General features: G+C 45.7%; 58 protein-coding genes and 1 pseudogene (1 of these 59 running past the window's edge). 23 read left to right on the top strand and 36 right to left on the bottom strand.

Translation table 11 applies throughout. The features are described from left to right. The 17 genes from comGD to ACESPQ_RS15110 all read left to right on the top strand — a co-directional run. A protein-coding gene (gene comGD, locus ACESPQ_RS15190; protein ID WP_002609070.1) for a competence type IV pilus minor pilin ComGD crosses the window boundary here: on the top strand, positions 1 to 45 show its 3' end. The gene continues 363 nt to the left of window position 1, outside the view; the window shows 45 of its 408 coding nt (coding positions 364-408); the start codon falls outside the window, past its left edge; its stop codon occupies positions 43 to 45. Continuing rightward, a complete protein-coding gene (locus ACESPQ_RS15185; protein WP_002609069.1) occupies positions 35 to 199 on the top strand; it encodes a hypothetical protein in 165 nt (54 codons plus the stop codon). The genes comGD and ACESPQ_RS15185 overlap by 11 nt, the downstream gene beginning before the upstream one ends. Beyond that, on the top strand, positions 162 to 581 hold the full coding sequence (locus ACESPQ_RS15180; protein ID WP_109770033.1) for a competence type IV pilus minor pilin ComGF: 420 nt from the start codon (positions 162 to 164) through the stop codon (positions 579 to 581). The genes ACESPQ_RS15185 and ACESPQ_RS15180 overlap by 38 nt, the downstream gene beginning before the upstream one ends. Then, positions 526 to 999, top strand: a complete 474-nt coding sequence (locus ACESPQ_RS15175; RefSeq protein WP_373144538.1) for a hypothetical protein — start codon at positions 526 to 528, stop codon at positions 997 to 999. Before ACESPQ_RS15180 ends, ACESPQ_RS15175 begins: the two co-directional genes overlap by 56 nt. Positions 1000 to 1027: 28 nt before the next feature. After that, positions 1028 to 1357: a hypothetical protein gene (locus tag ACESPQ_RS15170; protein ID WP_002609066.1), complete on the top strand. Its 330-nt coding sequence runs from the start codon at positions 1028 to 1030 to the stop codon at positions 1355 to 1357. A gap of 96 nt (positions 1358 to 1453) precedes the next feature. Next, the gene (efp, locus tag ACESPQ_RS15165) at positions 1454 to 2017 is read left to right on the top strand and encodes an elongation factor P (RefSeq protein WP_002609065.1); all 564 of its coding nucleotides are present in this window, start codon (positions 1454 to 1456) and stop codon (positions 2015 to 2017) included. A 122-nt stretch (positions 2018 to 2139) separates the two neighbouring features. Further along, positions 2140 to 3114, top strand: coding sequence for a hypothetical protein (locus tag ACESPQ_RS15160; protein WP_109770037.1), 975 nt, complete (start codon positions 2140 to 2142; stop codon positions 3112 to 3114). Between the two features lie 2 nt (positions 3115 to 3116). Then, positions 3117 to 3773: a (d)CMP kinase gene (gene cmk / locus ACESPQ_RS15155; protein ID WP_002609063.1), complete on the top strand. Its 657-nt coding sequence runs from the start codon at positions 3117 to 3119 to the stop codon at positions 3771 to 3773. A gap of 35 nt (positions 3774 to 3808) precedes the next feature. Next, the gene (gene der, locus ACESPQ_RS15150) at positions 3809 to 5119 is read left to right on the top strand and encodes a ribosome biogenesis GTPase Der (RefSeq protein WP_109770038.1); all 1311 of its coding nucleotides are present in this window, start codon (positions 3809 to 3811) and stop codon (positions 5117 to 5119) included. Positions 5120 to 5121: 2 nt separating this feature from the next. Next, positions 5122 to 6123 (top strand): NAD(P)H-dependent glycerol-3-phosphate dehydrogenase, encoded by a 1002-nt coding sequence (locus ACESPQ_RS15145; RefSeq protein ID WP_002609061.1) that lies wholly within the window; start codon positions 5122 to 5124, stop codon positions 6121 to 6123. 176 nt (positions 6124 to 6299) lie between these two features. Next, on the top strand, positions 6300 to 7892 hold the full coding sequence (locus ACESPQ_RS15140; protein ID WP_109770040.1) for a peptide chain release factor 3: 1593 nt from the start codon (positions 6300 to 6302) through the stop codon (positions 7890 to 7892). Positions 7893 to 8049: 157 nt separating this feature from the next. After that, positions 8050 to 8232, top strand: coding sequence for a (2Fe-2S)-binding protein (locus ACESPQ_RS15135; RefSeq protein ID WP_002609059.1), 183 nt, complete (start codon positions 8050 to 8052; stop codon positions 8230 to 8232). Between the two features lie 93 nt (positions 8233 to 8325). Further along, the gene (spoIVA, locus tag ACESPQ_RS15130; protein ID WP_002609058.1) at positions 8326 to 9804 is read left to right on the top strand and encodes a stage IV sporulation protein A; all 1479 of its coding nucleotides are present in this window, start codon (positions 8326 to 8328) and stop codon (positions 9802 to 9804) included. A gap of 119 nt (positions 9805 to 9923) precedes the next feature. Next, positions 9924 to 10208 carry an HU family DNA-binding protein gene (locus tag ACESPQ_RS15125; RefSeq protein ID WP_002609057.1) on the top strand — a complete coding sequence of 95 codons (285 nt, stop codon included), beginning with the start codon at positions 9924 to 9926 and terminating at the stop codon, positions 10206 to 10208. Positions 10209 to 10380: 172 nt separating this feature from the next. Next, entirely contained in the window at positions 10381 to 11085 is a 705-nt protein-coding gene (locus tag ACESPQ_RS15120; protein ID WP_002609056.1) for a zinc metallopeptidase, read from the top strand. Between the two features lie 277 nt (positions 11086 to 11362). Continuing rightward, positions 11363 to 12565, top strand: a complete 1203-nt coding sequence (locus ACESPQ_RS15115) for a hypothetical protein (RefSeq protein WP_373144537.1) — start codon at positions 11363 to 11365, stop codon at positions 12563 to 12565. A gap of 86 nt (positions 12566 to 12651) precedes the next feature. Further along, complete coding sequence (locus ACESPQ_RS15110; RefSeq protein WP_002609054.1) at positions 12652 to 12957, top strand: DUF3795 domain-containing protein; 306 nt, start codon at positions 12652 to 12654, stop codon at positions 12955 to 12957. A gap of 136 nt (positions 12958 to 13093) precedes the next feature. Here ACESPQ_RS15110 and ACESPQ_RS15105 read toward each other — a convergent pair whose 3' ends face one another. From ACESPQ_RS15105 to ACESPQ_RS15080, 6 genes are all read right to left on the bottom strand, one after another. After that, complete coding sequence (locus ACESPQ_RS15105) at positions 13094 to 13495, bottom strand: DUF3021 family protein (protein WP_002609053.1); 402 nt, start codon at positions 13493 to 13495, stop codon at positions 13094 to 13096. A gap of 10 nt (positions 13496 to 13505) precedes the next feature. Next, complete coding sequence (locus ACESPQ_RS15100) at positions 13506 to 13946, bottom strand: LytTR family DNA-binding domain-containing protein (protein WP_002609052.1); 441 nt, start codon at positions 13944 to 13946, stop codon at positions 13506 to 13508. Positions 13947 to 14330: 384 nt separating this feature from the next. Beyond that, positions 14331 to 14534, bottom strand: coding sequence for a DUF6120 family protein (locus ACESPQ_RS15095; RefSeq protein ID WP_002609051.1), 204 nt, complete (start codon positions 14532 to 14534; stop codon positions 14331 to 14333). Between the two features lie 4 nt (positions 14535 to 14538). Further along, entirely contained in the window at positions 14539 to 14859 is a 321-nt protein-coding gene (locus ACESPQ_RS15090) for a PadR family transcriptional regulator (RefSeq protein WP_002609050.1), read from the bottom strand. Between the two features lie 340 nt (positions 14860 to 15199). Next, complete coding sequence (locus ACESPQ_RS15085) at positions 15200 to 15940, bottom strand: type 1 glutamine amidotransferase (protein WP_002609049.1); 741 nt, start codon at positions 15938 to 15940, stop codon at positions 15200 to 15202. 1 nt (position 15941) lies between these two features. After that, positions 15942 to 17276 carry a Mur ligase family protein gene (locus tag ACESPQ_RS15080; RefSeq protein ID WP_002609048.1) on the bottom strand — a complete coding sequence of 445 codons (1335 nt, stop codon included), beginning with the start codon at positions 17274 to 17276 and terminating at the stop codon, positions 15942 to 15944. Between the two features lie 310 nt (positions 17277 to 17586). Between ACESPQ_RS15080 and purC the strand changes: the two genes are divergently transcribed. Both purC and purB read left to right on the top strand, forming a co-directional pair. Beyond that, positions 17587 to 18294: a phosphoribosylaminoimidazolesuccinocarboxamide synthase gene (purC, locus tag ACESPQ_RS15075; protein ID WP_002609047.1), complete on the top strand. Its 708-nt coding sequence runs from the start codon at positions 17587 to 17589 to the stop codon at positions 18292 to 18294. A 38-nt stretch (positions 18295 to 18332) separates the two neighbouring features. Then, positions 18333 to 19763, top strand: coding sequence for an adenylosuccinate lyase (gene purB, locus ACESPQ_RS15070; RefSeq protein ID WP_109770044.1), 1431 nt, complete (start codon positions 18333 to 18335; stop codon positions 19761 to 19763). A gap of 103 nt (positions 19764 to 19866) precedes the next feature. Here the strand turns inward: purB and ACESPQ_RS15065 are convergent, their stop codons facing one another. From ACESPQ_RS15065 to truB, 24 genes are all read right to left on the bottom strand, one after another. After that, complete coding sequence (locus ACESPQ_RS15065; RefSeq protein ID WP_118001880.1) at positions 19867 to 21468, bottom strand: CTP synthase; 1602 nt, start codon at positions 21466 to 21468, stop codon at positions 19867 to 19869. Positions 21469 to 21567: 99 nt separating this feature from the next. Then, a complete protein-coding gene (locus ACESPQ_RS15060; protein ID WP_008817233.1) occupies positions 21568 to 22140 on the bottom strand; it encodes an ANTAR domain-containing response regulator in 573 nt (190 codons plus the stop codon). A 16-nt stretch (positions 22141 to 22156) separates the two neighbouring features. Beyond that, on the bottom strand, positions 22157 to 23413 hold the full coding sequence (locus tag ACESPQ_RS15055) for a glutamine synthetase family protein (protein ID WP_257327210.1): 1257 nt from the start codon (positions 23411 to 23413) through the stop codon (positions 22157 to 22159). Between the two features lie 147 nt (positions 23414 to 23560). Beyond that, the gene (locus tag ACESPQ_RS15050; protein WP_002609042.1) at positions 23561 to 24862 is read right to left on the bottom strand and encodes an adenylosuccinate synthase; all 1302 of its coding nucleotides are present in this window, start codon (positions 24860 to 24862) and stop codon (positions 23561 to 23563) included. Between the two features lie 266 nt (positions 24863 to 25128). Further along, positions 25129 to 25965, bottom strand: coding sequence for an Mrp/NBP35 family ATP-binding protein (locus ACESPQ_RS15045; RefSeq protein WP_109770050.1), 837 nt, complete (start codon positions 25963 to 25965; stop codon positions 25129 to 25131). A 312-nt stretch (positions 25966 to 26277) separates the two neighbouring features. Continuing rightward, on the bottom strand, positions 26278 to 27201 hold the full coding sequence (locus tag ACESPQ_RS15040) for a tyrosine recombinase (protein WP_109770052.1): 924 nt from the start codon (positions 27199 to 27201) through the stop codon (positions 26278 to 26280). Then, a complete protein-coding gene (locus ACESPQ_RS15035; RefSeq protein WP_009587451.1) occupies positions 27198 to 27860 on the bottom strand; it encodes a tRNA1(Val) (adenine(37)-N6)-methyltransferase in 663 nt (220 codons plus the stop codon). The genes ACESPQ_RS15040 and ACESPQ_RS15035 overlap by 4 nt, the downstream gene beginning before the upstream one ends. 37 nt (positions 27861 to 27897) lie before the next feature. After that, the gene (locus ACESPQ_RS15030; protein ID WP_002609038.1) at positions 27898 to 28521 is read right to left on the bottom strand and encodes a stage II sporulation protein M; all 624 of its coding nucleotides are present in this window, start codon (positions 28519 to 28521) and stop codon (positions 27898 to 27900) included. 94 nt (positions 28522 to 28615) lie between these two features. Next, positions 28616 to 29797, bottom strand: coding sequence for a DNA polymerase IV (gene dinB, locus ACESPQ_RS15025; protein ID WP_002609037.1), 1182 nt, complete (start codon positions 29795 to 29797; stop codon positions 28616 to 28618). A gap of 52 nt (positions 29798 to 29849) precedes the next feature. Continuing rightward, positions 29850 to 30683, bottom strand: a complete 834-nt coding sequence (gene spo0A / locus ACESPQ_RS15020; protein WP_002609036.1) for a sporulation transcription factor Spo0A — start codon at positions 30681 to 30683, stop codon at positions 29850 to 29852. 184 nt (positions 30684 to 30867) lie between these two features. Further along, a complete protein-coding gene (locus tag ACESPQ_RS15015; RefSeq protein WP_257327215.1) occupies positions 30868 to 31878 on the bottom strand; it encodes a SpoIVB peptidase S55 domain-containing protein in 1011 nt (336 codons plus the stop codon). A gap of 42 nt (positions 31879 to 31920) precedes the next feature. Continuing rightward, positions 31921 to 33582 (bottom strand): DNA repair protein RecN, encoded by a 1662-nt coding sequence (gene recN, locus ACESPQ_RS15010; RefSeq protein WP_373144536.1) that lies wholly within the window; start codon positions 33580 to 33582, stop codon positions 31921 to 31923. Between the two features lie 4 nt (positions 33583 to 33586). Beyond that, positions 33587 to 34366: a TlyA family RNA methyltransferase gene (locus ACESPQ_RS15005; protein WP_008817240.1), complete on the bottom strand. Its 780-nt coding sequence runs from the start codon at positions 34364 to 34366 to the stop codon at positions 33587 to 33589. Next, on the bottom strand, positions 34363 to 36240 hold the full coding sequence (gene dxs, locus ACESPQ_RS15000; RefSeq protein ID WP_373144535.1) for a 1-deoxy-D-xylulose-5-phosphate synthase: 1878 nt from the start codon (positions 36238 to 36240) through the stop codon (positions 34363 to 34365). The genes ACESPQ_RS15005 and dxs overlap by 4 nt, the downstream gene beginning before the upstream one ends. Positions 36241 to 36253: 13 nt before the next feature. Continuing rightward, positions 36254 to 37096, bottom strand: coding sequence for a polyprenyl synthetase family protein (locus tag ACESPQ_RS14995; RefSeq protein ID WP_373144534.1), 843 nt, complete (start codon positions 37094 to 37096; stop codon positions 36254 to 36256). Further along, complete coding sequence (gene xseB / locus ACESPQ_RS14990; protein ID WP_002609030.1) at positions 37089 to 37301, bottom strand: exodeoxyribonuclease VII small subunit; 213 nt, start codon at positions 37299 to 37301, stop codon at positions 37089 to 37091. Before xseB ends, ACESPQ_RS14995 begins: the two co-directional genes overlap by 8 nt. Beyond that, on the bottom strand, positions 37301 to 38629 hold the full coding sequence (gene xseA / locus ACESPQ_RS14985; protein WP_109770061.1) for an exodeoxyribonuclease VII large subunit: 1329 nt from the start codon (positions 38627 to 38629) through the stop codon (positions 37301 to 37303). The genes xseB and xseA overlap by 1 nt, the downstream gene beginning before the upstream one ends. Continuing rightward, positions 38626 to 39003, bottom strand: coding sequence for a transcription antitermination factor NusB (gene nusB / locus ACESPQ_RS14980; RefSeq protein WP_002609028.1), 378 nt, complete (start codon positions 39001 to 39003; stop codon positions 38626 to 38628). The genes xseA and nusB overlap by 4 nt, the downstream gene beginning before the upstream one ends. A gap of 75 nt (positions 39004 to 39078) precedes the next feature. Beyond that, entirely contained in the window at positions 39079 to 39981 is a 903-nt protein-coding gene (locus tag ACESPQ_RS14975; RefSeq protein ID WP_008817244.1) for a 5'-nucleotidase, read from the bottom strand. A gap of 50 nt (positions 39982 to 40031) precedes the next feature. Continuing rightward, positions 40032 to 40361 (bottom strand): Asp23/Gls24 family envelope stress response protein, encoded by a 330-nt coding sequence (locus tag ACESPQ_RS14970; RefSeq protein WP_002609026.1) that lies wholly within the window; start codon positions 40359 to 40361, stop codon positions 40032 to 40034. Positions 40362 to 40400: 39 nt separating this feature from the next. Next, entirely contained in the window at positions 40401 to 40958 is a 558-nt protein-coding gene (locus tag ACESPQ_RS14965; protein ID WP_002609025.1) for a SpoIIIAH-like family protein, read from the bottom strand. 61 nt (positions 40959 to 41019) lie between these two features. Next, positions 41020 to 42396, bottom strand: coding sequence for a GTP pyrophosphokinase (locus tag ACESPQ_RS14960; RefSeq protein WP_109770063.1), 1377 nt, complete (start codon positions 42394 to 42396; stop codon positions 41020 to 41022). Continuing rightward, positions 42387 to 43331 (bottom strand): bifunctional riboflavin kinase/FAD synthetase, encoded by a 945-nt coding sequence (locus ACESPQ_RS14955; RefSeq protein ID WP_009587448.1) that lies wholly within the window; start codon positions 43329 to 43331, stop codon positions 42387 to 42389. Before ACESPQ_RS14955 ends, ACESPQ_RS14960 begins: the two co-directional genes overlap by 10 nt. A gap of 8 nt (positions 43332 to 43339) precedes the next feature. Beyond that, positions 43340 to 44170: a tRNA pseudouridine(55) synthase TruB gene (truB, locus tag ACESPQ_RS14950; RefSeq protein ID WP_065531334.1), complete on the bottom strand. Its 831-nt coding sequence runs from the start codon at positions 44168 to 44170 to the stop codon at positions 43340 to 43342. 110 nt (positions 44171 to 44280) lie between these two features. Here truB and ACESPQ_RS14945 point away from each other — a divergent pair, with 110 nt between their 5' ends. Then, complete coding sequence (locus ACESPQ_RS14945) at positions 44281 to 45234, top strand: tRNA 2-thiocytidine biosynthesis TtcA family protein (RefSeq protein ID WP_109770065.1); 954 nt, start codon at positions 44281 to 44283, stop codon at positions 45232 to 45234. A gap of 249 nt (positions 45235 to 45483) precedes the next feature. Here ACESPQ_RS14945 and ACESPQ_RS14940 read toward each other — a convergent pair whose 3' ends face one another. Then, positions 45484 to 46062 (bottom strand): HD domain-containing protein, encoded by a 579-nt coding sequence (locus ACESPQ_RS14940; protein ID WP_009587410.1) that lies wholly within the window; start codon positions 46060 to 46062, stop codon positions 45484 to 45486. Positions 46063 to 46778: 716 nt separating this feature from the next. Between ACESPQ_RS14940 and ACESPQ_RS14935 the strand changes: the two genes are divergently transcribed. The 3 genes and pseudogenes from ACESPQ_RS14935 to ACESPQ_RS14925 form a co-directional block, all read left to right on the top strand. Then, positions 46779 to 47573, top strand: coding sequence for a Ku protein (locus tag ACESPQ_RS14935; RefSeq protein ID WP_109770067.1), 795 nt, complete (start codon positions 46779 to 46781; stop codon positions 47571 to 47573). Further along, positions 47573 to 48505: a DNA ligase gene (locus tag ACESPQ_RS14930; RefSeq protein WP_373144533.1), complete on the top strand. Its 933-nt coding sequence runs from the start codon at positions 47573 to 47575 to the stop codon at positions 48503 to 48505. Before ACESPQ_RS14935 ends, ACESPQ_RS14930 begins: the two co-directional genes overlap by 1 nt. A 1757-nt stretch (positions 48506 to 50262) precedes the next feature. Beyond that, positions 50263 to 50400, top strand: a pseudogene (locus tag ACESPQ_RS14925) (ABC transporter); the annotation flags it as partial. 282 nt (positions 50401 to 50682) lie between these two features. Here the strand turns inward: ACESPQ_RS14925 and aspS are convergent. The 5 genes from aspS to ACESPQ_RS14900 form a co-directional block, all read right to left on the bottom strand. Beyond that, the gene (gene aspS / locus ACESPQ_RS14920) at positions 50683 to 52428 is read right to left on the bottom strand and encodes an aspartate--tRNA ligase (RefSeq protein WP_109770072.1); all 1746 of its coding nucleotides are present in this window, start codon (positions 52426 to 52428) and stop codon (positions 50683 to 50685) included. Between the two features lie 12 nt (positions 52429 to 52440). Further along, positions 52441 to 53778, bottom strand: a complete 1338-nt coding sequence (hisS, locus tag ACESPQ_RS14915; RefSeq protein ID WP_118001870.1) for a histidine--tRNA ligase — start codon at positions 53776 to 53778, stop codon at positions 52441 to 52443. Positions 53779 to 54132: 354 nt separating this feature from the next. After that, positions 54133 to 54870: a YebC/PmpR family DNA-binding transcriptional regulator gene (locus ACESPQ_RS14910; RefSeq protein ID WP_008817259.1), complete on the bottom strand. Its 738-nt coding sequence runs from the start codon at positions 54868 to 54870 to the stop codon at positions 54133 to 54135. Positions 54871 to 55062: 192 nt separating this feature from the next. Beyond that, the gene (locus ACESPQ_RS14905) at positions 55063 to 56304 is read right to left on the bottom strand and encodes an acyltransferase (protein WP_257376306.1); all 1242 of its coding nucleotides are present in this window, start codon (positions 56302 to 56304) and stop codon (positions 55063 to 55065) included. Between the two features lie 153 nt (positions 56305 to 56457). Then, positions 56458 to 57327 carry a YitT family protein gene (locus tag ACESPQ_RS14900; RefSeq protein ID WP_373144532.1) on the bottom strand — a complete coding sequence of 290 codons (870 nt, stop codon included), beginning with the start codon at positions 57325 to 57327 and terminating at the stop codon, positions 56458 to 56460. Positions 57328 to 57671 lie beyond the last annotated feature (344 nt).

Below are 57671 nucleotides of genomic sequence, written 5' to 3'. Positions count from 1 at the left end.
CAGCTTGTGGCACAGCTGGGAAGCGGACGCATGGATGTTCGATAAGCGTGGCGTCGTTTTGATGGAGGCATTGTTTCTTTTGATGATTCTGGGCATTCTGGCACTGCTCTGCCTGCAGTGTGCGGGAATGACACATACGATGCATGATACAGGAAAGGGGTATGACAATGATGCAGTGGAAGAAGCCTATCAGAAATAACGGCGGCTTCACCCTGGTGGAAATGCTGGTAGCCTTCAGCTGTGTTGCAGTCAGCTGTGTTTTGCTGATGCCGGTGGTATCCGCATTGCAAAGGCTGCAGGAGCCTGTCTACTACAGTGAAGACCGCATCGCCATTTATCAGCTTCGCTTCCTGCTTGCACAAAGCAGCAGGCTGTCTTTACAGGAGAACACCCTTTCCTTCATTTATCAAAAAAAGAAGCAGACACTGGAATATGACCGCAGGCGTCTGGTGCGCAGAAGCGGCTATGAAATTTTTCTGCAGGATGTGGATGCGCTGCAGTTTCAAAAGAGAAAGGAATGCTATTATGTCACATGGGTCCGGAAAGAAAAGCGTGAAGAAGCACTGCTTACGTGTGAATGAACAGGGCTTTATCAGTCTGTATGCCATGCTGCTGCTATTGATTTTCCTCTGCTTTGTCACCCTGCTTGTACAGCGCGCTACAGCCTATGCAGCCGTACGTGGATTACAGGAGTCCTATGACCTGTTTGCAATTCACAGCTGCCGCAGGTATCTGCAGGAGACTCTAAAGCCGGATGCTGATGCGGAAGCTGATATGAAAGAAAGAAAAGGTGAAGAGAGCGAGACAGGGGAGGAACCGCAGAAGGAAGAGCAGCCGAAGGAATGGGAGGTGCTGTTTCGAAACACATACTTTCATTTCACAAAAGAGGAGGAGCATATCGCTGTGACCTATACGCAAAAAAGCAATACCGTGCATATGCAGATATTCTTTGATCGTACAGATGGTACCATACAGGACGTTGTATATTTACAGCAGTGAGAACCACACTAACAAGGAGGTGGTTTACATGCTGACGATCGGGTTGAGCACACTGTTGTTTCTGGCATTTGCAGGACTTGGAAATCTGCTGCTGATTATGAATGAAACAGCCTATATGCTGGTTCCGCTGTATGCTGTGCTGCTGCTGTTTGGCAGGCTGTTTTATCGCGAGGCAAACTGTAAGGCGCTGGAAGGAAAGGACTTTTTGCTGACGCTGGTGATCGTCCTGCTGTTTCTTGGCTATTTTGAATGGCGGCAGGAGCTGTTTGATGTTACAACCTTCTGGTATTTGTATCTTACAACATTTATAGCCTTTATGCTGTATGCGGACAGTATCCGTTTTAAAAGTCTGATGTGAAAAATCAGACTTTTTTCATAAAAAATTTGACAAATGCGTCAAATCCTATAAAATAGAATAGGACATAAGAAAATATAAAGGAAAGGTGAATGTATTATGATCAGTTCCAATGATTTAAAACCTGGTATGACAATTCAGCAGGATGGAGAAATCTTCGTTGTGCTGGAACAGAGTCAGAATAAAACAGCTCGTTCCGCAATGGTGGTAAAGGCGAAAGTCAGAAACCTGAGAACGGGATCAAATGTAGAATTATCATGGGGCGGTGGAGATAAAATCACACCTGCACACATTGAAAAGAAAGAGATGCAGTATTTGTACGATACAGATGATGCACTGGTGTTCATGGATAATGAAACCTATGAGCAGATTGAGATTCCTAAGGATCGTCTGAAATGGGAAATGAACTTCATGAAGCCGAATGACAACGTTAATATTTCCATGTTTGAAAGTGAAATTCTCGGTGTGATTCTGCCGGATAAGGTGGCACTGCAGATCGTGGAATGCGAGCCTGCTGTCAAGGGTGATACAGCTACTTCCGCAAGCAAGAATGCCACATTGGAATCCGGACTGGAAATCAAGGTGCCGCTGTTCATCAATCAGGATGAAATGGTGCTGGTAAACACGTCTGATGGAAAATATTCCGGAAGAGCAAAAGACTAAAAAGCTGCCCATGCAGCTTTTCTTTTGCAAATCGTTTTCAAAAAGTATGATTTCTTAAGGAATATACGTATCCAAGAACCTTTATTTTTGTTATAATGATTGTTAGATTGGGAGGTAATCGGATGGAAAAGCTATCAAGAGTAAAAAAATATGCGGAATTGAGAAAATCCATTGAAACTGATAATAATATAGATAAAACTCTGCACACAGAGGAAAACGGTGCGCTGGAGCAGGAGGAAACCCTAAAGAAATTCGATTCATCTATCTTCAAAAAGGTGGATATCAAAGAGGATGGGGAATATACTCCGGTTCGGGAAAAGAAAGAGGAGCCGCTGGAGCAGCCGCCGGTAGATGATACCTTTACCAATGAATATCTGGATGATTTCATTAAGGAAGTAAGAGAATATAATATTCGCAAGGGTACCAGAGAGAGCGATAACACACAGGCTGATATTCTGTATCAGCTGAATGCGGCAAACCGTGCAAAAAGATCCCATTACATACAGGAAATACAGGATGAACCGCAGCCGGAGGAGCCAAAGAAAACCGTGTTGAGCCGGGATGATATCGCCCTGCAGGTACAAAATCTGTTAAAGGAGGAGGAAGCCCCTTTGCCGGAATCGGATATGTGCTTTACAAAGGAGCCTGTAGAAACTCCAGCTTATCGTGCAGAAGCTGAAGCTGTCGAATATGAGGAGCCGGTGTTGGAGGAAGCCCCTGTTGTGGAATCCTTTCAGCCACAGCCAGCAGCTGTGGAAGCTGTCGAGGAATATGCTCCGCAGCCGGAGCAGCGTCCGCAGCGTCCTGCTAAAAAAATCATTCAGCCAGCTATGATGGAGGATGCTTTTAAGGATGAAGATGAGATACCTGTGGAAAAGGATGCGCCGCAGCAGGCGGTGCTGCATAAAAAGCTGCTGGAGGAAACACAGCAGCTGCGTGTACAGATGGATGAATATGAGGATGAGCTGACCGACCTTTCCGACGGTGTGGAGAAGACCAATAAGCTGTTGAATTTTGTATTGTGCTTTCTGATACTGGTATTGCTGGTGATCATCGGCTTTATCGCTTATTCTTTATGGAAGGCTGGAGGAATTTAAAGATGAAAATAAATATCGCTATCGACGGGCCGAGTGCGGCAGGTAAAAGCACCATTGCCAAAATACTGGCAAAGGAGCTGGGCTATTCACATCTGGATACCGGAGCGATGTATCGCTGTACGGCGCTTGCTTCTAAAAAGCGCGGTATCGATCCAAACGATGAAGCTGCTCTGGCAGCCATGCTGGATGAAATGAAGATCAGCTTTGATCCGGCAGGAAATGTCTATCTCAATAACGAGGATGTATCCAAGCAGATTCGCGAAAATGAAATATCCATGCTTACCAGCAGCATTTCTGCACATCCTAAGGTAAGAGAGCGTCTGGTGGCGCTGCAGCAGCAGATGGCACGCGATAAGGGGTTCATTATGGATGGCCGCGACATCGGTACGGTTGTTTTACCGGATGCAGAGCTGAAAATCTACATGGTTGCCAGTGTCAAGGCAAGGGCAGATCGCAGATATAAGGAATATCTGGAAAAGCATGTGGAAGCGGATTATGATGAAATCTACCGTGATATCGAACAGCGGGATTATCAGGACATGAACCGTAAAACCTCGCCGCTGCGTAAGGCGGAGGATGCAATCGAAATAGATACGTCAAATATGACGATTACAGAGGTTGTTGAAGAAATACGCAGGAATATTCCTACCCTTTCATGATAGGAGGTGCATTCAGCGCAAGCTGAAGTCAACATATGATAAATGGAATTGTAGCCATCGTTGGTCGTCCGAATGTCGGTAAATCAACGATTTTTAACCGAATTATCGGTGAACGTAAAAGTATTGTGGAGGATACACCGGGAGTAACCCGGGATCGTATCTATGGAAAAGCGGAATGGCTGACCAGAGAATTCCGGGTAATTGATACCGGAGGTATTCAGCTTGCAAATCAGGATTTTCAGACGGAAATCAACATGCAGGTGGAAATCGCTATTGATGAGGCAGACTGCATTGTATTTGTCGTAAGCGGCAAGGATGGTCTGACCCATGATGATGAATATGTCGCAAGACTGCTGCATAAAACAAAAAAGCCGGTCATTCTGGCCGTCAACAAGGTGGATGATTTTGCACAGAATGATGCAATCTATGAATTCTACAGTCTGGGGCTCGGGGATCCGCTGGCAGTATCCGGTGCGCATGGTATCGGTATCGGTGATGTACTGGATGCAGTTATCCACGCTTTACCGGAAAAAGAGAAAAACGAATATGACGGCATGACGAAATTCTGTGTTATCGGTCGTCCAAACGTGGGGAAAAGCTCCCTTGTCAATTCGATTTTAAACCAGGAGCGTGTCATTGTTTCCAATATCGAGGGCACTACCAGAGATGCCATAGATACACCATTCAAACGGGAAGGCAAGGAATATGTTGTCATTGACACAGCCGGAATCCGAAAGCGCGGCAAGGTCTATGAGAATATTGAAAAATATTCTGTTTTGCGTGCCATGAGTGCCATTGAACGAAGTGATGTCGTACTTGTAGTCATCGATGGAGAAAAAGGTATCCGGGATCAGGACAAGCACGTTGCCGGATATGCCCATGAGGCAGGTAAGGGTGTTGTTATCGTATACAATAAATGGGATGCCGTAGAGAAGGATGAGCAGACCATGCATACCATTGAAAAGGAGATCCGTGCACAGTTTCTGTATTTATCCTATGCACCGGTCCTGTTTGTATCCGCATTGAAAAAGCAGCGGATTCACACGATTCTGCCGGTCATTGACGAGGTTCATGATTATTCCGTACTGCGAATTCAGACCAATGTATTGAATGAGGTCATTATGGATGCGCAGCTGATGACACCGCCGCCAACGCACAAGGGACAGCGTCTGAAGATTTACTATGCATCTCAGGTATCCGTGGCTCCACCGACCTTTGTGCTGTTTGTCAATGATCCGGAGCTGCTGCATTTCAGCTATAAGCGATATCTGGAAAACAGACTGCGGGAGGCGTTCGGATTTACCGGAACCACACTAAGAATATTAGCCAGAGAAAGAAACAGGTGATCATGTTGAAGACAGTTGTGATCGGAAGCGGAAGCTGGGGGACAGCACTTGCACAGGTGCTTGTTGACAACGCAAGAGAGGTTGTATTATGGGGAAAGAATCCCAAGGAAATAGACGATATCAATCTGCGGCATCAAAATACCCGGTTTTTCCCGGATGTGACACTGCATGAAAGCCTGAAGGCAACATGTGACCTCAACGTTGTTCGCGATGCGGATCTTCTTGTGTTATCCGTTCCGACCATCGCTGTGGAAGAGCTGTGTATAAAAATCGGAGCGCTTGTTGAAAAGCCGGTAATTGTCGTAAATACCTCCAAGGGATTTCATCCGCAGACAAATGAGCGCATGTCCAATGTCATTCGTCGCTTTATGCCGAAGGATAAACTGAAAAGCGTCGTATCGTTGATCGGCCCCAGCCATGCAGAGGAGGTTGTCCTGCGCATGCTGACAACGATTTGTGCCGTATCCTTATGTGAAGAGGATGCCTGTTCCGTACAGGAGCTGTTCTCGAACGAATATCTGCGTGTTTACCGCGGAGATGACGAGGTTGGAAGTGAAATCGGCGTTGCATTGAAAAATGCCATCGCAGTTGCCAGCGGTGTGCTGAGTGGTGTTGGCTATGGTGATAATACCAAGGCTGCTCTGATTACGCGTGGACTTGCGGAAATGATCCGCTATGGCGTCGCTCTGGGTGGCAGAGCCGAAACCTTTATGGGACTGACCGGTATCGGTGATCTGATTGTTACGTGTACCAGTGTACATTCCCGGAATTTTCAGGCAGGCTATGAAATCGGAACGCATAACAGCGCCCGCTATTTCTGGGAGAACAACACCAAGACCGTAGAGGGTGTACGTACTGCCAAGGTTGTTTATGAGGTAGCAAAGCAGAAGCAGATCGATATGCCGATTGTGGAAGAAATTTACCGGGTTTTGTATGAGGACAAGAAACCACAGCAGTCCGCAAGGGATTTGATGCTGCGTGATTTGAAGCATGAAATGAAATAATGATGCTGAAACAGCGTCATTTTTTTTAGTTTTATGGATTTTAAGCGTGGGAATATGCTATAATAAAAAACGCTAGTCATCTAACCGAACTGGAGGAATCACCATGTAGATGAGAACTGCTTTAAACGAAAAAATACGAGAATATCGTTTCACATAGAACTATAGGAGGAAGCTGTATGACGAATTATGTCAATGAAATACAAAGGCGGAGAACCTTCGCCATCATATCACACCCGGATGCCGGGAAAACAACGCTGACGGAGAAGCTGCTGCTGTATGGGGGAGCAATCCTTTCGGCCGGAAGCGTCAAGGGAAAGAAAGCAAACAAGCATGCGGTCAGTGACTGGATGGAAATTGAAAAGCAGAGAGGTATCTCTGTCACAAGCTCTGTGCTGCAGTTTGAATATAATGATTTCTGTATCAATATTCTGGATACCCCGGGACACCAGGATTTCTCAGAGGATACCTATCGAACACTGATGGCCGCAGATTCCGCTGTCATGGTCATAGATGCATCCAAGGGTGTCGAGGCACAGACAAAGAAGCTGTTTAAGGTATGTCTGCTGCGCAAGATTCCGGTATTTACCTTTATCAATAAAATGGACCGTGCTGCCATGAATCCGTTTGAACTGCTGGAGCATATTGAGAGTGAGCTGGGAATCGCCACCTATGCCATGAACTGGCCAATCGGTTCCGGAAAAGAGTTTAAGGGTGTCTATGAGCGCGATCATCAGCGTATCATTGCCTTTCATGGCGGTGATCACGGACAGAAGGCGGCTGAGGTAAGTGAAGGTACGCTGGAGGATGAAACATTTCGCACTGTCCTGGGAGATCATTTCTTTGAACAGCTGCGTGAGGACAGTGAGCTGCTGGATATCGCCAGTACGGAATTTGATCAGGAACAGGTTTCAAGGGGAGAACTGACACCGGTATTTTTCGGCAGTGCACTGACCAATTTCGGTGTAGAGCCTTTCCTTTCGCATTTCTTGGATATGACCACCTCACCGCTGCCAAGGGAATCCTCACAGGGGGAAATCAACCCGATGGATGAGCGCTTCTCTGCCTTTGTCTTTAAAATCCAGGCCAATATGAACAAGGCACACCGTGACCGTATCGCATTTATGCGTATCTGTTCCGGGCGTTTTGAAAAGGGAATGGAAGTCATGCATATGCAGCAGAATCGTAAAATTAAGCTGTCACAGCCGCAGCAGTTTATGGCACAGGATCGTGAAATTGTCGAGGAAGCCTATGCCGGAGATGTAATCGGTGTATTTGATCCGGGAATTTTTTCCATCGGAGATACGCTGTGCGATCCTTCCATGAAGTTTGAGTTTAAAAAAATTCCAACCTTTGCACCGGAGCATTTTGCCAGGGTAACACAGAGAGATACCATGAAGAGGAAGCAGTTTACAAAGGGAATTACGCAGATTGCACAGGAAGGTGCCATTCAGGTATTTCAGGAAATCAATATCGGAATGGAGGAAATCATCGTCGGCGGTGTCGGCGTGCTGCAGTTTGAGGTGCTGGAACAGCGCTTAAAAAGTGAATACAATGTCGATATCAAGCTCGAAATTCTGCCGTTCCAGTGCGTTCGCTGGATCGATGATCAGGCATTGGATCCGAATACGCTGAATCTTACCAGTGATTCCAAGCGTGTACGTGATTTAAAGGGGAGAAATCTGATTATTTTCATGAATAATTGGGGCATCAAGTGGGCGTTGGAACAAAACAAGGGTCTGACACTGAGTGATGTGGGTACTGCCGAGTAATTACAATATACATAATCAGCAAGCATTTACCTAACAGGAGGATTGCTGAAATCGATGACTTCGGCTCTTCCTTTTTTTGTGGAAGTTCCTTTTTCAGGGAATGCTGTATGTCTTTTTCGAAAACGGGTATCCTAGTAGACAGTGAGGTGTGAGCTATATGCATGATGAAGATATTGTATGTACCTGCATGAGTGTCTCTGTTCGTGATATCAAAACGGCAATTGAGGCAGGTGCTTCCAGCTTCCAGGAGGTGCAGGATGCTACCGGAGCAGGAACTGTCTGCGGTGCCTGCAATGATGTCCTGGAAAGCGTTGTTGAGCAATTACTGAGAAACAGGTGAAATCCATCTGTTTTTCTTTTTCTTCTTTTGTCTGTTTAGTCATAAAGTACCTCAATTCATCATAAGTTTAGAATGACTAAGGGAGGACAAACAATGAATACCACAGAGATTTTAAAGAATATAGCACAAAGATGCGGTGGCGATATATACTTAGGGATCGTGGGTCCTGTACGCGTCGGCAAATCAACCTTCATCAAGGAGTTTATGGAAAAAGCAGTCATTCCATATGTCAGTGATGAATTTGAGAAATCACGCATGATTGACGAACTGCCGCAGGCAGGAGTCGGTAAAACGATTATGACCACCGAACCGAAATTTGTGCCGAATAATGCCGCAACAATCGAATTTGATGACGGATTTACCGTGAATGTCCGTTTGGTGGACTGTGTAGGCTATGTTATACCGGAAGCAAAGGGTTATAAGGATGAGGATGGAATCCGTATGGTACGTACCCCCTGGAATGATGAACCGGTACCATTCAACGAGGCTGCCAAGACCGGTACACAGAAGGTTATTCAGGATCATTCCACAATCGGCATTGTTGTGACGACGGATGGTACGATTTCCGATTTGTCAAGAGAAGCCTATATCGAAGCTGAGGCAGAGGTCATTGATGAACTCAAGTCGATTGGTAAGCCGTTTATTGTCGTTGTCAACAGTGCGGATGTGCATTCTCCGGCCTGCAAGGCTGTCGTGGACAAGCTTAAGGAAAAATATGAGGTACCGGTACTTGCAATTGCAGTAAACCATATGAGTGAGGAGGATGTTCATGATATCCTTCGGGAGGCTCTGTATGAATTCCCGGTATCGGAGATCAATATCAACATGCCGCAGTGGATTGCAGTACTGAGCGATGATCACTGGCTGAAGAAAAGCTTCCATGATACGATTCAGGAAAGCATGTCCAGCGTGGACCGTCTTCGCGAGGTTGAAAATATCACCGATGTGTTAAATGAAAATGAGTATATCGACGGCAGCAATCTTGCCACCATTGATACAGGGCAGGGGATTGTCAATGTGGACATCACTGTAAAGCCTGGGCTGTATAATGAAATACTGAAGGAAATCATCGGTCACGAGATAAAGGATAAGGCGGAGCTGATATCTCTCATGCAGGATTACAGCAAGGCGAAGCGGGAATATGATGCAGTTGAAAGTGCATTGAAAATGGTCAAGCAGACCGGATACGGCTTTGCAAGTGCCTCATTGCAGGATATTCAGCTCAGCAAGCCGGAGGTTGTGAAGCAGGGCAGCCGCTATGGTGTGAAGCTGAAGGCAATCGCCCCAAGCATTCATATGATCAAGGTGGATGTGGAAAGCACCTTTGAGCCGATTATCGGCAGTAAGGAGCAAAGTGAAGAGCTGATTCGTTATCTGCTGCGGGATGATGGAAATGATGATCAGAGCATCTGGGACAGCGATATCTTCGGACGCAAGCTGTCGGATCTGATCCGTGACGGTCTCAATGCCAAGCTTTCCATGATACCGGAAGCAGCCAGAGCAAGATTGCAGGACATTCTTACAAAACTTGTAAATAAGGGAAAAGGCAATGTCATCGCCATCGTTCTCTAGAAATAACGGCATTTGAAAACCGCAGAAATAATGGGGATTTTAAAACCATCTTTTTTGAGAAAAATGTTGAAATATACGCTTCCAGATGGTATCATATAGCTATGTTGGAGGTAATGAACATGAGTGAAATTTTAAATAAAAAAGCTTTAGTAGAAGTCGTTGCTGAGAAATTGGAAATGACAAAGAAAGATGCAACTGTAGCAGTAGAAACTGTTTTCGATGAAATTGCAAAGACTTTATCTGAAGGCGGAAAAGTTGATATCTCTGGTTTTGGAAAATTTGAAATCAGCGAACGTCCTGCACGTATGGGAATCAACCCTGCAACTAAGGAACCTCTTGAAATCGCCGCTTCAAAAGCGCCGAAATTCAAAGCTGCAAAAGCATTGAAGGAAGCAGTAAAATAGTAGGCTAAAAACGGATGTCTGGGATCATTTATACAGATATCCTTTTTTTCATAATTTCATAAGCAAAGACCAAAGCATTCGCTTTCCTGCAACTTTATGCAAACCTGCTGATAATTCATCTGCAGTTGTGATATAATAACTAATACATACATATTGAAAAGGAAGGATACCTATGTTTAATAATTCGTATATGTCTCAGTATTTTCTGTATATTCTGGCATTCGCAGTTGTAATGCTTGCCCAGTCCCGTGTACAGGCTGCTTATCACAAATATAAGAGAATTCCGAACGAGCATGGTTTGACTGGAGAGGCTGTTGCCCGCAGAATTCTGGATATGAACAATCTGCAAAGCATCCGTGTAGAGGTAGCCAAGGGCGGTATGCTATCGGATCACTATGATCCTGTCCATCATGTTGTGCGTCTATCTCCGGATATCTTCTACAACGCCTCCATTGCCTCTATCAGTGTTGCCGCTCATGAGGTAGGACATGCCATTCAGCATAAGGAGCATTATGGGGCGATCGGTCTGCGAAACCGGCTGCTGCCGATGGCAAATATTGCTTCCCAGCTTGGCTGGGTCGTGCTTGTGCTCGGCTTGTTTCTGTTTGCCTCCACACCGGTTATTCTGTATGCGGGTATTGCTATGATTTGTATCATTCTGCTGTTTCAGATTGTGACGCTGCCGGTGGAATTCAATGCCAGCAGCCGGGCTGTGAAACAGCTAGCCATGTATGGCATGATCAGTGAACAGGAGCGCTATGATGTGAAGGGAATGCTTCGTGCAGCAGCCTTCACCTATGTTGCAGCAGTGCTCTCCACTCTCGCACAAATCTTACGTATCCTGCTTATGGTACTGGGAAGAAGAGATGATGACTGAAAGAATCCTTTGGGGTTCTTTTTTCGTGTCTTGGTCAGCTTCTGAATCCTTCAGGGTTCACGAATAAAGGGAAGGTTTATGAGAGCTTTTTGTTTTGCGTGAATCATAGAAAGATATTGGAAAATATTTACGGATGAGCATACAGCCAGATGATGGAAGCAGCTGCACAAAGATCAGGCATTTTTGACTTTGCTGTTCACCGATAAGGGCATATGGTATAATTTAGCTGATAAACAGCGTACGAAAAAATAACCGGATTTAGAAAGAGAGGCCGTCTATGGTGAAGAAATGCTTATTGATTCTGCTGATGCTTCTTTGTATGAGTGCCTGTACCAGCAAAGAGGAGAAACAGGAGCTGGATAGGGAAAAACAACAGGGAACAGCCAATGCTCTTCTTTATATGAAGGATAAATACGGTATACAGCCAACTGTAAAAGAAACCCATCTGGGATATGGCGATGCATCACCAATTCCCAGGCTCAAACGGAAACCGGATGGAACAGCATGGGTTGAAATGATGTATCAGGAAAGATCGTTTACAGTAAATGTCTACACAGAGGAAAACAATCAGGATGGAAGTGATGACTATCAGATGCAGGAGCTGCAAGAGGCATACAGAAAGAGAATTGAAGCTTCGTTGAAATTGGACACAGACCTGCATATTTCTGCGTTTGATGTTTTCTTCCAGTATAAAGGAGCATGGTATCAGAATGTCTTTCCAAAGGAAATAAAGTATGATGGCGGTGATATAGATGCATTTATGAAAGATATGTATAGTAAGACGCTGCTATATACGGTGGATGAACCCGAGCTAAAAACGCTGCAGCATCGAAAAGATCTCAATCGTACCAATCTCATTCTATTGAATTTTACTTCAAAAAATGGGGAAAGTGATTTCTTGCATGAGCTTGCAAAAAATGAAATATCCTTCATCGATAATCTGAGTGATGATGGTATATTCATTTACAGAGATCTACAAAAGAAATTCGCCAAGGATCTGAAAGATTCTATTTTAATCACGAAAGGGGAAGAGTATCATACAGATTATACACCACGTTTTGTTGGTGAGATCTGTTATTACATGTTTGATCAATATGGCAGAGATACAAACGATACGGTGAATATTTACAAGGGGAAAGCAAATCCTGCAGATTTTCAGGATATGAAAAAGAACTATGATATTCATGCCTTCTCGGAAGCATTGACGATTGAAAAGGCTTCAGATTCTACCGTTCTTTATATGCCGCAGGAGGATTTCATAAAAGAGATACCCCCTTCTCAAGAGGATACCTATGTGGTACTGTGGCAAAGTTTTATTAATCGTGACGGAAAACAGGAATCGGGAGAATTTTTCAATACCTCTTCCACAAAAATTTCAGAGTATAGTGATGAGGAGGGTCGTTTCTATAAGAAAATCGTTCCCGCAGAGACATCCATTACATTATGCTATGCAGAGGTCAGTACAAGGAAAACAGAGTAATCGTGAAAAAGGATGGCAATATGTACCTATCTATGGTATGGTTAGGGTAGAGGTTAAACCAGATTCTGTAGAAAGGAGAACTTGTAATGGAGGCTGTAAAAACAAGAACTATGAGTGTTTGTGGTGTTCAGTGTAATGCATGTGAGCATTATCCGGACATCTGCCTTGGATGTAAGGCTTTGGAAGGGAAGCCATACTGGCTGCAATATGTGGAGGATAGAAATGTCTGTGATATTTATGAATGCTGTAAGAAAAGTAAGAAGCTAAAGCACTGCGGACACTGTCATGAACTGCCCTGTATTTTGTATGAAGCACAGGATCCAACAAAAAGTGAAGAGGATAATCAGAAGGATTTTCTTATGCAGATGAAAAACCTTACGGAAGCTCAATAGCTCTTGGTGAACAAACGTACCAAAGAATATGTTGTATAAGATAGATAAATATAAATAAAAGTGCCTGTATCCACATGCTGTATGTAGGAAACAGGCACTTTGAGTATTCCTGGCGAAAATAAGAAATCAACAGGTTTCATTTCAGATGTTCATTCAGATCATCTATTTCCTTTCGAAAGCTATAGGCGATATACAGGCGTATTGCCCCCAGAATCACAGCCATACTCAGAATTTGGGAAATGATAGAGCGTACCTGAAGAGTATCCAGGTGTCCCGCATTGTTCAGGATTAGGAAAATTCCTGTGAGTATGAGAAATTCTGTTATGACAAAGCTTCGGTATGTTTTGAATTCCATGTATTCATTGATACCGTAATCGGCTATGATAAGAAGCATACATATTCCAAAATCCCTAAGCAGGCTGGCAGCATCCAGAATAAGTGGTGTATTGTGAAGGAAAGCAGAACATGCATTGATCAGTAAGATTGCAGTGAAGCACATGCATCCATAGGGCACATAATTTTTTAAAAAGCTTTTCATATTCATCCTCCTATAATTTTTTTATCTGTTTTTTCAGATGCTCTACATAATTTCTGTTTACAAGTACTTTATCGTCATTCTTCAGCACCAGCAGCAGCCGATGGTTAGCATAGGATTCTACAGCCTTCAGATGTGCTGTATTTACAATCATATGCTTGCTTATCCTGCAAAACGAGGTATGCTGAACACTATCCTCAATCTCGCGAAGAGACATTCTGCATAACAGGGAATCCTTCTCCGTTATCAGATATGTGATTCCATCAACAGATTCAATATAGTAAATAGTCTCTATGGGAAGATAATATTCCCGATTGTTGTGATAAGCCTTTAAGGTGATGCTGTATTGCTTTATCAAATCTATCAGTCTTTCTAAGCGCGGATGACGTGTTGCTGTTCTGATGATGATTTCATCTTCTGCTATTGCGTCATCCTGAAGTATGGTAAGCTTCATCCTGTATTCCTCCTGTTGATTTCAGTATAAAGGGCACACAGCAGAAATGCAATGAAATGCCGATAAGTTACCCAAAGTGGTATACAAGCTGCCAACTGCTTCATTATGGTCTGTAATTGATAATGATGGCTGATCTTGGATACATTGGATACAATTGGATACATATGTATTATGTATATTATGTTTTACTTCGCATAATGTATATTATGTAATCTTTTAAGTTCAGTAGAATCTGCGTACTTTGTAAACGAAAAAGAAGAACAGCAAAATCGGGTTCTTCTAATTAACAAGTAACGCTGCTCCATCAGGTTACTCCTCAATAATCAAGGTCTCCTTAATTTCATTGAGAACCGTATAAAAATGTCTTTAAAAGCTTTCTTCTGTTTAACTTTTCATGATGATTTCTGTATCCTGTGCTTCAATATAGGAATGCACGACTGCAATCGGTGCTCCCCATTCCTTTACGATATCCTTATACTCTGCATCCTCGATATTCTGCATGTAGTTATTTAAAAACATTTTTTCCTTTTTTGACATATAAGGGAACAGCATCGCAATTTCCCGTTTGTATCTTTCTTTACCAGCCATGTTCCTATGCTCCCTTCATAATCATATCGATCGCCTGAACCCAGACTGTATAACGCTTTTGCAAAGTTACCAGCAAAGCTTCTCCCTTAGGTTCCAGTTTGTAAATGATTTTTGTTCTGCGTCCTTCCCTTACCTCCATACCGGTGATGCAGTGATCATCAGCCAGCTTATAGAGAATGGGATACAGGGTGCCCATCTTTATATCAATAATCCCCTCTGTCTGCTTCTTCAGAATACCGGCAAGCTCATAGCCGTAACAATTCCCCTGTTTTAATATAAGGAGAATCAGCATTTCCATTTTAAAAAAATTATGTTCCTTAGCCATAACAGCACCTCTTTTGTTCATTTGATATATCCTATACATATCACCAACCAGTATCCGTTTATTTGCTTCAACAGATAGAGAAGCCGGCAGAATGTGTAAGTAAGCATAAGACTCTCAGCTTTTCATTTCGACGTGTCTTTGTGCCTTCATTGTGAAAAGAGGTTGCATGACAACCTCCTTTTGAGTGACAATGGGACAAGTATCGTCTCCTCGCATGAATTATAACACCTAATATTATGTTTATCAACTGTTTTTATATTATATATATAGATTAACATAATATTTAAGGGGAATAAGAAAACCGACTCTTATATTTCCTATAAGATATCGGTTATTCCGGTTATTGCACCTGAAGCCGTTTTAGCATAGCTTCCTTTGCTTTCTGTTCCAGTGTGTCATCCAATTGTATGAGATCCTCCAGCTGAACATCCGGATGATTCTTTTTCAGGCTCTTATAGATAACAAAGTCGACAATTTCTGGGTTTTTCGGGAAAAGCGGGCCGTGCATATAGGTGCCAAGTACACTTCCGTTATAAAAGCCCTCATATCCACTATCAAAGCTGTTTCCATAGCCACTGATGACTTTCCCCAGCGGTGTTGCTACATTGCAGGTCTGGCCACCGTGGTTCTCAAAGCCAACAGCAGTGATTTCATGACCATCCAGATTGCAGCGTATGGCGATATTGCCGATACAGCGTGTTCCATTGCTGCCGGTAGTCGTATAATAATCGAAAAATTTCAGCCCCTCAATTTTTTCGTTATCTGCACTGATATAATATTGTCCAAACAGCTGATAACCGCCGCAAATCAATAGAACGAAGGTCCCCTGCTCCATCGCCTCACGAATATTTTCCCTTCTGGAAAGCAAATCATCGATCAGCATCATCTGTTCCTTGTCGGCGCCCCCACCCAGAAAAAGAAGGTCATACGCGCGAAGGTCCCTTTGATCTCCGATGGACAGGGTATCAATGGTGATGCTGATACCGCGCTCCTCACAGCGTTTCTGTAAAACCATCATGTTTCCCTTATCACCATAGAGATCCATAATATCATGGTACATCCAGCATACATTCAGCTCCATATCATGCGCCTCCTTTTCGTTCCTGCACACCCTGAGTCAGCAGCAGATTGCGTACCGGCTGCAAGGCGGTATAGGTCGCTATCGCATACATGGTTTCATTTGACTTCAGAAGAGCTGTTACAGCCTCCTTCATCTGTTCCTGAACCTCCAGCGCTCCTGTATAGCCTCCGTATTTTAAACGCAGTGCCATATCATAGCAGCGACTGCCCGAAACAATGATACGCTTTGTAGTATTCTTCATGAGCTTCTCGAAAAAGGTGTCATAGATCCAGGATACGTCCGTTCCATCCTGTGCATTATCGTTTAATACAATGAGGATGCTTTTTTCGGTTTCGTCCTCTTCGATCACCTTCATGACCTCATTGGCTCCCGTCGGGTTTTTTACCAGATTCAGCACACAGGTGTGGTTCTTATATGTAAATGCTTCATTTCGTCCATCCGGTACCTTGATGTGAGTAAAAGCCGCTGCAGCATGCCTTGTATCCACTTTCAAAAGCTTTGCGACTGCCAGAACAGCCATGCAGTTATACATGGTATACAATCCACCCTGCGGTGCGCTGAATGCTTTGCCTTCATAGCGGAAACTGCGTTTTGGAATGCTTTCCACCACTCCTGCCGCATCCAGATTCGGTGTTTGGAAATCACAGCCGCTGCAGTGAAATACGCCGATATGGGAATACTGATAAAATGCATACTCCAGTCTTTTTCCACATCGTGGACAGAACTTGCCTTCACTTGCTTCCCCTGTTGTTTCACTGCTGAAGGAGCAGCGCTCCATACCGAATGCAAGCATGGATGCTTTCGGTGCCGCATCTTGCAGCCGTACTACATTGGGGTCATTGCCATTTAAAATAAGAGTTCCCTCGAAATCGGAAATCGCCTGCTCCATCTTAACAATCAGCTGCTCCATCTCCCGGGCACGGTCCAGCTGATCCCGGAAAAAGTTTGTCACAACCAGAGCATCTGCTTTTAGGTTCTTCATAATGAAAGGAATGTTGAGCTCATCCACTTCCAAAACAATAGCATCCCCCTGTACCCGTTTTCTTAGCGTTGTGTGCATCAGTAAAGCCGTCGTAATTCCCTCTTTCAGATTGTCGCCCTTCCGATTGTTTACGACAGTACGACCCTCCTGCTCCAGCATAGCGGCTATCATATTGCTGGTAGAAGTCTTGCCGTTGGTTCCTGTTACCAGAATCAGTGGACAGTCAATGCGCAGCTTTTTCAGTATATCCGGACACAGCTTCAGCCCGATCTGTCCGGGCAGCGAGCCGCCGCGATGAATCAGCTGCAGCATAGCACCGGCCAGTTTTGTTATCAGTATTGCAAACGTCGTCATAAATCAGCCTCCTGTATATACCCCGCAGGGAAAATCAATCCATAGTATCTATTTATAGGATGTCCACCCTGCATATGTTTAAAACACCTCTCTATTATACAGGAAAAAAAGCTGTTTTGGTGAAGTTTTTCTATGGATGCGTAAGAAATTTACAGGCATGCTGTCTGGGCTTGAAAAATGTTTTCAAATGTCCTGCGCATTCTTGACTTGCATGAGGGGCTGACCTATAATAATATGGTAAGAAAAAAAGGCAGAATCTGCCCATTCTTGCGCTGGAGTTATTGTTAACTAGCAGGAGGAAAAGAACAAAATGAAAGAGTTAGAAATGCTGTACGAAGGTAAAGCAAAAAAAGTATTCGCAACAGAAAATCCGGATCAGGTCATCGTAGATTACAAGGATGATGCGACGGCATTCAACGGTCAGAAAAAAGGTACGATTCTCGGAAAAGGCGTTGTTAATAACAAAATGACGAACTTCCTGTTTAAAAAGCTGGAGGATAAAGGGATTCCTACACACCTGATCGAGGAGCTGGATGATCGCAGAACACTCGTTAAAAAAGTGGAAATCGTTCCTTTGGAGGTTATTATCCGAAACAAGGTTGCCGGGAGCTTTGCAAAGCGTATGGGACTGAAGGAAGGTATGGAGCTGAAATGCCCGATTCTGGAATTCAGCTATAAGGATGATGATCTGGGGGATCCTATGATCAATGATTACATGGCACTTGCTGTCGGTATTTCCACACAGGAGGAAATCGATGAGATTACAAGGCTTGCGTTTGCTGTAAACGAAGAGCTGAAGAGTATCTTTGCAGCGGTTGATATCGAGCTGATTGACTTCAAGCTGGAGTTTGGACGTTTTAAGGGCGGCATTGTGTTAGCTGATGAGATTTCACCGGATACCTGCCGCTTCTGGGATATTCATACGCATGATCACCTGGATAAGGATCGTTTCAGAAGAAACCTTGGAAATGTTGAGGATGCATATCAGGAAGTATACAGAAGACTGGGAATTAAATAATTGAACAACAAACGAATACATAGAAAGGATGTTTTCAGATGAACGATAAATACATAAGCCCTCTGGGACAGCGCTATGCCAGTGAAGAGATGCAGCGCATTTTCTCCAATGACAAGAAATTCCGTACATGGAGAAGGCTGTGGATTGCCCTGGCGGAAAGCGAAAAGGAGCTGGGTCTTGCTATCACACAGGAACAGATCGATGAATTGAAGGCACATGCAGAGGACATTAACTATGATGTCGCAAGGGAGCGGGAGAAAATTGTCCGTCACGATGTCATGAGCCATGTATACGCCTATGGACAGCAGTGTCCAAATGCGAAAGGAATCATTCATCTGGGCGCAACCTCCTGCTTCGTCGGTGACAATACCGATTTAATTGTCATGTATGAGGCGCTGGAGCTGGTGAAGAAAAAGCTGGTAAACGTCCTTGCGGAGCTGAAAAAGTTTGCTTTGGATTACAAGGACCTGCCGGTGCTGGCATTTACACATTTTCAGCCTGCACAGCCGACAACACTGGGAAAGCGTGCTGCTATCTGGGCACAGGACCTGCTGCTGGATTATGAAGAGCTGTGCTTCCTTCTGGAAAATAAAAAGCTGCGCGGCTGCAAAGGGACAACCGGTACACAGGCGAGCTTTATGGAGCTGTTTGATAATGATGAAGCCAAGGTAAAACAGCTGGATCAGATGGTCGCTCACAGAATGGGCTATGAAAAATCCTTTGCTGTTTCCACACAGACATATTCCCGTAAGGTGGATTCCCGAATTCTGAATGCACTGGGCTCCATAGCGCAGAGTGCACATAAGTTTTCCAATGATATCCGTCTGCTTCAGAATCTGAAGGAAGTGGAGGAGCCGTTTGAAAAGGGACAGATCGGCTCCAGTGCGATGGCCTATAAGCGCAATCCGATGCGCAGTGAGCGGATGGCTTCTCTGGCAAACTATGTTATCGCAGATACCCTGAATCCTGCAATAACTGCTGCTACCCAGTGGTTTGAGCGTACGCTGGATGATTCTGCAAACAAGCGTATCAGTATTCCGGAGGCATTTTTGGCAGTGGATGGTATTCTGGATTTATATCTCAATATCACCGATGGCTTGGTTGTATATCCGAAGGTCATCGAATCCCACCTGATGAAGGAGCTGCCGTTTATGGCGACGGAAATGATTCTGATGGATGCTGTCAAGGCAGGCGGTGACCGTCAGGAGCTGCATGAGCGTATCCGTGTTCACTCCATGGCTGCCGGTAAGGTTGTCAAGGAGGAGGGGCTGGAAAACGATTTGCTGAAGCGTATTGCAGAGGATGCAATGTTCCCTATGAATATGGAACAGCTGAAGGCTATTATGTCCCCGATCAATTTTGTTGGACGTGCGCCAAGTCAGACCGTGGAATTTTTCGAAGAATGCATTGATCCGGTTCTGGAAACAGAAAAGGATGCGCTGGGTCTGCATGCGGAGATCAATGTGTAGGCTAAGCTATTCTGCATAAAATAAAAAAAAGACTTTGATTATATAGGTAAAAATCAGAGTCTTTTTCTATTCTTACGGCGGTAATGCGCAGCACCGTAGTCAGCTACTTTCTGTTAGCCTTGGAGTAGGCAATGAAATCGGTAAACAGCGGATGCGGACGATTTGGTCTGCTTTTGAATTCCGGATGAAACTGCACCCCGACATAGAAATCATTGTTGACACACTCCACAGCTTCCACCAGAGAACCGTCCTGTGAGGTTGCTGTGATATCCATGCCGTTTTGTATAAATTCCTCACGGAACTGATTATTAAATTCATAGCGGTGACGGTGACGCTCTGAAATTTCCGTTGTCCGGTAGGCGCGATACAGCTGCGTCCCTTCCTTGATTCTGGATGGATATGCGCCTAAACGCATGGTTCCTCCCATATCCTGTTCATCGCTTTGATCTGCCATATAATGAATGATCAAATGGCTGCTTTCCGGCTGAAATTCATAGGAGTTGGCGTCGCTGTAGCCCAGTACGCTTCGTGCAAAGGCGATTGCGGCTATCTGCATTCCCAGACAGATACCCAGATAAGGTATATTGTGCTCTCTGGCATAGGTGGCTGCCCGTATTTTTCCTTCAATTCCGCGCGTACCAAAGCCTCCCGGTATCAGAATGCCGCTGCAATCCTGCAGCAGCTCTCGGATACTGCCTTCCGTAATATTCTCTGAATCGATCCATTTGATATGTACCTTTATATTGTTTTTCAATCCCGCATGATACAGCGCTTCTACCACAGACAGATAGGCATCATGCAGGCGAACATATTTTCCAATTAAAGCAATTGTTACCGTTTCCGTTACATCCTCTGCATGCTCCATGAGCGTACTCCAGGAGTGCAGATCCGCCTGTGGTGCATCGATATGGAATTTTCTACAAACGACATCATCCAGCCCCTGCTTTTGCAGCATGTAGGGTACCTCGTACAGAGAAGGCATCGTTCTGTTTTCGAATACACACTCCTTGGGTATATTGCAAAACAGGGAAAGCTTATCACGAATCCCCTCCTCCAACGGGCGGCTGCAGCGCGCTATGATGATATCCGGAAAGATACCATAGGATTGCAGCTGGTTGACAGAGTGCTGAGCCGGCTTTGACTTATGCTCCCCGCTGCTTTCGAGATATGGAATCAGTGTTACATGAAGAAAGAGACAGTTTTCTCTTCCCTTATCCTGTGCAACCTGACGGATTGCTTCCAGAAAAGGCAGACTTTCAATATCCCCGGTGGTACCTCCGATTTCACAAATCATGATATCCGCACCGCTTTCCTCCTGTGCCTTATAAATAAAATCCTTGATTTCATTGGTGATATGCGGAATAACCTGTACGGTTTCCCCCAGATATTTCCCTTCCCGCTCCTTGTTTAAGACGTTCCAGTATACTTTTCCGGTGGTCACATTCGAGTAGCGATTCAGATTCTCATCAATGAAACGCTCATAATGACCGAGATCAAGATCGGTTTCACTTCCATCCTCCGTCACAAATACCTCGCCATGCTGGTAGGGACTCATCGTCCCCGGGTCGATATTGATATAGGGGTCCAGCTTCATTGCACTGACCTTCAGACCTCTTGCTTTCAGCAGTCGTCCCAGGGATGCTGCACTGATGCCCTTCCCCAGACCGGACACAACACCGCCGCTTACAAATATAAATTTACTCATATATGACCTTCCTTTTTTCTATTGTTTCCTTTCATTCCAATACTGCAGTTTCCTACATATGCAGAAAACGTAAGGCAGTTTTTGCATCATTCCTTACAGTCAGGGCAGCTGATATTTTTTCAACAGCTGCTCCGCCACCTGCAGTCGGCTCATCTGCGAATCCATAGCTCGCTTTTCCAGATACCGGTGTGCCTGTGCTTCACTTAGCTGCTCATGTTCCATAAGCAGGCATTTTGCCCGATCGATAACTTTAATTTCACTCAGTCTGTCCTTCAGTGAGCGATTTCTCATACGCATGGCGCGGATGCGCTTCTGCGTGACAATGGCAAAGCGTAAGACACAGAGCAGTACTGTTTTATTAACCGGCTTTAACAACACATAAATACCGGCTTTTTCCATGCGATCCGCAATGATATCATAGACCTCAGCCGGTACCATAAGCATGATAGAGGCATCACTTTTTTCTGCCAGATCCTGCGGCAGCTCATATTCACGTTCATCCGCAAGCGGGTAATTGATGATGATCATGTCGAAGGCTGTTTCCAGAGCCGTTCTACGTGCCCTAGAGGCCGTTTTACAGGCTGTGATATTCATACAGTCCTCCATATTCAGATATTCCTTTAGAATTCCTGTGGTTTTCTCACTCGTACTGACGAGAAGCACATGTAACATGACCAGTCCCCCTTTCTTACATGCGTAGCTGTTTGATCTTCGCGTTTAGAAAGCCCTGCAGCAGTTCCTCTCCCAAAACACGCTTTGTGAAGCTGCTGTTTTGAGCTAGCTGCAGAGCCTCCTGCAGTGAACTGGGCAGTTCCTGTAGACCCTCATGATGCAGATAGACATTTCCATGAAACTCTTTCGCCGTTAATCCATCCTCGATGCCCTCCATACCTGCGGCAATAAGCAGTGTCAGTGCCAAATAGGGATTGCAGGAGGGATCGGGACTGCGTACCTCAATGCGTGTGCGATGCTCATTCGCTGCCGGTATCCGAATCAGTGCGGAACGGTTGCTGCGGGAATAGCAAATATATTTGGGAGCCTTATCCTCACCCAGACGCAGATAGGATTCTGTTTCCGGATTTAAGAACAGGGTGATTTCCCGGATACGACGAAGTATCCCGGACAGAAAAGCCTCCATGTAGCGGCCCTGCTCCTGTGCAAACAGATTTTCGCCGTTTCGAAACAGGGACAGATTGATATGCAGACCGTTTCCCGGCTGCTGCTGCAGCGGTTTTGGGTGAAAATTTGCTTTCAGACCGCTGGAGAGAGCAACCATGTCCACGACATTGCGAAAGGTCATCAGATTATCAGCACAGGGCATAACCTCGTCAAAACGGAAGTCGATTTCATTTTGCCCGGGTCCCTGCTCATGATGCGAGCTTTCGGGATGAATGCCCATCTCCTCCAGATCAAGGCAGATTTCCCGTCGGACATTCTCACCCTTATCCAGTGGTGCAATATCACAATAGCCGGCCTCATCATAGGGAATCGTTGTCGGCTTTCCGTTTTCATCTCGCTCAAACAGGTAAAACTCGCATTCCGTGCCTGCCATAATCTGCATTCCCTTCTCGCCTACCTGCTTCATCATACGTTTCAGCAGAGAGCGTGTATCCAGAGCATATGCACTCCCATCAGGATAACGTATCTCACAATACATTCGGACAACACGCCCAATCTGCGGACGCCATGGAAGAATGGTCAGTGTGGAGATATCCGGAAACAGAAACAGATCGGAGGTATGCTCCTCTGTAAATTGTGATCCCTGAGAAAATCCGCTAACTGCACTTGCATCAAAGCTCAAGCCATGGGCAAATACCTGCTTCAGCTCCCGGGGCATGATGGATATATTTTTTTGGTTGCCAAACAAATCGAAAAAAGCCAGACGAATAAACTTCACATCATATTCCTCGATGAATTCCATAATTTCACGTTCACTTGTCACCATATGCATCCTCCTTACTATCCTGTGTGGCATTTGGCCGCTTATACGGAAAAAGGCGTCTACAAACCTGGAAAAGCTACGTTTTCCGCCTGTAGAACGCCTTTGTTCCGATACCAGTATTATATTACAAAAGTGATGTGCTGTTGTCAACTATTTCAGCATTTCATGAAGATAAATGTTGCAGTTGCGTTCCGGACCGACAGAAATCATAGAAATTCGCGTATTGCACAGCTCTTCGATACGACGCAGATAGATTTTGCAGTTTTCAGGCAGCTCCTCGTAGGTCTTCATCGTAGAAATATCCTCCTGCCAGCCGTCAAACTCTTCATAAATCGGTTTTGCCCTCTGCAGCTCTTCCATGCTGCTCGGGATATAATCATAGCGGACACCGTCAATATCGTAAGCTACACACATGCGTATTTTCTTCAGGCCGCTCAGAATATCCAGCTTGGTGATAACCAGATCGCTCAATCCGTTGATCATAGCCGCATGACGCACCACATTCACATCCAGCCAGCCACAGCGTCTCGGACGTCCGGTGGTTGCCCCAAACTCATGTCCCTGTTCACGCAGCCACGCACCCATATCGTCGAACAGCTCACTCACAAACGGTCCCTCTCCGACTCTTGTGGAATATGCTTTCGCGATACCGATGATGACATCCAGCTTCTTTGGTGAAACACCGGCACCGGTACAAACACCGGCGGAGGTTGGAGAGGAGCTTGTCACATACGGATAGTTCCCGTAATTGATATCCAGCATGGCGGCCTGTGCGCCCTCAAATAAAACCTGCTTCTGCGCATCCAGTGCCTGGTTGATTACAATCTGTGCATTGATGATACGCGGCAGTAATGCCTTGCGAATCTGCGCAAACTGTGCAACCAGCTCCTCATAGGAAAAGCCCGGATCCTCATATACCTTCTGAAAGGTGATATTTTTCATATCCACTGCAAGCTTCAGCTTTTTCTTAAAGCTTTCAAAATCCTGCAAATCTCCGATACGCAGTCCCTGACGGGAATATTTATCCGCATAGCAGGGGCCGATTCCCCGCTTGGTTGTTCCGATTTTATGATCCTTCAGACTTGCTTCAATCAAAGCATCCAGCCGTACATGGTAGGGCATGATGATGTGTGAGCAGTCACTGAGCAATACATGATCTGTATTGAAACCGCGCTCCTCCAGCTGATTGATTTCCTCCAGAAAGACAAACGGATCCACAACAACCCCTGGTCCGATGATGCAGGAAGCCTTCTGCAGCACACCGCTTGGCAGAAGATGAAGCACCACCTGCTGGTTCTGTCCTGTGTGTTTATCCTGTACAACGACGGTATGACCCGCATTGTTTCCTCCCTGAAACCGCACAACGGCATCCATGCGTGATCCCAGATAATCTACAACCTTGCCTTTTCCTTCGTCTCCCCACTGGGTTCCGACAACTACATATCCTGGCATAAAAATTCCTCCTTACGGGTATTTTCAAAGCAGATTGATACTTTTAAAAAAATCCTTTACTAATATAGCACACTTCATGTAAAAAATAAACATCTTTTTTTGAAAATTGTTTCATCCAAGAAGAGTGAAAGGATTTCCAGCATTTTTATCTAAATATCCCCTGTAAAGGAGCTTTGCTGTTGTAGTAAGACTACGCAAAAAAAAGAGGAAGATGCAGCCGATATCCATAAAAGCTACCGTGCTGTTCATCATTCCTCTTTATGTATTTATTTGCCCATTTTTTCAATCAGCTGATCTGCCGCAGGCGAAATCCAGGCATACATCTGCTGTACCGTTTCCGTATCGAAATCATCATCCTTGTAAATTCTGGAAATGCTGTCCATCATCGGCAGCTCTGCCCATAAAGGTACCTCGTTTTCCCTGACAAAATCCTCCACATTGCGGTGCTGGAAGATTTCAATTCGTTTACCGCAATCTGGACAAACGACATAGCTCATATTCTCAATAATACCCAGTACCTCGACCTTGACCTGCTTGCACATATTGATTGCCTTGGATACGATCATGGATACCATCGGCTGCGGAGTGGATACCATAATAACTCCGCTGACAGGCAGACTCTGCAGTACCGTCAGCGCGACATCACCGGTTCCCGGAGGCATATCGATGAACAGATAGTCCAGCTCCTCCCATACGACATCAGTCCAGAACTGCTTAACTGCATTTGCTACGATCGGACCGCGCCATACAACCGGCTGGTTTTCATCCTCCATCAGAAAATTCAAAGACATGACCTTGATGCCATCCTTATCCACGACCGGCTCAATGGCGTCGTTTGTACCGAATGCCTGTGCATGCTCCAGTCCCATCAGACGTGGAATACTTGGTCCTGTGATATCCGCATCCATGATACCGACACGAAAGCCTCTTCTGGCCATTTCCTTTGCCATCAGTACACTCATACTGGATTTTCCTACACCGCCCTTGCCACTCATCACACCGATGACATGACGGATTTTATTGCGTTCATTATTCTGGATGCCGCAGCTGTCAGCCTGCTTTCCGCAGGTTCCCTTGCTGGGGCATGAATTACAGTTACTCATATTCAGCTCTCCTTATATTATCTGTATAACCTATCTTATTTTACATCTTTTCGCATCGTTTTCCAATGCTTTCGCTTCACTTTTTCGCGAAATGGATGGTAGGGCTCGTATAGCAAACGGAAGGTGCGTTTCCTGTCGGCGATAAATGACTCTTTGCCAGCACGATGAAGGCTATGCGCTGTTCGTGCAGAAACCTTCTATAATTTTAACTAGAACTGCCTTCCTCCTGTATGTTAACTTAGACAGCACTCCATGCAGCAGAGGCGGTGAGGTGGTATATGGCTAAGCTTATGCTGTGCGCTTTCCTCGTTGTCATTTCTCCTTTTTAACGGAGCGGGGATGATACTGATCGATGGCTTCCTTCAGCCTCCGGTTCTGCACATGAGTATAAATCTGTGTTGTTGCGATATCGCTGTGTCCCAGCAGCTCCTGCACAACCCGTAAATCTGCACCGCCGTCCAACAGATGTGTCGCAAAGCTGTGACGGAAGCTGTGCGCTGAAAGACGCTCATCCAGCCCCAGTGCCTGCAGGCGCTGCTTAATCAGCGTATGAACATACTGCCGTGTCAGAACATTTCCTCTGCTGTTCAGGAAAAAACGTGTACTTTTCCGCTTTTCCCATGTTGGACGGATTTGTGTCAGATACGTACGCAGGACACGCATACAGCGTTCATGCATCGGCACCATGCGTTCCTTATCCCCTTTTCCGATCACCCGCAGATAGCCCTGCTCCAGGTGTACCTGATTTATGCGCAGCTCGCACACCTCACTGACACGAAGACCGCAGCCATACAGCGTCTCCAGAATGGCTTTCTGATACAGTCCCTGCGCATCCTGTCCAAAGCTGTCCAGCAGTAGCTCAATATCATGCGGATTGAAATACAGGGGCAGCTTCTGTACCTTCTTCCCTCCCCGCAGATGGATCGAGGGATCCAGAATCGAGGGATGGTTCATTGAGATAAAGCGGTGAAACATATGAATGCTGCTCAGCATATGATTGACACTGCTGCGCTTATAGCACAGGCCGTCCTCCTGTATGTCCCCCTGCTCCATATCAGATAAAAAGCTTTGGATATCCCGGGGCAGAATATCCTCCATCTCCGTTTTTCCCTGCATCTGCAGCCAGCTGAGGTATTCCTGCAAATCCTGTGTATAGGAATGAATGGTTGCCAGTGATTTCTGATCAACCGCCTGTATGTAATGCAGATAGTCCTGCAGAGCCTCCTGCAGATTCATCGCTCTATGATCTGCGGTAACAGTACGTGGGCGTTTACCCTACCATCCTTTACCGCCTCCACCAATACACTGACTGCTTCCTCTCTGTTGGCATCGTAGACAAACTGGAGGGTACGGATTTCCAGACGATGCTGCTTCAGGGTATAGGCGATTTCCGATATACGGGAAGCCCGGTGCACCATATAGAAGCGTCCCTTTTCATCCAGCAGCTCACTGACCCGCTGACACAGGGTCCTTAGTGTGAGGAAGCGTTCATGGCGCGCCATCTGAAGACTTTGCGATTCATTGAGATTGCTTTCCTGATCCACCTTGAAATATGGCGGATTACAGACAATAACATCCACCTTTTCCAAAGCGGCATCGCATATATCCTGTGCCATGAGCACCACATTCGTTATATGGTGATGCTCCATATTCTTTTCCGCAACCGCTATGGCCTCCGGCTGGATATCGATGCCATACAGATATGACGGAGCATAGCGGTGTGCCGCAAGAAGCAACGCTCCGTTGTTCGTGCCGATATCCAGTACCCGTTCCCCTTTTTTGACCTTCATGAACTGCGCCAGAAGCGCCGTGTCTGTGTTGATGCGAAACATCTTTTTATGCTGATACAGATAAATATCCGTCCCGTTGATATAATCATACGTGTAATCTTCCATGCTGCAACCTCCCTGTCTCTATTATTATAGCGGAAGATCACATCAAATTAAACAGTTTTATGAATTCGATCACCAGTGTCGATTTCAGATAACTGCCTGCCAGAATGATCACAAAGCAGATAAAGATATCGTTCAGTACATTGTTGCCCAGCTGCTTGAAATTGAGCCGCTCCCGATTCGTTGTGGAATAGATGATATACATGGACAGCTGAATGGCGCTGGCGGAGATCAGAAAGGTCGCAATCAGATCCATTGCCACCTGTGGAAGCAGGGTCATGATAATGCCTGCAATTCCCTTTAAATGATATGTATACACAAACAGCGCACAGGAAAAGCCGATCTGCATACCCTTCGTAAAGGCGATAAAGCTGATAATGGGAATTCCAATCAGGGAGGTTCCCAGCAAAAACACAAACAGAATAAACACGATGCCGCTGAAAAACTGCGATACGAAGTAATCGTATTTATCAACACCGGAATCAATGGTCGTCAGATAGCTGGATAAGCTCTTTATATCCGATACATCAATATAATTGGATACAATGATACCCATCAGTATCCCGCAGCCGACAAGAATCGCTATAAACAGATATACGTTATGGTATTTCTTGAGAAACCCATGATAGCCCTGCCTCTTTTTTAGGGGAATATTTTTTTTCATATTGTCACCTCACTACATTATATGAAAAAAAGAAGGCAGTCTTGCTGCCAACTTATCGACAAACTTCTCATAAGCTTTTATAAGGCTCTTTCGTTTATTTCTGTCCCTTGGATGGATGAATATCACTGGCTCGTATCAGATGCGCTCCCGGCAGCTGCGCATTCAGCTCCTTCAACACATCCTCGACATCGTTCAGCGGCTGAATCTCATGCTGAAACAAATCGATTTGATCGATCGTATGCTCTGCGGAATACAGAGAGCCCAGACCGATTCCCAGATGACGGATTTCCCTGCCGTTGTAGTGACGGTCAAATAAGAGTAGTGCATGCTCCAGCAGCACGTTTGCATCATCGGTATAGGAATGAATGTTGGTGGAACGAACGGCATTGGTGAAGTCAAAATAGCGGATACTGATGGATATTAAAGAACCCTTGATATGATCTTCCCTTGCCCGTCTGCTCAATGTGGCCGCAAGACGCTTCAAAACAGTTTTAACCTCCTCATAATCCGTAATATCACGATCCAGAGTTGTGGACTGCGATATGGACTGCACACTGGTATTGAAGGAAAGCTGTGCACTTCCGTTACCACGTGCATTCTGAATATATGTATAGGCATGCTTGCCAAGCAGCGTCATGATTTTGGATTCATTTTCTGCATCTGCAAGGTCGCCAATCGTTGTGATTCCATGCTTGATCAGCAGTGGTACCGTCTTCTTTCCAATTCCCCACATATCACTGATGGGAAGCGGCCACAGCTTTTTGGGAACCTCCTGCTTGCGCAATATCGTGATTCCCATCGGCTTACGCATGTCGCTTGCCATTTTTGCCAGAAATTTGTTCGGTGCCACACCGATACTGCAGGGCAGCTTCAAATCTTTTTGCACACTCTTTTGTATCTGCCAGGCAAGGTCCAGCGGTCGCTTATAGTCCTTGATGACATCGGTGACATCCATATAGCATTCGTCGATACTGGCCGGCTCGATCAGACTTGAAAAACGACGCAGATATTTAAAAAAACGATTACTCAATTCCTCATACCAGCCGTAATCGCCCTGAACAACAACAAGATTTGGACACTTCTCCATTGCCATATGCAATGGCATCGCGCTGTGTACCCCGTACTTGCGGGCTTCATAGCTTGCCGTTGATACCACACTTCGCCTGTGCAGTCCCGCCACAACGACCGGCTGCCCCTCCAGTGCAGAGTTTTTCAATATCTCCGCACTTGCAAAGTAGGAATTTAGATCAATATGTAAGATAACTCTTCCTGCCATAAAACAACTCCCTTGTCTTACAGTATAGTATACTGGATTTTCAGGGGAAAAGCTAGCGGAATGTCTTGATCACATTGTTTTTGTTGCGCAGTCTGTGCTCTAAGCGCAGCTTGTCGGAAATCATGGCGATGAATTCGGAATTGGTTGGCTTTGCCTTGCTGGCAGATATCGTATATCCGAAGATATCATCAATTGCATCGATGTTGCCTCTGTTCCATGCTACCTCGATTGCGTGTCGAATGGCTCTTTCCACACGGGATGCCGTGGTTGCATATTTCTTGGCGATTTCCGGATACAGCACCTTTGTGATCTGTCCCAGAAAATCAACATTCAGATAGGTTTCCAGAATTGCTGTACGCAGATACATGTAGCCCTTGATATGTGCAGGAATCCCGATTTCATGCAACAGCTCTGTAATCTCACTTTCCAGCTCCAGCTTCTGCAGACGCTCCTTCTCATCATCATCCAGATTGACCTTTACCACATTGCTGGATATATGCTCCTTCCGTGTGTAGCCGACAATGAAGTTCAGCTTATCACACAGCTGTTCTATCTCAAAGGGCTTCATCAGAATATAATCGATACGGTAATTCTGAACACCTGCCACGATGAGATCGTTCACAAACGGTGTTGTACAGATGATGTGATCCACCTGTATATGGTTTTTCTTCAAATCGTGCAGAACGCTGATGCCGTCCTTCTTCGGCATAATCAGATCCAGCACAAGGACATCCAGATGCTTGCCGCGCAGCTCATTGACACACTGCTCGCCATTGGTGGCACTTCCGATGACCTGATACCCGTCGCTCTTTGTGAGCGCTTCCTTCATACTGTGGATCATCTCCATGCTATCATCCACCAGATATACATTCATTTTGTTATTCATACATTTCCTCTCTCCTTACTGACATCCATTATACGAACCTCCGTATGCAGAAATTCAGATAAAATGTCGAATGAAGAAAAGAATTTCACAAAAACTTCCAAAAAATGAAAAAGAGCGACGATAACGCCGTTCCTTTTGTTTCAAAGCATAACATTTGCTCAAAATATGTCGGTTTATGCGGATTTTAAGCCATATTTCTGGATTTTTCAAGCATCCATTCGACAAAGACTCCATACCCGTTAGAAGGGTGTGAGGTGATGACATGCGTGACAGCACCAATGATTTTTCCATCCTGCACAATCGGCGATCCACTCATTCCCTGTACGATTCCATTCGACGCAGAAGCTAGACGCTCATCCGCAATCATAAATTCGATACCCTTGACATCCGATGTATTCTGCCGGTGTACCTTCGTGATGTTAATCGTAAAGGGCTCAATCGTATTTCCCTGTAAGACAGTATACATGACGGCTTTTCCCGTATGTACCTCATCATGCTTTGCCCATGGCAGAGCCTCGACATTTCGCAGCATGGAATCGTAATGACCATAAATACCGATATTGGTATTAGCAAGCACGTTGGCAAAGGCCGAGGAAAAATCTATTTCCGCATGCTTTTCTCCCGGGATGTTATCCTGTGCCTTCGTTATGGATATGACATTGGCCGGATACAGGCTTCCGGAAGGGACCTCTGCAATCTGCTTTAAATCAGAATCCATAATTTCATGACCTAAGGCTCCGTAGGTATTGTTGGAGGGATCATAATAGGTCAATGTTCCAACACCGACGATTTTATCCTTTACATACAAGCCGCTTTTAAACGAACGTGTGGAGGCATCATACGTGGTTTTCAGGGTAACCGGTATGGTGTTTGAACCGCGTCGTATTTCGACAGGGATCTCATTGACAGCTTCCTGAAAGGCGGACAGCTGCTGATACAATTCATCCATGGAGGATATCGGTACCTGATTCACCTTTACCAGGATATCACTGGGCTGGATGGTACCGCCGGGATCATAGGTTTCACCTTGTACGACAAACGGATATGTTCCCGTAATCATCACACCGTTGTAATCCAGCTGAATACCGATGCTGTCACCGCCCAGATACAGCTCATCGCTGGCGTGAATGCCGATGGGAAGCAGTAGGGACAGTGCGCATAAAAAAGCAACTATTTTTTTGTACAAATCGTTCACCTCCTGAAGATAGTGTGGTTCTCCGGGAGATGGTCATGTCAGTTAATTATTACCTGTTTCCTTTTTTGCAAGCTCATACAGCTCTTTTGCTGCCTGCAGAGCACTTTCACTGGTGCTGCCCTGTGATATCACAGCCATTTCCTGTATGCGCTCTTTATCGTTCAGCAGGCAAATCGTCGTTTCCGTATGTCCGCCTTCCTGATGCTTTTCCACAACATAATGCTGCATGGCACAGGCCGCAACACTTGCAAGATGCGTCACGCAGAACACCTGAGTCCTTTCCGCAAGCTGACGCATTTTCTTTCCGATGGAAAACGCAACACTGCCGCTGACACCGGTATCGATTTCATCAAAGATAATGGTATCAATACCCGTCAGCCGTGTAAAGACGGTCTTCAATCCCAGCATAAAACGGGAAAGCTCCCCGCCGCTGGCTGTAGCCTGCAGCGGACGCAGCCGCTCTCCGGCATTCATGGATACCAGAAAGGTGATTTTATCACTGCCCTGCGCATTTCCCTCAAAGGGCTCCAGTTCAACGTGGAAGCGTGCATTGGGCAGCTGCAAATCCTTTAGCTGCTGCAGAATCAGCTGCTCCAGCTCCCTTGCCTTTTTTTCACGCAGCACATGCAGCTGCATACAATCTTCTTCATATACCTTTCTGGCCTTCTCCAGCTCCTTCTCGGATTTTGCGATAAAATCCTGGCGGTGCAGGATGCTGTCGATCTTTTTTTCCAGAAAGCTACGTTTCTCCATGACAGCCGCATAGCTGCCGCCGTATTTCCGCTGTATCTTGTGTATCAGGAAAATTCTTTCCTGAAGTTCATGGAAACGGCCCTCATCGAATTCGAGCTCCTCCAGATGGGTGCGGACGCGGGAGCACTGCTCATCCAGCGCATAGTACAGATCCAACAGCTGTGCAGCCGCATCCGTAAAGGTTTCATCCTCATGCAGCGCATGCAGCAGGCGATAGCTTTCATAGATGGAAGAAACACTTCCCTCATCCAAAAGGGCAATCGCCTGTGCTGCGGAGGAGCTCAGCTTTTCATATGCCATCATACGCTTTTGTTCCTGCTCCAGCTTCTCCAGTTCTTCTTCCTGCAGCTGAGCCTCGTCGATTTCATTCAGCTGAAAGGTCAGAAATTCCAGATCGTCCTCATTGTAATCACTGTGGAGCGCTTCCTCCAGGGCATCCTTCATGGAACGGTAGCTGTGATAGCTCTGCTTTGTCTTTGCCAGCAGGTCTTCATCCCGTGCAAATCGGTCCAGCAGCAGCTGGTGAGATGCCGCATTACGCAGATACTGTGTGTCATGCTGGGAATGAATATCGACCAGCTGAGAAACGATCTGCTTTACAAAGGAAACCGTTGTCGTTCGCTGATTGATCCGCGCAATGCTTCTTCCCTCCCGGGTTACCTCACGTGTAACAATCAGCAGGCCGTCCTCACATTCATGGCCTGCATCCTGCAGCTGCTGCAGCACGCTGTGCTGTGGTGCAAGTTCAAAAACGCCTTCAATGACAGCCTTGTCACAGCCCTCCTTGATCATGTCGCTGTTGACACGATCTCCCTTCAGAATACCGATGGCATCCATTAACAGGGATTTTCCGGCACCGGTTTCTCCCGTAAAGGCTGACATGTTGTCATGCAGCTCCAGCTGCACCTCATCCATCAGGATGAAATTTTTCACATAGATCTGTGTAAGCATATTCTCACCTCTTTACTGTATAATTTTTAACAATATCCCGAATGGGAAAAACCTTATGCGTCTGTGTATGCTTCAAATGCATGACGAATTCCTTATTGCCATCCCTGCCCAGCACACTGCTGGCACACAGGTGATGGACATATAGGCCGAGGGTTTTCACATAGTCGCACATGGACTGCAAAACCTCGATGTGTACCTTTTCATTTTTCACGATGCCATGCTTGCCGACCTTTGCCCTGCCTGCCTCAAACTGCGGCTTTACCAGGGCAACGATTTCCATATCGGCAAACTGCTCTGCCAGCACCGGAAGAATCTGCCGTATGGAGATAAAGGATACATCCATGCAGGCAAAATCCGGACGCGGATCAAACATATCCCCACTCAGATAGCGGCAGTTGACACCCTCCATATTGATAATGCGCGGATCATTTTTCAATCGCTCGAGCAGCTGATCCTTCCCGACATCCACTGCGTAGACAAGGCGTGCTTTGTTTTGCAGACAGACATCGCTGAAGCCTCCGGTGCTTGCACCGACATCCAAAACGACGCGTCCCTCCAAATCGATTTCAAAGGGCTTTAGCACATCATACAGCTTATAGCCTGCGCGGGAGGCAAATGCTGTTTCCGCCTCCTCCAGCTTGATATCCATGGAATCATCCACCGGCATACTGCTTTTCTTCGCAATCCTTCCATTTACAGTCACTCTGCCCTCCTGTATGGCATCCTGTGCTCTTGCACGGCTGTCACACAGTCCCTGCGTGCTTAAATATACATCCAGTCTCATTTCTTTTCCGGCCTCAGGTAGCTTGTGATGATTTCAAACAGCGTGTTCATATCCAGATGCTCCAGCTTTCGCAGCTGCGGCAGCGAGCCGTGCTCCACGAAATGATCATCGATTCCCATACGGACAAAATGTGTCGCATAGCGGTGGTCATTGGCAAATTCTGTAATAGCGCTGGACAAGCCGCCGCACAGCATATCCGGTTCAAAGATGATCGTCGGCTTATCCTCCTCACAGACGGAGGTCAAAAGCTCCTCATCAATCGGTTTGAAGAAGCGTGCATTGATTACTCGGATCGGCAGCTGATTCACCCCCGCCTTGGAAATGATACGATCCACATCCGGTCCGTAGGTGATGATATTGAGCGCATAATCCTCACGGATCACCGTCTGTGTCCAGGTTCCCGGTGGTATGTAGGTGTACTGCTCCACCGCCTGATAGGACACGTTACCTCTTGGATAGCGTATCGCATAGGGCTGATTGTTCTGCGCAAAGGCGGAGTACAGCAGATTCTGCGCTTCCCGGGCATCCTTGGGCTGTGCCAGTATCATATTCGGAATGGGCCGCAGCATGGCAATATCGAACACACCGTGATGCGTCTCACCGTCCTCTCCGACCAGTGAGCAGCGATCGATACCGATGACAACCGGCAGCTGCATACGTGCCACATCGTGGCTGATCTGGTCATAGGCTCTTTGCAGAAAGGAGGAATATACGGAGATAAACGGACGGATATCCTGCGTACAGAGGCCTGCCGCAAACGTCATTGCATGCTCCTCTGCAATACCACAGTCAAAGGAACGTGTCGGATAGCGGTCAAAAAAGGCGGACAGCTTACTGCCGGATTTCATTGCGGGTGTAATGGCGACAATGCGCTCATCATGCTCGGCAAGCTTCACCAGTGTACGGGACATGACCTCACTCCAGCTTTTATGTCCCGCCGGAAGCTTCGCCAGGGATTCTCCGGTTTCCGGGTCAAACTGGCTGACACCGTGCCATTTTCCTTCCTTATCCTCTTCCGCATAGCGATAGCCCTTTCCTTTTTTCGTGATGACATGGACAACGATCGGTCCCTCGTGCTGCCGGGCAATTTTCAGCACCTTGATCAGCATCTTTAAATCGTGTCCGTCCACCGGTCCGATATAGTCAAGATTAAAATCACCGAATATAGAGGTATCCACCACGTTTTCCTTGACTACATTTTTCATATTTTTCATGGTATGCAGTAAAGAGGAACCCATACGGGAGGTGGATAATGCCCCTTTCAGATCTTCCTTCAATGTCGTATAGGGCTTGCTTGTCCGCAGCTTGGTAAAGGCCTCGTCCATCGCACCCACATTTTGTGATATGGACATGTTGTTATCGTTAAAAATAATGACCATATTGCGCTGTTCACTACCGATCTGGTTCAATGCCTCCATCGCCATACCACCGCTCAGCGCACCATCCCCGATGACCGGCACGATCTGGTAGGTATCCTTATGCAGATCACGTCCTACTGCCATGCCCAGTGCCGCTGACAGTGAGGTGGAGGAATGCCCGGCCTCCCAGACATCGTGTTCACTTTCCTTACGTTTCTGAAAACCGGCAATCCCCTTATACTGTCGCAGGGTTGCGAACTGATTTCCCCGACCCGTCAGGATTTTATGTACGTAGGACTGGTGACCGACATCAAAAATAAATTTATCCGTTGGAGAATCAAAGACATAATGCATGGCCAGCGTCAGCTCCACCACACCGAGATTACTGGACAGATGTCCTCCGGTTTTGGCAATGCTTTGAATCAGAAAGACACGTATCTGCTGTGCCAGATCCTGCAGCTGCGCGATGGAGCATTCCTTGATGTCCTCAGGCTGTTTGATATCGTAGATGTTCATGCAACCGCTCCTCTCAGTTTTTTCGCTTCATCAGCTGGTCAAACAGCTCTCTTACCGGTGCTGCATCCAGCGGCAGCGCATCAAGCTGTGCAAGCGCCCGCTTGTAATAACGATCCGCTTCCTGCCGGGCGGCCTCAACGCCCATCAGCGTGACATAGGTTGTTTTTTCATTTTCCGCATCGCTGTTGATGTTTTTCCCAAGCTCCTCAACAGTGCTGGTCACATCCAGAATATCATCCTGAATCTGGAAGGATAATCCGGTATCTGCGCCAATACGCTCCCATACTGCTGCATCCTCCCTGTGTCCTGCAAGCAGTGCAGCACAGACCAGCGGAAGGCTCAGCAGTCTACTGGTTTTATAATAATGGATATCCTGCAGTCCGGCATGATCAATGCCGGGATTTGCTTCTCCCTCCAAATCCTTGATCTGTCCCAGAATCATACCGTCTGCTCCGCTGAATTCGGAAAGCAGCTTTAAGATTTCCACAAGAACCTCTGCACGGCAGGTACACGCTACCGCTGTATAAAAGGCATGCGTCAACAGGGCATCCCCTGCCAGAATAGCGACATCCTCACCGAATTTGACATGACAGGTCGGCCTGCCTCTGCGCAGCGTGTCATTATCCATTGCCGGCAGATCATCATGAATCAAGGAATAGGTATGGATCATTTCAATCGCAGCGGCTACGGGATAGCCGATCGTCTCTTCAAAGCCATAGGTACGCAGCACTGCCAGCAGCAGCCTGGGGCGTATCCGCTTGCCGCCTGCCATCAGGGAATACTGCATTGCCTCGCGGACTCTGCTGTGCTCCAGCGTATCCAGACAATGGGACAGATAGCTTTCAAAGTCAGACATTGTCGCTGCCCTCCTGATAGGTGTTCAGCAGCTCCTGTACACGATTTTCAAAATTTTTCAGCTGTGAATCACAGGAATTCACCAGCTGCAGTCCTTCTTCAAACAGAGCGATGGCATCCTCCAGCTCAATTTCATTTTTTTCCAGTGCGGCAATGATTTCCTCCAGCCGGCTCATGGATTGTTTAAACGGCAGTTTCTGTTCCATTATAATTTCTCCTTCTTCTCGATGTTCGTATATAAATATCCATCCTGCATGCGCAAGCGCAGCCGGTCATTTTGTTCTACAGCGTCCACGCTGGATATCACTTCATCACCATGATAGGCGATGGCATAACCGCGGGACAGACTTTTCAGCGGGGAATAGGCATCCAGCAGTGCGCTGATATTCCCTATCTGACGTTTTCGCAGCGTATCGTAATTGTGCAGTGCCTGCGTCAGGCGCAGCCTGCTTTCCGCGATGCTGCGTGTATTCTTCTGAAACAGGCGTTCGCTGTGTATGGCGAGCTTATGGGAATTCTGCTTCAGCTGCATGGCCATTGCGGCAACCGCTGCTTCCACGATGCTCAGCTGCTGCACATGCATGGCAAGCTTCATTTCCTCTTCCCGTATGTAGCTTAACGGGTCGCGCATATAGCGGTGTGAACGAATTGGCTCCAGGGCCTGCTTCGCCATATGCAGACGTGTTTCCATATCCTTTACGAGCCGCCGCCGCATCAGGGATACGTTCATGCGAACCTCTTCCAAATCCGGCGTGATCAGCTCCGCTGCAGCTGTCGGTGTCGGCGCCCGGGCATCCGATACATAATCCACCAGTGTCGTATCCGTTTCATGACCGACACCGGTTACGATAACCGTATGCATGGCAAACACGGCACGGGCGACTGCTTCCTCATTGAAGCACCACAAATCCTCAATCGGTCCACCGCCTCTTGCCAGCAGGATGACATCATGTCCGCCCTGATCCGCCCTGCGCAGATTTTCAACAATGGCTCCACTTGCCTGAATCCCCTGTACCAGGCTGGGATACACCACAACCTCAGCCAGCGGCCAGCGCCGGGAAATCGTCGTCAGGATATCCTGTACGGCCGCTCCGGTTTTCGCGGTAATAACACCGATGCGCATCGGATACTGCGGCAGCGGCTTTTTCTTCTGCGGATCAAACAAGCCCTGTGCAGCCAGCTTCTTTTTCACTTCCTCCAGCTGCAGAAACAGATCACCCAGGCCATCCGAGCGTACCGCTGTCACATACAGCTGTACACTTCCGCCCGCCTCATACATGGAGACAGAGGCCGTTACAATGACCTTCATCCCCTCCTTTAACAGGATGTTACAGCGTCTGGCATGGGAAGAAAACATAACACAGCTGATTTTGGAACGGGCATCCTTTAGGGTAAAATACCAGTGTCCGCTGCGGTGATTTGTAAAATTGCTGATTTCCCCCTTGATGAGAATGGACTGGATACGGATATCATTGTCCAGCGTCTGCTTGATATAGTGTACCAGCGCGGATACACTATAAACATTCTGACTCATAGACGATCCAGTACCCCGTTGATCAGACGATACGTTTCATCGTCGCAGTATTTCTTCGCCAGTGTAACAGCCTCATCAATGACAATTGCCTTCGGTGCCGTTTCCAAATCCAGCTCGCATGCCGCCATCATCAAAATGGCCTGCTCCACAAAGCCAAGGCGCGCAAACGTCCAGTCCTGACGAAGTGCCGCATTGATCTTGTCAATATAGACATCCTGATAGCGGATGGCATCGATGGTTACCGTGTAGAGAAACGGATCAATCTCATTGGTTTCACTGTTGTCGTACACACACTCCTTGATATCCTTCTGTAATAAAAAATGCTGATACAGGCTGGTCATTGCCAGCTCCCGTAGTTTATGTCTGCTGTTCATAGAAATCCTCCATTCATCTTTCTTATTTTATCATATTTGCCTGTTACTTTGCAGTCTTTGCTCCTGCTAATTTTTTCACTTTCCATCCCCATACACAACCTGTGCACTCGGCACAACACTGCTGGCAGGTGTGGTATGGCTGCTCTGGTCATCGAAGAAGATGTGCGCACCAAACGCCTTCAGTACCTCGCGCTTTGTAATGCCACCCAGAAAAAAGGCCTCATCAATACGGACATCCCATGCACGCAGAGTTCGGATCACCCGTTCATGCGCCGGTGCATTGCGTGCGGTCACAAGGGCGGTGCGTATCGGCGCATGCCCTTCAAATTCCTTCTGCAGGGCCGCAATCGTCTTGAGAAACTGCGCAAAGGGTCCCTCCGGCAGTACCTGTCGGGCACATGCCTTTTCATGCTCTGCGAATGCCTCCAGACCGTCCTTTTGAAATATCTGTTCGCTCGCATCTGAAAACAGCACGGCATCACCATCAAAGGCAATCCGGATCTGAGCGATATCCTGCAGCGGATCATAGCCCTCAATCGCATTGGTATAAATGCGTCCCGCCGCAAAACCGGCCGCAAGGGCAGAACGGACATCCTCCTCATTGGCGCTTAAAAACAAATCCACACCGAATGCCTTTAGATAGCCGGTCAGTGGTCCTCCGCCGCTTAACACCGCCCGGGTGATATCCAGTCCGTAATGGGCAATCGAGGTAAAGATACGCAACGAGGTATCCGCACTGTTGCGTGACATGATCAATACCTCAACTCTTCGCTTCTTACTGCTCTCATTCAGCTTCAGCAGTGCCTTCACCAGGGCAAATCCGCTGCCCGGCTTCAGAATTTCCTGCTCGTGCGCCAGCTGATATTCGCTATACGCCTGTAATCCCTTGGTTTCATATATGTAGTTTTCATCATCCAGATCAAACAATGCCCGGCTGGATATTCCGATTACCAGGCAGTCCTCAAGACTTACCGCCATGCTTACACTTCCCTTCTGTTCATGAAAAAAAGAAATCCGTACGGATTTCTTTAAAAGATAAAGCCAACGACGTGGATATCGATGATATCCGGTGTATACCCGGTCATATGTTCAATATTTTCAAAGATCTTACTCTGTACTTTGCTTGATTCTTCATTTACGTTTACGCTGTACTTTACTTTTATGTCGATCGACAAAATCAGCTGATCATTCACGATCTTGCAGCTGATCGGATATTTAAACGGTGTAGCGCTGTCCGCCAGCCGAATGTTTTCATCCTCTTCGACAACGATTTTTGCAATCGTCTGGAATGCAGATTTGCTGAGTGCGATTACACCTGCATTGTTTCGTTCCTTTAATGCAATATACTCTTGAGCCATTTTCATCACCTTCTAGGCTTATTATACCAAAAAGATTTCTTATTTGAAAGTAACTTCCATCAAATATTTGTGATTTGTAGCTTCCTGTGCCTTCTGCATGATCGTTTTCGCAACATTTTTATCATCCTTCTGTTCAAACACCGAGATGATACACGTATCTCCATTGATTTCCACAGCTGTCTGATAGCCATCCTTCTTCAACAGGTCAGCCACGCTTTTCTGCATGCTTTTCTCATCTTTCAGCTCATCGATTGCGGCAAGTGCTTCTTTCTTTGCACTGTCATCGCTTTTGGTATCCGCAACCACACTGGAATTGCGGTTGATCTCCTCTTCCTTTTTCTGATTGATGCTGTCCTGCAGCTTTGTTGAACCATCTGCCGATTCTGATGTATCTTTCTTCTGTTCCTGTGCTTCTTCCGTCTTGCCCTGAGCATCCTCTGTCTTTGCTGCTGTGTTTTCCTTATCTGCTTTTTTATCAGATTGAGGGGCCTGTTCCTCCATGACACTGGTGGAATCCGCCGGCAGTGTCACATAGTAGACAGACAGCATCAGAATCAGAGAGAACATGGTCAGAAATGCAAGTGCTTGTTTATTCATAAAAAGTGCCCTCCTTGCTATTACACCCTATGCAGGAAGGACACCTCTTATACCTGTTAATTCACTTTTGAAAAATATTGTTCATGCGCTGCATCCAGTCCTCATAATAGGCACTGCGGTACTGCATGAAATCGGAATAGGAGATCACACGGTTCTCCAGCTCCTCGATAAAGCGGACAAACGCCTTGTTGATGGCGACCATTTTATCATCGTGAATGATATCAATTGTACCGATTTCACACAGGGAGTTTGCCAGAATACGGGCACATTCCTCATGCAGCAGGTCGCTTTGATCCATCGGCAGACGGACAAAGCTCGTATTCAGCCAGTAATTGTCGACCAGATAATTCTTGATTACATTTAAAAACAGACAGAAATCCTCCATATTATTTCCCGGCTCGATGGCGAACAGCATCTTAAAGAAGACGAACCAGTCATAATCGCGGTTCAGCACGGAAATCAGATAGTTCCCCAGAATATGCACAAACATATCCTTGGAATAGAAATCCGCATCCATGAGAATTTCATTTTCAAAATCCATCTGAATGGAATTCAGCTTCTTGAAGGTACGAAACAGGGAGGAGATACGGTCATTGTTTCCGCCGTCAAAGCGAATGTCCTTGATAAAGATGTAATGTCCCAGAATCGTAGACACACTTTTCAGATTCATCGTAAAGCCGATGGATTCGTTCATCTTCAGTGCGAACAAATCATTGATGGCCTTGGAAATCTGCTTTTCAAAGCTGGTTTCCGTGATACTCGCATCACTCAGCGACGTTTCCTGCATCTGATTGTATATGATGTTCAGCTGCCGGTCGGTAATGGTCAGATTGGCCTTGATGCTGGCAAGCAGATCCTTCATGAAATCATCATACACATAATAATTCGTATTTTTATACACCAGCTTATGCTCGATTTCACCCCAGAAGGAATGCACCAGCGCCTTGATCTGCAGCTCTACATTGACCTTTTGTCCGTCCTTGAGATAATAGCCGTCAATACGATAGATTGCAAAGCCGTTTTTCTGAATCTGGGGCTGCCGTGAGGCGCAGTCCAGAAAGAAGTGCGGATTGATTTCATTATAATAGAAGCCATCCTCTTCATTACGGATGTTCAGCGTTTCCCGTATTTTATTGAGCACATTGTATTCATCCTCAATAAAACGGCATTCAATGATAAAGCCGATCAAATCACTTAGATTATCCAGAATTCCCTGCGCACTGTCATTCTCCACGTAAAAGCGGTTGCGGATGATTTTTTCACGCAGGCTCTCCCTTGACTTCACACGCGAATTGATATCAATGATCATTTCACTGGATTCCTTAAATACCGCAATCAGATACTGTTCAATCTCCCGTTCTATTTCATGATAGAATTCATTGTTTTCAGAAAGCAGGGCTAATGCTTCATCAATTGTGTCAAATACCTTTAATCGCATAGGGCAGACTCCTTTCCCTTTTCAAAATAGGAACGTGTCGTTGCCAGGTCTTTTTTCAGCTGTTCACCGAGGGCGCGTGCATCCGGAAATTTCCGTTCCTCCCGTATATAGGACAGGAACCGGAAGATGACAGGCTCCTCATAAATGTCCTGATCAAAATCCAGAAGATGCGCTTCGATGGATCCTGCTTCCTGGTAATTGTAGGTTGGATTGTTACCGACGTTCATCATCGCCCTGTGCCATGTCCCCAGCACCTTGACCGCCCCCACATATACACCCTTTTTCGGCATGACATAGAGCTCCTGCAGACGCAGGTTAGCCGTTGGAAATCCGTTCTTCCTTCCAACATGACTCCCCCCCTTGACGCTTCCCTCCATATCGTACCAGCGTCCCATGAAGCGGGCCGCCTTTTCCATATCGCCTTCCTGGATCAGCTCTTCGATACGCGAGGAGCTGATTTTCCTATGCTCACTGCTGACCTGATCGATGACATGCACATCGAAATCCGTCTGTTCATGTAAGGATTGTGCATCCCCCTCCCCTTTTCTTCCATAGTGGAAATCATATCCGCAAACCAGCGTATCCAGACGCAGCGGCTTAAGCACCTTCTCATGAAAATCCTGCGGAGTCAAATCCGCCATCTCTCTGGAAAAATCAAGAATGATCCAGTATTCGATTCCCATCGCCTCCGCTATCCGCATCCGCTGCTTCATCGGCGTGATATGTGCAATATCCTGCAATCCCCGGATCACACACCAGGGATCGGGATCAAAGGTAATCAGTGCACAGCGTGTGTTGCGCCTTGCCGCAACGCGCTTCACCTCTTCAATCAGCTTCTGATGCCCCAGGTGCAGACCGTCAAAATAGCCGATACAGGCTGTCAGCGGTTCTTCGATAACTGCTGTCCCTGTTAAATTTATATGTACTACCTTCATAGCCTCACCTACCATAAGCCGCGGACACAGCGAAATACTGCCGCATCCTCACGCTGATATATAGCAACGATGTTCCCGTTGTGGGTAATGGCAACATCATCCGCCTCGCACCTTAATGTGATTTTCTTTCCATTATAAATATCCGCAGGCCGTTCATATTCCACCGGTTCATAATGGGAAAGCACCTCCTGCAGCGTATGCAGCTGAAAACGGCCTTCCTGAACATCTTGCAGAGTAACGCATTCATCAAGGGAAAACCGCCCTACCTTTGTACGTACCAGCGAGGACATACATCCCAGATTTCCTGTTTTCTGTGCGATGTCATGGCACAGGGAACGCACATAGGTTCCGGAGCTGCAGCTGACCCGAAACTGCAGCTTCTGCGTATCCAGCGCTTCAATATCATATATGGTTACCTCACGCTCTGGACGCGTTACCGCTATCCCTTCCCGTGCATATTCATAAAGCTTTCTTCCGTTCACCCGGACACTGGATATCATCGGCGGTACCTGCTTCTGTACACCGCGAAAGCTGTCCAGAACCGATTGGAAATCCGCAATCGGCTGTATCGGCGCTTCCTTTAGCGGCTCCATCCAGATATCATCACTGATCGTCTGAATGCCCAGCTGCAGCGTCGCAATATACTCCTTGTCCGTATCCTCCAGAAACGGCAGCGCCTTGCAGGCCTTGCCAATCAAAACCAGAAGCACGCCGGTCGCATTCGGATCCAGTGTACCGCTGTGTCCGATTTTCGTTGTATGTAAAATCCTTCGCAGACGTGCCACCACATCGTGCGAGGTCATATTCTGTTCCTTGTTTATTAGTAAAATACCGTCCATCTTATCACCGTCACTAATTATACCATAGATTTTTCACAAATCATGAGAGGAATATGTGAAAGTGAAAAAAAGCATGGTATAATAAAACGGTTTCTAAAGGATGTGAAAAAATGGAACTGCATACTATCTTAGGCGATATACGAAAAGCGGATCAGGACTACCATCTGATCGATGACGGGGACCGGATTGCCGTGGGGGTGAGCGGCGGGAAGGACAGCATGGTGCTGTTGACTGCGCTGCACATGTATTCAAAATTTGCAGACAGGAATTTTGAGGTGGTCGGCATTCATATAAAGCTCGGCTTTCCGAACATGGACTTCAGCGAGGTTGTTGCTTTCTGCCGGCAGCAGGGCATCACCTTTTACCAGTTTGATTCCCAGGTGTATGAGATTTTGAAGCGGAATCCAGATAAGGAGGGCAACATCAAATGCAGCCTATGTTCCAAGTTTAAAAAGGCAACGGTTATCGACGCCGCAAAGAAGCTGAACTGCACGAAGGTGGCATTCGGCCATCACAGCGATGATGCTGTGGAAACACTTATGATGAATGCGATACACGGCGGAAAGCTGGCAACGTTTTTACCAAAGATGTATATGTCGCGAACAGACACCACCTTTATCCGCCCGCTGGTTTATTCCTATGAAAGCGATATTTTATCGGCACTGGAACGAAATCAGATTCCGTTCGTGAAAAGCACCTGTCCCAACGACGGCTATACGGAGCGGCAGGCAATGAAGGATATGCTGCAGGAATTTTACAGGAGCTATCCAATGGCACAGAAAAATTTCATCCGGATGCTGTATAACGAGGATCAGGTGGAGCTGTGGCACAGGGAGGGTGACCACAGGGCAGAGAAAGCTAAATCCATGTCTGTACTTCTGAAGGAGGAAGGCGATTTGCAGCTAACACGCCACGGTGCTAACTATTTTATCGTCTATTCACACAGCGACACCCCCAAGCAGCGCTGTCATTTGAAAATTCGTGAGGAAGAAAGCAAAGCCATCATGAATGGAACAGCAATCAAAGAAATTTTCCAGACATATTCTTCTGCGAAGGATATATAGAAAAAACGTCAGAGACGTTTTTTTCTATGTTTTACAGCCTGCATGTATTTCCTGACGTTGTATGCTTCTTTTATACTGTATGCTTACATCTATATGGCGTATAAATCACAGGGCTAATGCCCACTGGCGCTGCATTCTCTCACATACAGGAATGTACATTTTTCTTACTTTTTTGTTATGACGTTTGATCCTTTTGCAGCTGCCGCAGCTTCGCTTTGCCTGCTTCCTGCCCTTTTCTATGACCGCCTGCTACTTCCCTTCCAGATAATATGTAGCCTCCATATCCGCCGTACTCAAAGCAAATGCGAGCGGATACATTTCAAAGGCTGCACCGACATTTCGTACCTCCTCACTTCCGCTGAACCCCATATGATAGCGGATGGCAAAGGCCTCCTCCCTGCTCAGCCGCATAAAGCCTGTAATAATATAGACGCTCTTTTCGCCATGACCATACGGCAGCCGGTCTTCATATTCGTAAAAGGGAACCTGCACCCACTGTCCGTTCACCTTCTGATTCCGTGTGCTTTCCTTATAGCAGTTGATCTTGCATATATCATGCAGCAGAGCCACAATGGCAATCGTTTCCTCATTGTAATCCATATGGTAGCATTCCTTTACCCTTGGACGGCTCAGATAATCCTTCAGACAGTCATACACATTCAGGCTGTGCTCCAGCAGTCCCTGGGCATGTGCACCGTGAAAACGGGTGCTTGCCGGTGCGCGAAAGAAATCACTATGCTCCGATAGCAGATAGTCCAGAAGCTTCTCACTGCCCTCCCGATGAATATGCTCCCTGTATATTGATAAAAACCGTTCCTTGTTCTCCATAAGCTGTCCTCCGTACGTTTGTAAATATTATAGCAGGTATTCTTAGCTGTGGAAATTACAAAACGCAGAAAACGATGCGTAGTTTAAAAACAGATGGTATATCGTGAATATGCAGACTGCCCTTGCAGGTTTCATATAGCACGGACTTTCACATGGAGACTGTAAAAACATGCGCAGGTTACAGAAGCATGTATGATCGTACAGCAGTGCGAGGTATGCGGGAGTAAGAAAACAATTTCCAGAATCGCATAGCATGCAAACATCATAGATACCCTGCGCTAAAACGAGCATTCTGATGTTTATAGCAAAAACAAAAAAACAGACGATTTTCATCATCTGCTTTTCAGTGCCCAGAAGGAGAGATCTTTCCCTGTAAATACAGGTGGGTCCCCTGTGTAATTTTTTAGGATCCCTACAGTCTTACCTAGGATGTGCAGGTATTCACACCAAAATACAACATCCGGAGTCCCTTATCTCTAAGTGTAGGAAAAATTTATACCTCCTGGACATCTATAGTATATCATGGATCAATGAAAATAATACTCTTGACTTTATTTTTTTTGTTGTTCCACTTTTATCCCCTGTGTCCTGCGGTATCTTAAGATTTTTAATCAGCTATTCTATCAGAATTGCATACAAAATGCAAATATTTGGCTTCCTGCATTTCTTGTATAGATTTAATTGAAATTTCACAACCTAATGATGAGGTGATAACAATGGCAGTTGCACATAAGGGAGCCATTTCCTTCGGCCTGGTACATATCCCCATACAGATGTATCGTACAACCAGAGATGTGGATATTTCCTTCAACCAGCTTTGTAAGAAAACACATGAGCGGGTGCATTATAAAAAATATTGCGGACATTGCGATAAGGAGCTGAAGGCAGCCGATATCGTTAAGGGCTATCAGTATGAAAAGGATAAGTATGTCATTATGGATAATGAGGAGATTGACGCCTTAAAGGCGGAAAAGGATCGCACAATTACGATTCTTCAGTTCACGAAGCTTGCGGAAATCGATGATATCTATTATGAAAAAAATTATTATGCCGTACCGGAAAAGCATGCGGAAAAAGCATATGAGCTACTGCGTGATGCCATGGCAAAGCTGTCTGTGGTCGCGATAGCAAAAACGGTGATTGGCACAAAGGAAACCCTGCTGGCACTGTGTCCCGGTGAGGACGGCATTTTAGTGAAAACGTTGTTTTATGAGGAAGAGATTGCCGAGAATCCAAAGGCTTTCGCACACCCCAAGCTGGTCAAGGCGGAAAGTGATATGGCAAAGCAGCTGATTCAGTCCATGACAAAGCCGTTTGATCCCGGTGATTACCATGATGAATTTCAGGAACGACTGCGTGCGGCAATCGAAGAGAAAATCAGTGGTCAGCATATTGTACATGCCAGTGACCGCAAGCAGGACACTGCGACTCCAGTCGATTTGATGGAGGCCCTGCAGCAATCCCTTTCTGAAATGAAGCCCAAGGGAAGACGCAGGAGCGTGAAGCACTGATGGACTTTGCTGCCAGAGATGCTTCCCCGATGCTCATCGGGCTGGAGCAGCCGGCCTTCGATGATGAGGATTACATCTATGAATGGAAGCTGGACGGTGTACGCTGTCTATTGTATCTTGACAAAGACAGCACCGAGTTGAGAAACAAACGCAATCTGAAGCTGAATGCAAAATTTCCGGAGCTGTCACAGCTGCACCGGCAGGTAAAAACGCGCTGCATACTGGATGGTGAGCTGTATATTTTTCATGATGGAGAGCCCGATTTCTTTCAGGTACAGAAGCGGACTTTAACCTCGGACCCCTTTAAAATCCGTTTGCATTCCCGCCAGTTCCCTGCCAGCTTCACTGCCTTTGACATCCTCTATCACAAGGATGCATTCGTCATTGATCAGCCGCTCATGAAACGTAAACAGCTGCTGGAAAAGACAGTTCGGGAAAATGATCGGCTTTCAATCTCCCGCTATATCGAAACCAACGGTATTGCGCTGTTTGAGCTGACAAAGCAGCGAGGTCTTGAGGGAATCGTCGCCAAACGCAAAGACAGCCGCTATATGTGTGGAAAGCGCACGAAGGACTGGATCAAATGCAAGAATCTGCTGGATGATGATTTTATCGTCTGTGGCTATATTGTCAAGGAGAAAGGCATTGTATCTCTTATTCTGGCACAGTATGACCAACACCATCAGGTGGTATACAAAGGACATGTGACCATGGGGGCATCTCTTCCCTATCTGATGGAGCACAGTGAAAAGACCGACACCAGCTTTCTACCCAGCGTTCCCAACGGAAATGAAGAAGCCGTATGGATCGATCCACCACTGGTAGGAACAGTAAAATTCATGCAGTATACAGAACAGGGCGGCTTGCGGCAGCCGGTATTCAAGGGCTTTCGTGAGGATAAAGCAATTGCGGACTGTCAAAGCAAGCTCTAACCGTGTAAGGCAACACTGCGTACAGATGATGGCTTTCAAATTGAAAAGGGCAATCGATATACGGATGATTTTTTTCTTCCAATCGATTGTCTTTTCTGCAGGATGATACCAAGCAGAACGATTGCCAGCATCACTTCTGTCTGCTATTCGCTATTTTAACCTCTGCAAAAGCATAGCCATATAATATCCATAACGTCAACACTGAAATGAGATTAAAATCCAATTTCGCAGTAAACCAGAAGAATATAATGTAATACATTTTCATTGCCAAAATGATGAGGAAATACTCAAGCGTTCCAATAAGTAAAACTCTCACATCTGCCTGTTTTCTAAAAACAAGGATAAAGAGAAGATATATGATGTAAAACAGAAAATATACGAAGAAATAACTTCGATACTCATAATCGTAAAACAGATTACTTAAATAAAATAGGAATGGCAAGGTAAGCGGGATGAGTAAAAACAAGAAATTTATGACGTATTTTTTCATAATCTATTTCTCCTTGCTTGTTTAAAATAACGAGAACTATACATGCTCTAGTTAGAAAATTGACTTTGAAGTTTTTAGTGAGAATTTATTGATGGTTTTCATGATAGTGCCGTCCTTTCTTAATGGTTTACTGAATTCTCATATATTTTACTCTTTATAAGATTTTAACTTTCTATTTCAACACCACCTCCACACCTTACACGGTCTACTGCTAAAGATTTCAAGTGAATTCAAGTCAACTGATTTCACAAAAACCATAACCCCCATAATACATGTGATGATTATATATCATACATAATTGTATCCCTAATTTCTCTATTATGGATACAATATCCCTTCTCAGCGCATGATATATAAAATATAAATGCAATAATCACATATACTTCACTATAGCTCTTACTGACTACTTCTACCTATTCTCGGTATGTAGATCATTTTAGAGAAGCCATAGTATTAAGGCTTATTCCACTAATTAGATAGGTTTAAATGCAAACTTCTTTAGATTTAACTTAACATTCATTTATTTTCTTCAACAAGTGTATTAGAATTATCAATAAGACTCAAAATGTACGAATACTTTTTACGAAATCTTTCTATCAAAAGTCGCATATAGACATAAACTATTGAATCGAATAGTCTTTTTATTATGTGTATTTTTGGTATACTATTTAACTTATCTATACTATATCATGAAGCTTTAATTTAATCGATATATAATTATAAATTAATTAGAGTAAAAAAGTTATGGTATTAAAATCATTCACATATATCTTAAACACAGACTATATGAGAGTGTATTAAATAAGGTATAGAAGTACATTCGTATTATCAACATTACATAATCTTCGTGTATTGAATTGTATCTTGATTATATCAATTTTCATGTTTCTTTTATATTTTTCATTTAATTTAAAATATCCCATAAACTTTTGACTCTATCTTATAATTATGATGTAATTCGGTTAAACAGACATAAATAATTAAATTGCAGATGGTATCTATCAGGAAACATGTATTCCTGACAAATTTCAGGTAAGCTATCAATGTGGATTATGAAACTTACATCTGTAGATATGTATCATTTCATTTACTCACTGGGAGTCAACTTCTCTAACCTATGCTCTTAGGATCTTCTTCATGTTAAGATTTCTTCTGTAACTCATCCCTGTATATTTCCCACAACCCATGTTGCTGTGCCACTTACCGTTATCCGCATTGCATAGCGTAACGGTTTCATTATAAGGTGGTGATGCGAGGAGGAATGGTTATGAACATGATCGAAGTATTCCATTTGAATAAAAAATACAGGAATTTTACTGCAGTGAAGGATATCAGCTTTCACGTAAGAGAGGGTGAATTGTTTGGCTTTCTGGAAATCAATGGCGCCGGAAAATCGACTACGATATGACCACCCTTTTTCCACCCAATGATGGTACCGTACAGATATGCAATCATAGACATGGCAAGGACAATACTACAGCTTGTAAGGAATATATGAAAGGAAAAAGAGATTTCGTATGCTATTGTATCCTTCAAACAATAACATGAAATCTCTTTCTTTCGTTTTCTATGGTCCTGCACTACGTTCCACATACATCGATGTGCATACGATGATGTACTGTCTTCATCCGCATAACAAAGCATCATTTGCTGTGTGACTGTTTTTCGCAATCGATCAATGTTTCATCTATTCTTCTTCCGTAAGCGCGATATGCAGTTCCTCCAGCTGAGCCGCATCCACCGGTGTCGGCGCATCACTCATCGGACATTTCGCATTCGCATTTTTCGGGAAAGCGATGACATCACGGATGGATTCACTCTCGGAAAGGATCATGGCAATGCGATCCAGTCCAAACGCAAGACCTCCATGCGGCGGTGTTCCGTATTTCAAGGCATCCACAAACCAGCCGAAGTTCTCCTGTATTTTCTCCTCCGTAAAGCCCAGTACCTCAAACATCTTGTCCTGCATGGCACCGTCGTAAATACGCAGGGAGCCGCCGCCAAGCTCATATCCGTTTAAAACAATATCATACGCAATGGCATGCACCTTGCCCGGATCACTGTCGATATACTGCATATCCTCATCTCTTGGGCGTGTGAACGGATGGTGCATTGCATACCAGCGACCGTCTTCCTCACTGTACTCAAACATCGGGAAGTCCGTTACCCACAAATATGAAAATTCATCCGATTTCTTTAAGCCAAGCTCTGCACCGAAATGATTACGCAATGCCCCCAGCACCTCGCAGGTCGTTCTCCATGCGTCGGAAACAATCAGAACAAGGTCTTCATTCTTCAGGCTTAAACGCGTAACGAGCGCCTGTATTTCTTCCTCTGCTAAGAACTTCACAATTGGTCCGCTCAATTCTTCATCCTTGTATTTCAGCGTTACCAGACCCTTGGCTCCGTTTTTCTTCGCCAGCTCGGTAATCTTATCGATTTCTTTTCTGGTCATGCCGGCTTTTCCAGGAACGACAACAGCCTTGATGCTGCCCTTGTCTGCAATGCAATCTGCAAACACCTTGAATCCGCAGTTCTCAAAAAGCTCTGTTATTTCCTGCAGCTCCATGCCAAAGCGGTTATCCGGCTTGTCACTTCCATAACGATTCATGGCTTCCGTCCAGGTCAGGCGTGGAAATGGTATGCTGATGTCCATTCCCTTGACATCCTTCATCAGCTTTTGCAGCATCTCCTCCATCATTGTCTGAATTTCCACATCACTTAAAAAGCTGGTTTCCAGATCGACCTGTGTAAAATCCGTCTGACGATCCGCTCGCAGATCCTCGTCACGGAAGCAGCGGGCAAACTGGTAATAGCGTTCAAAGCCGGATACCATCAACAGCTGCTTATAAAGCTGCGGTGACTGCGGCAGGGCATAGAAGCTTCCCGGATGTACACGGCTTGGCACCAGATAATCACGCGCACCCTCCGGTGTACTTCTTCCCAGCATCGGTGTTTCGATTTCGATAAATTCCCTGCTGTCCAGATATTCCCGCATGCTGTGTGTGATGCGATGGCGCAGCATCAGCTTCTGCTGCATCACAGGTCTTCTTAAATCCAGATACCGATACTTCAGGCGGGTATCCTCCAGGGCATCGGTTTCATCCGCAACAATGATTGGGGTGGTTTCCGCACGGTTGATAATCGTAACGGCACGGACCTGAATTTCAATCTCACCGGTCGGCAGCTTTGGGTTCTTATCCTTACGCTCCATGACACAGCCAGTTGCCTCCAGAATGTATTCATTACGCACATCACGGATTTGTTCCGACAGCTGTTCATCAAACACCAGCTGTGTGATTCCGGTACGATCGCGTAAATCGATAAATACCAGAGAACCGAAATTTCTTCTCTTTGCGACCCATCCGATCAGGGTAACCTCTTTCCCTGCATCACACAAGCGCAATTCTCCATTCGTATGTGTTCTATTCATATGCTTGCCTCCCTATTGTTCCTTTTGGCAGGTACAGTGTTCCTCCCCGCACGTACAGGTATGTTCTTCCTCTGCTTCACCGAACATGGCGTCGATTGCCTCAACGATGGAATCAAATGCCACCTCCGTCTTTTCCTTTGTTTCAATATTCTTTACAGCAGCGCTGCCACTTTCCAGATCCTGCTCTCCGATCATAATGGCAACCTTGGCATGCTTGCGGTCGACTGTCTTAAACTGTGCCTTCATGGATCGATTCAGATAATCCGTATCCGTGCGATATCCTGCGGCACGAAGCTGTGTCACGACCTGTAAAACGGTCGTGGATGCCTTCGGTGACAGACACAATACATACACATCCAGACTGTCCTCATCCACCAGGGAAATTCCTTCCGCCTCTAAAGCAATCAACAGACGCTCCAGACCCATTGCCCAGCCGATTCCGCTCATTCCTTCAGGTCCGCCGAAATATTCAACAAGTCCGTCATAGCGTCCACCGGCAAATACCGTTGACTGCGCCCCCATTTCCTTATTTACAGAAACGACTTCAAATACGGTATGCGTATAGTAATCCAGACCACGCACCAGCTTGTCATCCACCTCATAAGGAATGCCCAAAGCATCCAGCCCTTCCAGAACCTGTTCAAAATATGCCTTGCTTTCCTCATTCAGATAATCCGCCATCTTGGGAACCTGCTTCATGACATCCAGATCATGATCGACCTTACAATCCAGAATACGCAGCGGATTCTGCTCATAGCGACGCTTGCAGTCTGTACACATATGGTCAATATCGTTTTTAAAATGCTCCTTCAAAGCCTCACGGTAGGCGGCACGAGATGCATCATCCCCAAGCGTATTGATCAGCACCTTCATATCCTTTAAGCCAAGCGCCGAGATGAACGACCATCCAAGTGCAATCGTTTCCACATCGAGCAACGGACTTTTGGCACCGATGACCTCAACACCAAACTGATTGAAGATACGCATTCTGCCCTTTTGCGGGCGTTCATGGCGGCATTGCGGTCCCACATAGTACATCTTCATCGGCAGATCGGCATATCCATACATTTTATGTTCAACAAATGCTCTGGCAACACCTGCCGTCCCCTCCGGACGCAGCGTCAGTGAAGTGGAGCTGTTTTCCAGCTGGAAGGTATACATTTCCTTATTGACCATATCACTGGAATCATTTCCTCTTTTAAAGACATTGGTATGTTCAAAAATCGGTGTCCGGATTTCCTGATAGTTGTAAACATATGTAAACTGACGAATCAGCTCTTCCAAACGGTGCCATTTACTTATTTCATTTGGCAAAATATCCTGTGTTCCTCTTGGTACCTGATAGCTCATTTCATTACCTCCTCTATACATTACCTTATCATTCTGCCCGAAAACAGACAGCTTAAAATAAAAACGCGCCACCAACAAAGGACGTCGGGAACGCGGTACCACCTTATTTCACTCACACGGAGTGCAGCTTTACCTTTAACGCAGGCTGTTTACGATTATCCATTTCCTGATAATTCCTCCAAAGTGTCCGGCTGTGCTACTTATAGAAGGAACTCTCACCAGCTGTTCCTCTCTCTGCACTACATTTCACAAAGCCTCTCTTTTTCATCGGATGTACTTATAGTGTACTCATTTCCTCTTTTTTTGTCAATCCTTTATTTTAAAAAGGACAATGCCATGCACCGTCCTTTTCTCTTATTCTACTGAATCGTTAAGATTGCGTACATTATGATATACCTGCTGAACATCATCCACCTCATTCAACAGAGTTACCAAACGCTGGAACAGCATCAGATCCTCACCCTCAAGCTCCACATATTCGTTAGGAAGCATGGTGTCTTCCAGAATATCAAAGGAAACTTCAGGAATCAGCTCCTCAATGGCATCCTTTGCCTTGTTCAGCTCTGTCGGCTCTACAGTAATGGTCATCTGACCTTCCTCGACTTCGATATCCTTCAGATCAACCTCAGCCATGATCAGCGCGTCCATCATCGCCTCTTCATCATCATACTTAATGGAAATCAGTCCAACATGTTCATAATTAAAGGAAACACAGCCGCTGACACCGATTTTCGCATGTGACTTGTTAAAGCATCCACGCAGATCTGCAATGGTACGGTTCGCATTATCCGTCAGACAGTCAATGATGATCGTAGCCTGACCACCGGCACCAAATCCTTCATATGTAGCCGCAGAATAGTTTTCATTCGTTCCACCCTTGGCTTTTTCAATCGCACGCTTGATAACATCCGCAGGAACCTGATTCGCCTTGGCACGCTCGATTACTTTCTTCAAAGAAGCATTCATGTCAGGATCAGGTACACCGGACTTCGCAGCCATCAGTATTTCTTTTCCATAACGGGAATATAGTTTTGCTTTTACCGCAGCGGTTTTTGCCATAGAAGCGGCACGCACTTCAAAATGTCTACCCATTTTTAATCACCTTCCAAATTTCCTTTACCATTATAGCAGAATTTATATATTGTGACAATAAAATATCAAAAAGATGCAATTTCCCTGGTGCTGTATCCAAGAGAAAAACACCATGGATACAGGTTATAACAGCAACGTGTTCCTCAAAGCCGGAAGTACTGCTGCCTGCCTGCTTATGGTATCCGTTGACTATCACAACGGAACTGCGGGATAGCGCTTTTTAATATGTATAAGCAAAAGCGTACAGATATGCGTACAGCACAGGACACACACTACCTTTGCGACAGCCATCCAGAAGGAATCCACCTGTGGAAACCATGCATGGACAAACAGTATCATCAGAGGATGAACGAGATAATAGTATTTGGATATCGCTCGAAACGGAATTTCTGAAAGCTGAGGCACATGGATATTCGTATACAGCAGACAGGAGAACAAATAATAAACCAGCGGCACACAGGCAAGCAGAATATTGCTGTCCAGACGCTGTGTTGTCTGCAGTAGCAGTCCTTCCCCGACTAAGGCGGCAATACTGAGAAGCAGCTTTAAAAAGCACAGAGAAGAAGCGGGCTGCTCCTGCTTTCCCATCCAATAGCCCAAGGTGACATAAAACAAGGCGAAGAACAGGAAATTACGGGTTGTGAAAAAAACCGCATAATAATAGTGAAGCAGGGATTGGAAAAACTGACCGCAAAAGCCGTAATAGGTCTCTGTGGCGCCAAACAGCAGCAGAACAAAGGAAACCGTAAGCAGTACCCTTAGGGAATACTTCCTCTTCCACCAGCGCAGAACAAGCATGGAAAGCAGAAGTGCCGGGAAATACCAGAGATGATAATACACCCCGGAATACAACAGGGCGACGATCACTGCCAGAGGAACCAATAAAAGCAGAAGCAGATTCTGTATGGCAGTAGGTAACCCAATTGTACAAAGCAGACCCGATACCTGCTGGATATAAGGAGCAGCCAGGGATAGTGACCATGGCAGATACACTGCGCTCCACAGCAGATATACCGGGATCATGGAACGGATATAGGAACGGATGTAATCCGGCTTTTTCTGTTCCTGCTTTGCAGCGAAATAACCACTGATGAAAAAGAAGAACGGCACACAGATTCTGCCGATGATATTATTGATTGCCATATCAATTTCATAGGATACTGTGAAGAAGGGACGTACATGAAGCACAATGATGATGATTGAGGAAAGAAAACGAAACAAATCAAGATTTTGGTATTGCAGCTGTTTTGTTTGTGCATGAAACGCCATGTGTGTTTCCATACGGATCACAAGTAAGGAGCCGGAAGCGGCAAGCAGGATTACCGTCAGTGTTTGTCCAATCGGATTTTCCCTTTGCAGCATCGTTGTCATATACAGCAGCAAGGCAAGAAAATTCATGGTTATGATAATGATATTTCTTTTCTTCCAGGTCATATACTGCCCTCCACACGTTCCTTCATCAAATATATCTGCTTATTGTATTAAGTATCTAATACAATAATACACAAGAATGATAAGCATGTCAATAGCAGGCTCTGTAATTTTTTATTGTCCAAGGCAATCATTTTTCCAACCTCCTGCAAATGGTTACTCCAGCGGCTGCTGGTAAAACGAGCCATAGAACTGTTCTGTTTTTATCACATTGACCAGAACATCCGGGTCTGTTTTTCTGACGAGCTGTATGATGTCATACACCTCATAAGCGGATACGACTGTTCGCAGCAGATAGATTCGATTATGACTGTAGCCGCCATAAGCCGGTATGATGGTCATGCCGTGCTCATACCGGCGGATATAGGCATCCCGTACTTCGTCTTTGCTTCTGGTCATGATTTCAAGGGTCACCCGTTCATAACGGTTATAGAACATTTCAATCGTTCTGGTTGTGATATATTGAAAAATGATGGAGTAGCCGGCATACAGCCAGCCAAACAGAAGACCGGATATACAAAGCAGGATTGTATTTCCAATAAACACATAGCTCCATATGGATTTCCCCAGACGGTTGGAAACATACAGTGCAATAAAATCCGTACCACCGGTTGATGCATTCCCCCGCAGTGCAATGACAGCGCTGAAGCCGTACAGAAAGCCACCGAACAGCACCTGCAGCAAAAGATCATGAAAGATCGGTTGAAAATGAAACAGCTGCAGGAAGATACTGGAGGAGACAAACTGGATACTGGAATAGAGGGTAAAGCGTTTACTTAATCCCCGATAGCAAAGCAGTGCCAGCGGTATATTCAGCATGAGAATTCCTGCAGAAACGGAAAATGGAAAGCCGGCGACACCGGCAATACGATCCAGCAGAATTGCCAGTCCCGTAAAGCCTCCTGATAACAGCCCCATCGGCTGCATCATGGATTGTATAACATAGGTCTGCAGCAGTGCCGATAAAAGAACACATCCCAGCGTAACAATCGCTCCTGACAGCTCTTTATTCTGTATTCTCATCATACTCCCTCCTTCTCTGCATATACTTCCTTAGTATTCCAGAATGGCGTGTTTCTATTTACTTTCTTTACGTTTTTTTCAATGCTCTTGAAGCCAAAGGAATACACATCCGCTGTATACTGCTTCTTGTCCGCTTATACTTGCGTGAACATACACCGACTGCAAACCTTACAAGTAGTATGCGGTAGCAATGTATTCATTTTTGAAATATCAATTGACTTGCTCCAACCGATAACAAAAAGGAACGCAAAAAAGCGGAGTTCCTCTATGGCAATGTCATCAACTTAAGGTATCTTGACAAAAAAAGAGTATTCAGTATAGAGAACAATCAATATGTTCCTATAGAG

The sequence above is a fragment of the Clostridium sp. HGF2 genome (genome assembly GCF_964240115.1).
Classification (GTDB): Bacteria; Bacillota_I; Bacilli_A; order Erysipelotrichales; family Erysipelotrichaceae; genus Clostridium_AQ; species Clostridium_AQ innocuum.
The sequence above is the reverse complement of the archived record's forward strand: the minus strand, read 5'-3'. Positions and strand labels throughout refer to the sequence as shown.

Excerpts from the sequence above, each read along its gene's own strand:
- ACESPQ_RS15185 (WP_002609069.1), top strand. The coding sequence starts at position 35 with ATGTTCGATAAGCGTGGCGTCGTTTTGATGGAGGCATTGTTTCTTTTG.
- ACESPQ_RS15180 (WP_109770033.1), top strand. The coding sequence starts at position 162 with ATGACAATGATGCAGTGGAAGAAGCCTATCAGAAATAACGGCGGCTTC.
- ACESPQ_RS15175 (WP_373144538.1), top strand. The coding sequence starts at position 526 with ATGTCACATGGGTCCGGAAAGAAAAGCGTGAAGAAGCACTGCTTACGT.
- ACESPQ_RS15170 (WP_002609066.1), top strand. The coding sequence starts at position 1,028 with ATGCTGACGATCGGGTTGAGCACACTGTTGTTTCTGGCATTTGCAGGA.
- efp (WP_002609065.1), top strand. The coding sequence starts at position 1,454 with ATGATCAGTTCCAATGATTTAAAACCTGGTATGACAATTCAGCAGGAT.
- ACESPQ_RS15160 (WP_109770037.1), top strand. The coding sequence starts at position 2,140 with ATGGAAAAGCTATCAAGAGTAAAAAAATATGCGGAATTGAGAAAATCC.
- cmk (WP_002609063.1), top strand. The coding sequence starts at position 3,117 with ATGAAAATAAATATCGCTATCGACGGGCCGAGTGCGGCAGGTAAAAGC.
- der (WP_109770038.1), top strand. The coding sequence starts at position 3,809 with ATGATAAATGGAATTGTAGCCATCGTTGGTCGTCCGAATGTCGGTAAA.
- ACESPQ_RS15145 (WP_002609061.1), top strand. The coding sequence starts at position 5,122 with ATGTTGAAGACAGTTGTGATCGGAAGCGGAAGCTGGGGGACAGCACTT.
- ACESPQ_RS15140 (WP_109770040.1), top strand. The coding sequence starts at position 6,300 with ATGACGAATTATGTCAATGAAATACAAAGGCGGAGAACCTTCGCCATC.
- ACESPQ_RS15135 (WP_002609059.1), top strand. The coding sequence starts at position 8,050 with ATGCATGATGAAGATATTGTATGTACCTGCATGAGTGTCTCTGTTCGT.
- spoIVA (WP_002609058.1), top strand. The coding sequence starts at position 8,326 with ATGAATACCACAGAGATTTTAAAGAATATAGCACAAAGATGCGGTGGC.
- ACESPQ_RS15125 (WP_002609057.1), top strand. The coding sequence starts at position 9,924 with ATGAGTGAAATTTTAAATAAAAAAGCTTTAGTAGAAGTCGTTGCTGAG.
- ACESPQ_RS15120 (WP_002609056.1), top strand. The coding sequence starts at position 10,381 with ATGTTTAATAATTCGTATATGTCTCAGTATTTTCTGTATATTCTGGCA.
- ACESPQ_RS15115 (WP_373144537.1), top strand. The coding sequence starts at position 11,363 with ATGGTGAAGAAATGCTTATTGATTCTGCTGATGCTTCTTTGTATGAGT.
- ACESPQ_RS15110 (WP_002609054.1), top strand. The coding sequence starts at position 12,652 with ATGGAGGCTGTAAAAACAAGAACTATGAGTGTTTGTGGTGTTCAGTGT.
- ACESPQ_RS15105 (WP_002609053.1), bottom strand. The coding sequence starts at position 13,495 with ATGAAAAGCTTTTTAAAAAATTATGTGCCCTATGGATGCATGTGCTTC.
- ACESPQ_RS15100 (WP_002609052.1), bottom strand. The coding sequence starts at position 13,946 with ATGAAGCTTACCATACTTCAGGATGACGCAATAGCAGAAGATGAAATC.
- ACESPQ_RS15095 (WP_002609051.1), bottom strand. The coding sequence starts at position 14,534 with ATGGCTGGTAAAGAAAGATACAAACGGGAAATTGCGATGCTGTTCCCT.
- ACESPQ_RS15090 (WP_002609050.1), bottom strand. The coding sequence starts at position 14,859 with ATGGCTAAGGAACATAATTTTTTTAAAATGGAAATGCTGATTCTCCTT.
- ACESPQ_RS15085 (WP_002609049.1), bottom strand. The coding sequence starts at position 15,940 with ATGGAGCTGAATGTATGCTGGATGTACCATGATATTATGGATCTCTAT.
- ACESPQ_RS15080 (WP_002609048.1), bottom strand. The coding sequence starts at position 17,276 with ATGACGACGTTTGCAATACTGATAACAAAACTGGCCGGTGCTATGCTG.
- purC (WP_002609047.1), top strand. The coding sequence starts at position 17,587 with ATGAAAGAGTTAGAAATGCTGTACGAAGGTAAAGCAAAAAAAGTATTC.
- purB (WP_109770044.1), top strand. The coding sequence starts at position 18,333 with ATGAACGATAAATACATAAGCCCTCTGGGACAGCGCTATGCCAGTGAA.
- ACESPQ_RS15065 (WP_118001880.1), bottom strand. The coding sequence starts at position 21,468 with ATGAGTAAATTTATATTTGTAAGCGGCGGTGTTGTGTCCGGTCTGGGG.
- ACESPQ_RS15060 (WP_008817233.1), bottom strand. The coding sequence starts at position 22,140 with ATGTTACATGTGCTTCTCGTCAGTACGAGTGAGAAAACCACAGGAATT.
- ACESPQ_RS15055 (WP_257327210.1), bottom strand. The coding sequence starts at position 23,413 with ATGGTGACAAGTGAACGTGAAATTATGGAATTCATCGAGGAATATGAT.
- ACESPQ_RS15050 (WP_002609042.1), bottom strand. The coding sequence starts at position 24,862 with ATGCCAGGATATGTAGTTGTCGGAACCCAGTGGGGAGACGAAGGAAAA.
- ACESPQ_RS15045 (WP_109770050.1), bottom strand. The coding sequence starts at position 25,965 with ATGAGTAACTGTAATTCATGCCCCAGCAAGGGAACCTGCGGAAAGCAG.
- ACESPQ_RS15040 (WP_109770052.1), bottom strand. The coding sequence starts at position 27,201 with ATGAATCTGCAGGAGGCTCTGCAGGACTATCTGCATTACATACAGGCG.
- ACESPQ_RS15035 (WP_009587451.1), bottom strand. The coding sequence starts at position 27,860 with ATGGAAGATTACACGTATGATTATATCAACGGGACGGATATTTATCTG.
- ACESPQ_RS15030 (WP_002609038.1), bottom strand. The coding sequence starts at position 28,521 with ATGAAAAAAAATATTCCCCTAAAAAAGAGGCAGGGCTATCATGGGTTT.
- dinB (WP_002609037.1), bottom strand. The coding sequence starts at position 29,797 with ATGGCAGGAAGAGTTATCTTACATATTGATCTAAATTCCTACTTTGCA.
- spo0A (WP_002609036.1), bottom strand. The coding sequence starts at position 30,683 with ATGAATAACAAAATGAATGTATATCTGGTGGATGATAGCATGGAGATG.
- recN (WP_373144536.1), bottom strand. The coding sequence starts at position 33,582 with ATGCTTACACAGATCTATGTGAAAAATTTCATCCTGATGGATGAGGTG.
- ACESPQ_RS15005 (WP_008817240.1), bottom strand. The coding sequence starts at position 34,366 with ATGAGACTGGATGTATATTTAAGCACGCAGGGACTGTGTGACAGCCGT.
- dxs (WP_373144535.1), bottom strand. The coding sequence starts at position 36,240 with ATGAACATCTACGATATCAAACAGCCTGAGGACATCAAGGAATGCTCC.
- ACESPQ_RS14995 (WP_373144534.1), bottom strand. The coding sequence starts at position 37,096 with ATGTCTGACTTTGAAAGCTATCTGTCCCATTGTCTGGATACGCTGGAG.
- xseB (WP_002609030.1), bottom strand. The coding sequence starts at position 37,301 with ATGGAACAGAAACTGCCGTTTAAACAATCCATGAGCCGGCTGGAGGAA.
- xseA (WP_109770061.1), bottom strand. The coding sequence starts at position 38,629 with ATGAGTCAGAATGTTTATAGTGTATCCGCGCTGGTACACTATATCAAG.
- nusB (WP_002609028.1), bottom strand. The coding sequence starts at position 39,003 with ATGAACAGCAGACATAAACTACGGGAGCTGGCAATGACCAGCCTGTAT.
- ACESPQ_RS14975 (WP_008817244.1), bottom strand. The coding sequence starts at position 39,981 with ATGGCGGTAAGTCTTGAGGACTGCCTGGTAATCGGAATATCCAGCCGG.
- ACESPQ_RS14970 (WP_002609026.1), bottom strand. The coding sequence starts at position 40,361 with ATGGCTCAAGAGTATATTGCATTAAAGGAACGAAACAATGCAGGTGTA.
- ACESPQ_RS14965 (WP_002609025.1), bottom strand. The coding sequence starts at position 40,958 with ATGAATAAACAAGCACTTGCATTTCTGACCATGTTCTCTCTGATTCTG.
- ACESPQ_RS14960 (WP_109770063.1), bottom strand. The coding sequence starts at position 42,396 with ATGCGATTAAAGGTATTTGACACAATTGATGAAGCATTAGCCCTGCTT.
- ACESPQ_RS14955 (WP_009587448.1), bottom strand. The coding sequence starts at position 43,331 with ATGAAGGTAGTACATATAAATTTAACAGGGACAGCAGTTATCGAAGAA.
- truB (WP_065531334.1), bottom strand. The coding sequence starts at position 44,170 with ATGGACGGTATTTTACTAATAAACAAGGAACAGAATATGACCTCGCAC.
- ACESPQ_RS14945 (WP_109770065.1), top strand. The coding sequence starts at position 44,281 with ATGGAACTGCATACTATCTTAGGCGATATACGAAAAGCGGATCAGGAC.
- ACESPQ_RS14940 (WP_009587410.1), bottom strand. The coding sequence starts at position 46,062 with ATGGAGAACAAGGAACGGTTTTTATCAATATACAGGGAGCATATTCAT.
- ACESPQ_RS14935 (WP_109770067.1), top strand. The coding sequence starts at position 46,779 with ATGGCAGTTGCACATAAGGGAGCCATTTCCTTCGGCCTGGTACATATC.
- ACESPQ_RS14930 (WP_373144533.1), top strand. The coding sequence starts at position 47,573 with ATGGACTTTGCTGCCAGAGATGCTTCCCCGATGCTCATCGGGCTGGAG.
- aspS (WP_109770072.1), bottom strand. The coding sequence starts at position 52,428 with ATGAATAGAACACATACGAATGGAGAATTGCGCTTGTGTGATGCAGGG.
- hisS (WP_118001870.1), bottom strand. The coding sequence starts at position 53,778 with ATGAGCTATCAGGTACCAAGAGGAACACAGGATATTTTGCCAAATGAA.
- ACESPQ_RS14910 (WP_008817259.1), bottom strand. The coding sequence starts at position 54,870 with ATGGGTAGACATTTTGAAGTGCGTGCCGCTTCTATGGCAAAAACCGCT.
- ACESPQ_RS14905 (WP_257376306.1), bottom strand. The coding sequence starts at position 56,304 with ATGACCTGGAAGAAAAGAAATATCATTATCATAACCATGAATTTTCTT.
- ACESPQ_RS14900 (WP_373144532.1), bottom strand. The coding sequence starts at position 57,327 with ATGATGAGAATACAGAATAAAGAGCTGTCAGGAGCGATTGTTACGCTG.